Below are 57,671 nucleotides of genomic sequence, written 5' to 3' on the forward strand. Positions count from 1 at the left end.
TTTGTGGGCAATTGACTCATTAGTGCAGACAAATAATGTACCTATTTGACAGCCACTTGCTCCCATTTCCAGGTAATTAACTATCATTTCACCTCTTCCTATTCCACCTGCAACAAACACTGGTATTTGTTCATTTTTAAAATGAGGCAATATCTCTTGTGCAAGAACAGAAGTGCTAACTGGACCTATATGCCCACCTGCTTCCATTCCTTCTATTATTAATGCATCTACTCCCATTTTTACTAACCTTTTCGCAAGGCTTAATGCTGGTGCAAAGCACATAACTTTAATGCCTGCACCCTTGATTTTTTCTATATTAGGCTTTGTTGGCAGTCCACCGGCAAGCACTATATGGCTCACTTTCGTTTCAATACACACATCTATCAACTCACTTAACTTTGGGTGCATAGTAATTAGATTTACACCAAATGGCTTGTTAGTTAATTGCTGCGTCTCTATGATTTCTTTTTTTAGCAAGTCTGGAAACATTGCACCACATGCAATCACACCAAAACCACCAGCGTTTGAGATTGCTGAGACCAAGTTTCTCTCTGAAACCCAGCTCATAGCACCACCCATTATAGCAAACTCACTGCCAAGAAAATCTGTTCCTTTTTTCCAGAGGCTACTTAACATATAACCTATATCATACGTTTAAAAATGTTTTGTTTATCTATAAATGTGTGTTTTAAGGCGCCAAGTATATGTAAGATTATAAAGAGTACCATAAAATATGCAAGCATCGAATGTAGCTCGTTAGCCGTGTTAGCTAGGTCTTTGTTTTGATTAATCAATAAAGGGATATGAAAAAAATATTTGATCTGTTTGCCAGAAGCAGAAGACATGACATAGCCAGATAGTGGCATTAGCACCATCAAAGAATATAAACCAAAGTGTACTGTTTTACTTGCATTGATTACAAACCGAGAAAAATTTGCTGGAAGTGGTGGAACATAAGTAAAGACGCGAAAAAATATGCGTACTATGATTAATCCAAGAATAGTGATACCGCAAGCCTTATGAATAGCGTATATGTTGAACTTAATTTCATTGCTAAGTGGCAGGCTTTTCATATAAAGTCCAGAACAAAGCATACCGATAATAAAAACAGCCATCAACCAATGGATAACTCTTAAACCTAGGCTATATTTATCGTCTTCCATTTTGATTACTCTAAAGTAGCATTTATATAATAGAAAAACTATTTTTCAATCAAAATTATTAAAGCAATTTAGATTTACCAACAATGTAGCTATACAAATTCGACCCAGCCGGGAGTCAAGGGCACCTAAGCCATAGAAACGGATTAAACGAAAAACTTGCTTGACACCCTTCGCCAGCCCCCTTATCATAAAACTGAAGCTATTGTATTTGCTTTCGCCAATCTGCAGATTAAAAGGTAAGGATTACTTAATGTATCGGCGTCTTATGTTCAATTTTTTGCAGTATATAGATACTGTATGTCTTTACAAAACTTCATCTACATCTAGATTTTTATCTAAATAAGCTGAACGCGCTTATAAAGCGTTACAAGACATCAAAAAATGCCAATACTCGACAGAGATAGTAAAAGACTAGCTAACTCGGGGATTCTTTGTCTTTTTTTCTGCTTAGTAAATTTCTTAAACATTTGCAGCGTAGGTTAGTTGCAATTAAAAGCAGCTAAATCTTGCTTGTCAAGCGTTTAAAACATAAAAAACGCCAATATTTTAAAGCGGATAATAACCCCAGGGCTTCTTTTGCCTTTTTTTTCATTTGGTAAATTTCTTAACGTTTGTAGCTAAACGACAACCGTCATCCCGCTACGTGTTAGCGGCTAAGAGATACCGCGGCGGTATGACGGTTTGCGGCGGCATGACCTCGTCATTCCCCTACGTGTTAGCGGGATCTAGAGATACCGTGACGGTATGACGGTTCGCGCGGTGGCATGACCTCGTCATCCCGCTACGTGTTAGCGGGATCTCTTGTTAGCGCCGCAGCGGTATGACGGTTCGCAGCGGCATGACGATAAGGTTCCAGTGTCAAGCGTTTGGCGTGCAAATTTCCTTAAACGTTCGTATAACTCAAAACTTTACTTTAGGTCAAACTGCTGTATAGTGGCTTTATAGCTTTAGTTTTACAATGAATATACCCAGTATAGAAAATTGTGATCTTCACAATAAAACCGTCTTACTCAGAGTTGACTTCAATGTTCCTATAAAAGATGGAGAAATTCGTGACGTCACTCGTATTTTGAGAGCATTGCCTACTATTCAGTATTTAGTGAATGCGAGTGCAAAGATTATTATTATATCACATTTTGGACGCCCAAAGGCCAGAGACAATAATCTGTCGCTAAAAAATGTAATTGACACTTTATCGCAGTTACTAAATAAAAAAGTGAAATTCATTGACGATTGCTTTGGTGAAAAAGTACAAAGAGCAGTAAGTGTTATGGATGCAGGAGATATAATATTACTAGAGAATCTAAGATTTTATAAAGAGGAAGAGCAAAGTGACTCAAATTTTGCCAAACAACTAGCATCTCTAGCGGATATATATGTAAATGATGCATTTTCTTGCTCTCACAGAGCTCACGCTTCTATTTCACGCATTACAGAATTTTTACCCTCTTATGCAGGGTTTTGCTTGCAAGATGAGCTAAAGTATCTTGAAAAAGCTGTATCGTTTAAAGCTAAACCTATTACTGCGATAGTTGGGGGAGCTAAAATATCAACTAAAATAAAAGTGCTTATGAAGCTAACAGAAAAGGTTAATTACCTAGTTCTAGGTGGTGCAATAGCCAATAATTTTTTGTCATTTAGCAAAGTAAATATAGGGAAATCTTTCTTTCAAAATGGTGTTGACGACCTTCTGCATAATATTCTTGAAACAGCAAATAAAAACAATTGCAAAATAGTTGTGCCAGAAGACGTTCTGGTTGCAGTAAACTCTGATTACAGCACTAGTATTTCAAGAAGAACTGAGTCCATTTTGGACGGTGATATAATTTTGGATATCGGACCACAAACTTTGAGTACAATAAGCAGTATAATAGCAAGCAGTAAGACTCTGCTGTGGAATGGACCTATTGGTGTTTTTGAACATTCAGCTTTTGCAAGCGGTACAATAGGGGTAATGAAAATCGTAAGTGACTTAACGCACAAAGGAAAGTTAACCAGCATAATAGGGGGAGGCGATAGTCTATCTGCAATAAGCGCTGCAGGCCTTGCCGATAAGGATTTTACATATGTTTCCACTGGTGGAGGAGCATTTTTAGATTGGTTAAGTGGCGATGAAATGCCGGGAGTTGCTGCTCTGCAAAAACGATTAGATTAAAACTTTTTTAAATTATTTCTTATAGGCTAGCTTTTTTGTGAACGTGATTATGTCGAAGACAGTTAAACTAATTTTGTGTTTAATAATACCAATAATAGGATTTATTTTTTATATTAAGGATCATTATTTTCACACCGGCTATGTAGAAGAAAATGTTGAAGTCAATTTTGAACCATTTTTCAGTTCACAACCAGCCACCGTTTCAGAATTAACTGACTTCGATAGAGGAGTGTTGAAAGTTTGTGGAGATTGGGGAGCACATCCAGATAAAGAAGATTTCAAAATTTTACTTAGTTGTCCGCAGCATCAAGAAGTAGTGAAAGGAATATATAAGTGATTACGCCAGATGCGGATTTGGAGTTACTTAAAGATGAACTGGCTAACATTTGGTTTACAAATAGTGGAAGTGAAAAAGAAACTATAGGGTTTGGACATATTTTTTGTGGTGAGCCAAACGATAAATTAGGTGGTATGCATTTTGTAGGTAGATATGTTGAAGCTCAAGAGGATAAATGGGCAGTTGGAATCCTGTGCAATGAATCAGATATTAAGCCGCCGGTTTATACATTTGGAATGAAATATTTGGGTAAGGATGGGGAAGTGAAAGTTAAATGCCCAAATGGATACGCATATAACCTTCATGCCGATAATTTCTGCAACTAAGGCGTTTAAGGAATTAGGAAAAGATGGAATGTGTCTATATGAAATGGAAGATGACAATTATCAATCAGTGTTTGTAAGAAAGAATGATGCTATACTCACGTTCTATCCTGACTTAACACCAAAATGTGATGATAAGAGTACTTATTGTAGTTGCGGTAAATCTTAATTTCAAAACCAATAGGGTGAACAAATGATAAAAATGCTATAGGGTGTAGCAAATCTAAATGAGTTAAAATTTTGATTAAAGGGTTTTGTGAATAATAATGAAGAAGGGCATTATTCGTCTAATAAAAGCAATTCAATACTCTTGTGAAGGAATAAAATCAGCTTTTATATCAGAAATTGCGTTCAGACAGGAGTTACTGCTTTTTATAGTATGTGTCTCAATTTTGTTTGTTTTGGATGTAAGTAATCTAGAACGTGCAGTAATGATAAGCAGCCTATTCCTGGTGTTAATTGTGGAAATTATTAACACTGCTTTTGAAACGACAATTGAGCGTATTTCCAGTGAACAACACATACTTTCAAAAAAGGTGAAAGATCTAGGTAGTGCAGCAGTTTTTCTTTCATTAATTAACTTCCTGATAACATGGATGATAATATTGATAGGTTAATACAAATGTTATTAAGATATGTTGTCAAACTCACCAATTAAAGTTTTTATATCTTGCGGTAAATCAGAGACAAATTCCATGTATTCCTTACTTTTTGGGTGGTATAAGCCCAGTGTATAAGCATGTAGTGCTTGTCTATTGAAATTACGAATGAAACTAGAGTTTTTAGCATATTTTGTGCTTTTACTACTATTTTTTCCATAAACTTGATCACCAACTATGGAATGTCCTATGTGGCTCATGTGGACTCGAATTTGGTGTGTTCTGCCTGTCTCTAAAGTGCATTTAACGAGGCTTACTTGTCCTATAACTTTTTGCACTAAATAGTGAGTGATTGCTAATTTGCCTGTGATTTTTGTTACACACATCATTTCTTTATTACCGCGTTTGGGAGCAATGTTAGTTTTTATCGTGCCTTGCTGAGAAGATAATGTTCCCCAAACTACTGCTAAGTATTCCCGCTTTATTTTGCGATTCGATAACAATTCAGACAAAAAACTATGGGCTGCTTCATTTTTTGCAATTACCATTAGCCCACTAGTATCTTTATCGAGTCTATGAACAATTCCTGGTCTTACATTAAGGTGAGCGATAACTGCGTTCAAAAGCGTATCATTGTTTGTCCCAGCACCTGGGTGCACTGTTAATCCACTTTGTTTACTCAGAACTATAATGTCCTCATCTTCATAGACGATATTAAGTTTTATGTCATAATTAGGCTCAATTGATGTGGATATGTCAGGTTGAACGAGATGCACCACATACTCTTCATCTGGTTTTACTATGTAGTCATTATTAATTATCGGTGTGCCAAGTAATTTCACCTGCTCATTTTGTATCAATCTTTGCGCTTTACTGCGTGATATGTTGCATTTTTCAGCTATATAGGTGTCTAACCTTAATTTCTCTTTATCATTATTAACACTTAAGGTTATTATTGAGTGATCTATAGTGATTTACCCCGCGCCATTTCCCATGCTGCTTGAACATTTGGGTCTGTAAACATTGTTGCACTAGACTCAATTTGCAGATCACCTTGTTTTTTAATATGGCAAATTGTTTGAGAGCCATCTTTCCAGTGGATTGTAACTTTATTATCAAAATCTCGTAATGTTGCCTCAACCTTTTTTTCTTTATTATCTTTTTCTTCCAGCTTAATAGATTCTAATAAATAATATAGAAAGTCACTTGGTTTGCCGTTGATTTTTTCTTTCCATTCATCTGTTTTTTCTTGTTCAGATTTTTTTTGCTCTAACTTTTCCTTCTTTTGCTGCAGCTTATTTTGTTCTGCTTCCAGCTCTAACTTTCTAACTGTGTCACGTAGTTCTTTGACTTTATTTTCTAACACTAATAATTTATTAGTATTATTTCCATTGTTAGCTTCTAAATCAGGCGTACTTGGTTGAGCTTGCTTCTTTTTTATTTCTTCTAATTCATTCCTTACTACGTTTAATTGCTTCTTCAATTCCGTTTTTTCCTTTTCTGTATCCTCTTTTAACTTTTTTAGCATGCTAAGGAACTCGTTATTATTAGACTGCGTAGTTGATTGAAGCCAGCCTACAAAGCGGCTTGGTTCAAATCGTTCAATTTTATCTTCAGCAATTTTAATAGCATTCTCTAACCTAGAAAAAGTACCTTCAATATCTAGTGAATGTGCTTTTTTTGTCAATTCTTTAGTGTTGTTTAAAACTTCTGAAATTTCTGCATGTAGCCAATCTAAATCTTTTTTGATGTCTTCTCTGATTTTTTTTAGGTGATCAAGCGTTTCTTTAATGTTAATATTTGCAGGCTTTAAAAGACTATTATCAAGTAAATCGCAAGCTTTTTTAAGGTTACTGTCAAATGAGTTGCAAAGCGGACTAAGTAGTTTTTTCATTAGAGATATTAGTTCATTTTCCCTTTTACCAAGCTTATTTTCTACTACTGATACAACCATGCCCTTTCCAGACCAGTATGGAAATAGAAGACCTAAAGAACTGTGTTTTCTAATAGTATGATTTTCATGATCCACGCTATTACTTATTAGATTGCTAAGTGTTGATATGATGCATAAAAGAATAGCGACTAATAAAGCTATTAATATTATTGGAGCATTAATGGATTGTGATATTGCTGAAACTACTATAATAGTACCAAATACATATGATCCAGTAAACAAGAGAATCCTATTTCTATTTTCTGCTTCTATATCTTCTAGTATTTCTCTCTGCGTCTTAGAAATTGGTAAAACTATTGAAAGCTTTTCCCCCTTTTTATCTAAATTTGTTACAATTTCAATTTTTTTAGCTTCTTGAACAATCTGGCTGTACTGTTCATCAACTTGATAGTTTCCTATTTTTTTATCTATTTCATTCTCTTTTATTTTTTGTGTATTTATAAAGTTTATAACAGCAGTAAATAAGAGAACTATAAGAGGAATAAAGGCAAGAGGTGCTGGCGTGAACGCAAACCCAGCAATACTTACTGTAACAGGCTGAATAGAAAAGGCAGTAAATGCTATAAGAGTAGCAATGGTACTTGCTATAAGAGTAGCAATGGTACTTGCTATAAGAGTAGCAATGGTACTTGCTATCGATATAGTACCAGAATACTTTCTTATAGAGCTCAAAATTCTACTGGGCTGGTCAGAAAGTTTTCTAAATCCTAAAAAATCAAAATAGTCTTTGAAAGGATCTTGAGTGTCTGTAACCATAACATTTTTCTAGTTTAAACTTATTTAGGTATACATTAACCAAACCTTAAAATCAAGTTTCTTAATTTTTCAACATGTGCCAAGGCCTATTGGAGCGCACTGTATTAATCTTTACGTAACGATTTGTTAACCAAACAGAATGTGTGCCATACGTTTCTAGATCAGCATGTTTAATAATTTTAGCGTTGCAAGCTGAATAGTCGAATTCACTTAATTGAATTATTAAATCAACTTTATCACAATTTTCTGAAATATCTTCTTTTTTATAAGCAAGTAGCACTGATTTATTATTTCCTTTATTATATATACAATCATAATCTTCACACTGTAGCCTTTTATTTGAATTGTTATATTTAGTATGATTCAAAATTTGGTTCTGTCCGTTTTGCTTTGCCCACGTTTTGATAACAAAATTTCTGCTTTTTCTAGTGAGAGAATATAGTAAGTTATCACTCTCCTTTGCAGCAACATTATCAGCATTTATTAGGATGTCGGGGGTTTTATATGCAGCGCTAAAGCAAATACCTAGTACAATAAAAAAAAATCCCAAAAAACGCCAATTTCTTTCCCACAAGCACAGCCACAATAACCCAAATGTTATTATAATAATTGATGAGGCAGGAAAAGTACGAATGGGAATAACCAAATACTGAAGACTAGCGATAGCGTTTGTTATATACAAAATGCTGTCAATTGGGCGCTCTATAAATGGCGCTATAATCCATTCAATACCTAAAGGAATCAATAAGACATAAATTATTCCAAGTGGAATAATAATTAATGTAACTATTGGTATAGCAACTAAATTTGTGATAATGCCACTAATTGAAAAATAATTAAAATTATATATCGTATACGGAACAGTTGCTAAACTTGCTATTACTGAGCTGATCATTATCGACACAAAATATTTCATTATTTTTATTTTGAATAATTTATTAGCATTAATTTGATAACTGGCAACCAGTGCCAAAACAGCAGAAAATGACATCTGAAAGCCTGGCTTTAAAATTGCTTCAGGTTCTATGATAAGTATCACTGCAGCAGCAAACGCAATTGCTATTAACCCTCGATATTTTCTCTCTATCATTATTGCAACGAGTACTAAAATCACCATGATGTAGGCACGCTGAGCAGAAATTTGCATACCGGTAATCAACAAATAAAACGTGGTTGGCAAGATAGTAAGGAATGCAGATATTTTCTTGGTGTTATACTTAAGAGTCAAAGTTTCAGATATTGCGAATAAATTACGAAACACTACAAAAAACAGACCAGCAACGAATGATAAATGCAAACCAGATATGGCAAACAAATGTGCTATACCTGAATCTCGTATCGCGTCCATAGTTTTTTGATCTATGCCATCTTTTTTACCGATCAGTAATGCAGAGATTATATCCGCATGTGGTTTCTTGATATTTTGCTGCAGGTTTTCATAAATGTATTGACGGAAAGATTCTATATATTCTTGAAATTTCCTTGCTTCAGCCTTTTTGTGCAGGGCTATTTTGCTTGTTGCAAAGCCTGTTGCACTTATTTTCTGGTAATATGCTATTCTTGCAAAATCGTATGCATACTCCGAGGGCGCAATCTTTAGAGGGAAGAGTTTTGCTGATAATTTTACTTGATCGCCTATTTTAATGCCTTTTTCCACTTTGGTTCTAACTGATATTCTGATGTTATCTAGAGCTCTATCCGGTGTCATTCCAGCGCGTGACGCTGGAATCCATATCTTTTTTTTCTGGATCCCAGTATCAAGTACTGGGATGACAAAAGGGGGCGCTGGGATGACAGGAGAGGATTTTGAGATAGTAGGGGATTTTTCAACAGAAAGCAGAAATTGTTTATATGAGCCCCTGTCGTTAATATCCTTCACTGTGGCAACGATATCTTTTACATATCTCTCTTTATCAAGAATTTGAGTATCAACTAAAGCTGTTCTTAATTTACTAGCTGTAAATCCTATGAGCACTGCAATTAAAGCAATGCATAATATTGCGTACTTTCTGTATAATATTGCAATCAAAATTAGTGTGGGTAAAAGCAAAAGAAAAATAGATATGCAGCTTGGTTCAAAACTTAGGGAAAAATATGTTAAAATTCCTGCACACTGAAGAACAGGAAACCACAGTATCAAGTTATATTGTTCATTGCGCAGATTGTTACGTATATAACTAACTATTATGTCAAGAAAAGTTAATAAGTGTGTCGATATTTGCATGTGGTGAAATTTTATTTTTCTTTTTTCATTATTTGTATATATAATAACTAAATAAGCAACGACGCGGGATGGAGCAGCTCGGTAGCTCGTCAGGCTCATAACCTGAAGGTCGTAGGTTCAAATCCTACTCCCGCAACCATTTTTAAGGATATAGTTGTTCCACTTTCCAATCGCTTCCCTCAACAAGAGTGTATCTAAATCTAATATGCTTCCTATATTCACCTTCTTGCCAAAATTCAATTACTTTTGGGATTACGCAAAATCCCACCCAAAAATCAGGACGAGAAACTTGTGTATTGTGAAATTCTTTTTCCTTCAATTTTATAGCTTGCTCAAAATCTTGCCAATCTTTCAGAATGCTCGATTGTTTTGAGCACCATGCGCTAATTTGACTACCCAGCGCTCGAGAAGAGAAGTATTTGTCAGTTCTTTCATCGTTTAGAAGTTTAACCTCTCCTTCAATTCGCACTTGCCTAGCAAATTCTATCCAATGAAACACTAACGCAGCTTTGGGGTTCTCAGTCAATTCTTTCCCTTTTTTACTGTTTACGTTAGTGAAAAACACAAAACCTTCTTTGCTATATTCCTTTAGTAATACCACTCTTGCAGATGGAATACAGTCTTTGCTACAAGTTGCTAGCGTCATTGCAGTTGGTTGTTCACACGGAGAATTAAGTACTGCTTTGTACCACTTTGAAAACAAATCAAATGGATCTTTTTCAAGTGAAAATATCATATCAAAAAATAAAATCTTAATTCTGGCACGCGTTGCAAAAATAAGTGCTACGGCCATTTTGTCGTATAAGTGTTATGATATTATTGCAAATCTTGCAAGGTTTTTGAACTTTACCATATACGTAAAAGTTATTTTGAAAGTATCCAGCAGATCCAGATGGCTGTGCATAATCTTTCAGTGTTGAACCGCCTGCAGCAATTGCATCACTCAGAGTATTTTTTATTTCAGCAGCAAGTTTTTCGCACTCTCTATAGGTCAAGTTTTTTGCTGACCTGAGTGGTGATATACAGGCTCTAAACAAGCTCTCAGAAGCATATATGTTGCCTACGCCAACTATTGATTTATTGTCCATTAACGCTGATTTGATATTCACTTTTTTGTTTTTCAGCAACTCCTGTAAATAGTCTCCACTGAATTCATCCGTGAGGGGCTCTATTCCAAAATCGCTAAAAAAATCCGTTTCTTGTTCTTTATTTAAAACGATAACTAATCCAAATCTTCTTGGGTCATTAAAAATTATTGAAGTATTGTCAGAAAATAAAAATACCACGTGATCATGCTTATTCCGCACTTGATCGTGGTCAGCATATATAAGCTTTCCGCTCATGCCAAGATGTATGATGACAGCCATACTATCATCTGTATTCGAGATTATGTACTTACCTCTACGTTTAATATCATTTATGACTCTGCCCTTTAGCACATCATCAATATTTTTTGTTATTGGGGCACGTAAATTCCAATTATTAACTATGACATTACTAATTTGCTTGTTTTTAATTTTATCAAGCAAAAAATTAGAGATTACTTCCACTTCCGGTAATTCTGGCATCTTGTCTACTCTGTTGCTGCTTTTTTCTTTTTAAAATATTTTGCTTTAAAGCTTTCGCTAATCTTTTTCTCTCTTCTTCTTTTTCCTTATTTTTTTTTATGTTATTCATTATCATAATATGTGAACTTGCCGTTGTAGCTCAGGTGGTAGAGTACGTCATTGGTAATGACGAGGTCCCAAGTTCGAATCTTGGTAACGGCACACTGATTATACTTATAATATTGCATAACTTGTAAGCAAGGCTTAAAAGAAAGTTAAAGAGGTAAGTTGTCATGCTTTTTCCATATCCTTTCTACCTTCTTGTTTTTGAGTAGCTCTAATGCTTTATAAAAGTGATACCTTGTTTTACTTGGCACTATAATGTCATCAATGTATCCATGTGATGCAGCAAAAAATGGATTAGCGAACTTTTCTTTGTATTCTTTGATTAACGTTTGCTGATCTTTTTCGTGTCGAAATATAATCTCAACTGCACTTTCAGGGCCCATCACAGCTATTTCAGCAGTTGGCCAGGCATAATTTATATCACCTTTTAGATGTTTCGAATTCATAACAATGTATGCACCACCATACGCTTTTCTAGTGATAAGGCTAATTTTCGGCACGGTCGCTTCAGCGTAAGCGTAAAGCAGTTTCGCTCCGTGTTGTATTATATTATTGTATTCTTGATTTGTACCCGGCAAAAATCCTGGAACATCAATAAGTGTGATGATCGGAATGTTAAATGCGTCACAAAACCTTACAAACCTCGCAGCTTTTCTTGAAGAATCAATATCCAAACATCCTGCAAGGTGCATAGGTTGATTTGCAACAATACCGACAGTATTTCCTCCAATTCTACCAAAACCAGTTATGATATTACGAGCAAAATCAGGTTTCAGTTCAAAGAAATTCCTTTCATCACAAACTTTTTCAATGAGTTCATACATATCATAAGGAGTATTAGGATTGCTAGGAATCAGAGTATTTAAAGATTCATCAATCTCATTAACATCATTACAGATTGGTGCAGATTTTGGTGATTCTTGATTATTTGCTGGTAAGAAAGTAAAGAATTCACGCATTTTTAGCAGCATTTCAACATCATTATTGAATGCAAAATCCGCTACTCCTGTTTTGCTTGTATGAATTTTTGCTCCACCAAGGTCTTCGAAACTTACATCTTCGTAGGTAACCTTTTTTACTACATCTGGTCCGGTTATAAACATATATGAACTGTTTTTCACCATGAAAGTAAAGTCAGTTAATGCTGGGGAATAAACTGCACCTCCTGCACATGGGCCCATAATTAAAGAAATTTGTGGTATAACACCCGATGCATTTACGTTTCTTTGAAAAATTTCTCCATAACCAGCAAGAGAATTTACTCCTTCCTGAATTCTGGCTCCACCAGAATCATTTAGTCCGATAATTGGAACTCTGGCATTAATTGCCATATCCATAATTTTGCATATTTTTTTTGCATGTGACGCACCAAGTGAACCACCAAAGACAGTAAAATCCTGAGAATAAACAAAAACTTTTCTGCCATAAATAGTACCATGACCAATCACTACCCCATCACCTAAAAAATTAGCATTTTGCATGCCAAAATCATTTGCATGATGTTTTACGAATTTATCGTATTCTGCAAAAGAACTTTCATCGAGCAATATACTGAGCCTTTCTCTAGCAGTTAATTTCCCTTTTTCATGTTGTTTGGTAATCCTGTCAGAACCGCCTCCTTTTTCAGCTTCTAGTGCTTTGGTTTTTAGATTTTCTAGTATTTTAAAGTCTTGCATACAATAAAGTAGTTTTCAAATTAGTTGTAGACTTTATTAAGTTTACAAACCCTACTAACTATACACATACACTATTGCTATATGCAACAATGTATGTATGATAATTGTTAATGCTCTGGTGATTCATGGTCACTACTTTGAAAATGTTGCGATGTGTCAACACTTTTCATATTAGAAAGAGGTGGACTAACTGCACTGCTTTTCGTTTGTGCAAAACTTTTAGCAGCTTCAACAACCTTGCTTATACGAGGTTCTTTTTCTAGCTCTTTTAGGTACTTTGAGAAGATTTCACAACTTTTGTCATCCATATGTACCATTATTTTACCAAAACTTTCAGCTTTTTCAGAAGATAAAATCATTTCGATCTTTTCATCGCCTACCCTAAAGGTCATTTTTACTTTGCCTTGCATATCATGATATTGCCAGCTTTTTATTCAGATTAGATTATCTCCTTCTCCTATTCGCAATGCACCATATTCTAAGTCCTTAAATTCCGGGGAGTTCATAAATTTTGCAGGAGTGATCACACTTTTTTCTGGACACTGTACATAATAAAATTTATTATCTCTTTCTACTACAATTCCTTTTTTTTTGTCATTTTCAATACTATCACTTACAATTTGTTTTAGACGTGACAAATATTCGCCGCGTTCTTTCAGTATATCTTCTGGCAATAATCTCCGAACTTCTTGGCTCACATCAGTGCCTGTTGAAACTAGATTAAACATTTCTAACATAAGAGGCCGTAGTTTTTCTTTTCCAGTCTCAGTAACATTTTTATCTTGCTCCATGAGGTGGTATAAGATCAGTATCGAATAATCTATTATTGATGACTTTTTTCTCCTTGGAATACATCAACACTAAACATGACCTTGTGCTTTTTTGCATCGTCTATAGATTTTTGAAGTCTCTTTGCTATGTTTTCGATAGCTTCATCATTAGGTAAGTGTTCAGGCAATGGCGTCAACTTAAGGAAAAATATCAGCGATAGTGTATAAAATTTCTCTCTAAATTTTTTATCATTAAATTATCCAAAGAGTGCAAGGGACAGCACTTTTGTTTCTATTTTATTGCAACAAAAAAGTTTAAAATGTGTCTTTTTTAGGTGAAACATGCAAAAAGGAAAAAACCTTATTCTACAAATTAAAAATGCAATATACTCGAAAACTTTTCAGAAAATCCATTGTGTTGAGTTTTACACGAACAAGAAAACTTCCTTTTTCGACAGTATTTTCTATGATTTTAAAGTTAGTTAAAAAAAGTTTGGGAATAGAATGTGAACTTATGGAGCCATTGACATGTACCCTCAAAGCAAGCTTTTTCTAAAGCAAGATATAAGATTTGCCATACAGGCTTTCAAGAATCTAAGCATCCAAACAGCCTATCAGGATGAACCTGAGTTGGAGAGGCTATAGACTTATTGCAGCAGATGGTTCTGGTATGAGATTACCCAGCTCTGGGGAAATTGTATCCGAGTTTGAACCAAATGGAACAACAGGCACCATTGGCAATTTGTTTGTTGATTTGTGTACTTCGCTGATTTGTAGTGCTCGTCTTGCAGCTTGGAATATAGGTGAACAAACGTTGGCGGCAGAGCAATTACCCGAAGTTATCACTCAAATGCGTTTATTAAATCAAGAGAAATTATTATTTATCTATGATCGTCTTCAGTAAAATTCATTCAGCAGCATTATGATTTGGAAGTAGATTTTATTTTTCGCTTGCAAAAAAGAAATTATAGTAAGCTATGGGAACGCTGGCGAATTAGATTTTGATTTTATATTAGAAAATGAAAAGCTAAAAAATAAAATGAAAGGACAGAAAGTAAGAGTTATAGTGCTGACATTAGCCAACTGAGAAACAGAGTTTTTGACCGAGACTTTGGAGCAAAGCTTATGTGTTAAGGTGGCACATAGAGAAGTGCTATAAACGACTCAAAGTAGGAGCAGAGTTAGAGAATTTTTCTGGAGAGGCTGTATTACAAGAATTTTGGGCAAACTTGGTCATGTGCAATATATTATCGCTTCATATATGTGATGCACAAGGGCCTTGGAACCCAGATCAAATTACTGAGAGGTTGTCCGGAAACTAGTAAATTCAAGCATATTCCCTCTTTAACATAACCCTACTTATAGCTAGGTATATGAAATTCTCAGTGGATGTTGTGAGTAAATCATACTCCTTCGATAGCCTTCTATTCCTATTAACCCAAGCAAAAGTCCTTTCTACAACCCATCTTCTTGGCTGTACTTTAAACCCTTGTTCTCTTGTTGGTAGTAGCTCAGGTGGCGTATCTTTGTGCACCCAAAATCTACATGGAGGCCTTTTAACAATTTCAATATCTATGTTATATTCTTCCTTTATGTGATTCTTTAAATTTCTTCCTTGGTATCCCATGTCAGCCCACATTTTTTTAACTTTAGTATATTTTGTTCTCATATTGTTTAATGCTATTTTAATACCATCTCTATCATTTTCGTTAGCAGCGCCTACGTAACAACCTAGTATAAAACCCTGAGTGTCTGTAATTATATGCCTTTTTCTACCCTTTACTTTTTTACTTCCATCATAGCCTTTGATCCCCCCTTTTCTGTAGTCTTTACAGATTGACTATCTACTATACAGGCACTCGGCTGCTCATTCCTTCCTATTTTTCTTCTACTATATTTTGTAATTTCATAATTCATTTTCTCAAAAATTCCCTGCTTCTTCCATTGCCTGAACTGCTCATACACAGTCTTCCATAGCGGAAAATCATTTGGTAAATACCGCCATTGACACCCTGTACGCAATACATAGAAAATTGCTTCTAATATTTCTCTTTTGCTATACTTTGGCGGCCTTCCTCCTTTCTTGTATGATACTCTGAAGTGTTTTTCTATTCTTGCCCATTCCCTTTCGCTTAGATCTGTTGGATACTTTTTTCTCATCTTTACCCCGTACTAAAATTTCAGATATTATAGCCTTTTACTTGTTTCCGGACAACCTCTGAGTATCGTTTAAATTTTTCAGTTTTATTTGGTGTAATGAGGCAGAAACTCTATCAGGTACTTATTGCGCCAAAAAACTTTCAAGCCCTTTTTAAGTATACGCGCTAAAGTTAAAATCCGACCGGGACAGCCGCAATAAAGTAGATAAGCCTAAACGCCATCATGTCTTTAGGAGAGTTTGCTAATGAAAGTTCTTAAGTTGACGCCATTGGCTGAACGGATACGGAATGACACCATCCTTTTTTCTGGATTCCAGACTGGAATGACACCTCTGGACACTTCCGTCGTAAAGGAACCAGTGTCAGCTACTCGGATGACACCTTTTTTCTACTTAGTTTGGGTTATGCAAGAAGTCTAATGAAGTGAAAATAAATTTATTTACCAAAATAGAGTTGCCTTGGTCTACAGATCTTAGTTTCTTTATCATTTATCATTTCATACCACTGAGTAACCCAACCAGTGGTTCTTGCAAGTGCAAAAATAGGCGTGAACATATTTGAGGGGATATCAATAGCATTCATTATTATACCTGAGTAAAAATCAACATTTGGATATAACTTACGCACGATAAAATATTCATCCTTTAAAGCTATTTCTTCAAGTTTTTTTGCAATTTTAAGCAGTTCATTATTTTGTTCTAGTTTACTTAGAACCTCATGGCAAGCGCCTTCCAATATACGCGCGCGCGGATCATAATTTTTATAAACACGATGTCCAAATCCCATCAATTTAAATGGATCTTTATCATCTTTAGCTTTTTCGATGAATTTATCTATATCTCCACTTTGCTCTATCTCTTTTAGCATATTTATAACTGCCTCATTAGCTCCACCATGTGCTGGTCCCCAAAGTGTAGCAACTCCTGCAGAGAGGCTTGCAAACAGATTAGAACCAGCCGATCCCACCAATCTGACAGCCGCCGTAGAAGCATTCTGTTCATGATCAGCATGGAGAGTAAATATTTTATCCAGAGCTTTTGCAAAAAGGGCGCTTTTATCATTATCAACAGCATCGCCAAATATCATCTTTAAGAAATTTTCACTGTAACTTAATTCATTGTTAGCATTTATGAATTCCTGATTGTTGATATGCCTATAAATCATTGCAATAATTGTGGAAACTTGCGCTATTGCAGAAATTCCAAAATCTAGGTCTTCACCATTGACATTGTTGCCATGCTTTTCATGATAAGATGCTGACAAACTTGCAAAACATGCAACTAAGATTGACATAGGGTGAGCAGTTTTTGGAAATGCTTTAATTACATTTGTAACTTGCTCTGATACTTTGGATGATTCTTGTATTTTGAGAAGAAATTTTTTGTGTTGCTCTGAACTGGGTAATTCACCATAGAGCAATAAATAAATCACAGCAGTAAAATTATTATTCTCTGCCAAATCAGCTATATTATGTCCCCTATATTTAAGAACTCCTTCATCTCCATCAATGAATGTAATTGTAGAAGAGCATGAAGCTGTAGAAACAAACCCTGGATCGTAAGTGAATAATCCTGTCATCTTATATAAATCCTTGATATTTAACACATCAGGACCTGTTGTTCCGCTTAATACAGGTAGCTCGATTTTTAATCCATTACTTAGTTCTAATAGCACTTTTTTATCCATCACTTAAGCTACTTAAATTTTATACAGAATATACAAACTGAGGAGTATATATTAATACAGTTAACTTTACATTAACCGTATTAAGCGGTCATCAATGCTTTTACTTTTGCATTTAAGCGACTTATTTTACGCGCAGCAGTATTCCTATGAATAACACCTTTATTCACACACTTGTGTAAATTAGATTCAGCATTCCGAAATGCCAGAACAACATTTTCTTTGTCGCCAGACTTGATTATATCAACCAATTTTCTAATAGAGGTGCGAGTTTTACTTTTCCGCATCTTATTTATTAAAGTGCGCTTTGCTATTACCTTTATCATTTTTTTAGCACTCTTATGATTTGCCATATATTAATACCTAAAATACTGTACTTTTCTTTTAATTATAAAGTTTTTTTGTTAATTTGCAATATCAGTTTTTCCTATGGTTAATCTACTGCTTCTCTCTTCAATAATTTTTTCTAAACTTTGCAAGAATTCATTTTTGTTTAACCCAGGATATATTGGGGGCAATATTTCTATTACTGCCTTTCCGGGATTCTTTCTCAGAGAAAGTATGCTTTTTGGCCAAAACAAACCAGTGTTTAAAGCAACCGGTAACACAGGAACAGATAATACGCTATATAAAGCAGCAATACCTGGTTGATATTTTATATTTTGGTTTATAGTTGTTCTTGTACCTTCAGGAAATATTATTATGCTTCTATTTTCTTTTATACGCATTTTTGCTAGTTTGATTATATGGCGTATAGAACTGATACCATCTGAACGGTTAATAAAAATCATTTTCAGCGCTATAAGATGCAAACCAATGAATGGAATCCATTTCAATTCACGTTTTAAAATAAAAACCGCTTTTCTAAATAGTAGTATAAAAATAAATGTTTCAAATGGAGATTGGTGTTTAGATGCAATGATAAAAGGTTGCTTAGGGATGTTTTCCATTCCCCTCACTTCATATTTAATGCCACATAATAAACGCAGCATGAATAATACAACTCTCACCGAACAGACGAGGAAAATGGTTATTACACACTCAGAAAAGAAAATTACAGGGAGAGTAATGAAAGTATAGAATACCTCCCATAATATAAGAAAGAAATTAAACAATAAACTTGAAATCACAAACTCACATAAATTTATTTAAATTTAACTTTATTACAAATTAAAAACAATAAATTTAATTATTGATCATCTGAGTAATAGGATGCGAATCAGCTAATTTGTCCTTTAACTTTTCGTTAGCAATATGAGTATATATTTGTGTTGTAGAAAGGTTAGTATGGCCAAGAACTTTCTGTATCAACACAACATTTGCTCCGCTATTTAGTAGATGGGTAGCAAAAGAATGCCTAATCACGTGTGGAGAGATCTTATTTTCATCAATATTGCATTTTCTTGCCAACTCCTTCATTAATTGACCGACCCTCTGCCTTGTAATTGGTTTATTAGGTTTATCACCTGGGAATAGCCAATCGGATTCCTTTTCTTTAGAGATCAGATTATCACGAACTGATAAATAATTTCTAAGGCTCTGCAATGCTTGTTCATTAAAAAGAATTTGCCTCTCTCTACCACTTTTTCCTTTTATTATTATATAGCATTCTTTGTTATTACTGTTTATTAAATGTGACACTTCACATAATTTCATACTAATTAGTTCAGAAACACGCATTCCAGAAGAGTAAAGGATATCTAAAATCGCACATAGCCTTTTACTGCTTATCTCTTTATTCGATTCGCTTGCTGATTTTCTCACTGTGTCCATTAGCAAAAATATTTCTTCGACACTTAAATACTTAGGCAAAGGACGAGAAACTTTTGGATTCTTTAATTCAGCATCATTAGCCGGCGCTGGATTAAAATCTATTATTCCGTCATTAAATAGACACTTGTAAAAATTTTTCATAGCGGATATTTTTCTTGATATAGAGCTACTTTTATATTTTTTTTGTGTACATAAAGATTTCACATAATCTTTAATATTGGTTTTGTTTACACCAACCAAGGTAGTGCCGCTTTCCAATAAAAATTCTTCAAACTGGTGTAAATCCGAACGATAACTTTCCAGAGTATTTTGTGCAGCGGACCTCTCTGAAGCTAAAGCATCTATGTAATATGTTATGTAAAGATTTTCTTTTTTATTTTGCGACTGTTTATTTTTCATTATCAGTTCCTATATTTATTTCTTTGGCTATAATTTGATTAGAAGTGTTCCCTGTGTTTCTTATGAGAAAATATGAGACAAATAAAGCATTTATCAATAGAGTGAACATCACAAACTTTTGCTTTAACCTTTTTCTTAAATTTAATCTTACTCTTATCATAGTTAAATTATAACGTTAAATCTATAAAAAACACCTTATAAAGTGAGCTCTACTATAAATATAGAATACTTCTTAGCTGTATCTATCTATATTTATTATAACATAACATTGATTATAATTCTAACATGGACAGATAGAGATTCCAATTACGTTAGTGTTATGGGTGTTAATAAATTTTTAATATACACCTTTACAAAAGAAGAAATCAAATGGCATCTTTTTTTAATAAAGTGCTAATAAAAGGAACGGTCACATTTGACCCTATAGATTCATTATCTATCTTTTCTATAATTTTATCAATGCTATAGAAAGAACGTTCTATTCTTGCTAAAATATAATTAATCACTTTTAAATCAATTTTTAACTGTTTATCTGAAAATCGTTTTATTAGCATAATTCTTAATAATTCCTCGCTTGCAGGCAAAATTTTTACGCTGATAGTTGATAATATTCGAGAACTTAAATCTCTTAGTTTGAAGTTAAGCTTTTTTGGTGAAATTGAAGAAGTGATTAGCAGCCTCTTGTCGTTTTCTTTCATGTAATTGTAACAATGTAATAACATTGCTTCATCTTTAATGTTTTGTACGTCTTCTAAAATAAAAGCATCGCTATACCTAATCTCGCTTACGAAGTTATTCACATTGATAAAGATTGCATCGTTTATTGATTGCCAAATATGAGCAAGATGAGTTTTACCGGAGCTTTTAGGTCCAAAAAGAATCAGACATTTCCAAGATAAATCATTAACTACCGAATTATATACGTGCTTATTTTCATCTAAGATGATGTAATTTTGCCGGCTATAATCAGCTTGATTGTTGTTAAATAAATTTAATTGCACGTTGAACCTCTTACGTAACCTCTTTCTGGTAGTAATTTTTGCGCAGAAATTTACTTACGCTCCTCAAATGTGTCAGGTATTCTGGGCTCATTTCTCCTCTTACCATAAATTGATTATGCAAAAGGTCTGTTAGCCGTTTTTATAAAGCTCACTTTTAAAATATTTATTGATTGCATATTCTACTGATACATTGAACATTGCTATTATTGGAATAAAAAGTAATATACCTGTAAATCCAAAATATGAAGCGCATATAGTAATTCCCAGAATAATTACAGTTGGATGTATATGAACTTTTTTTCCTATTAATAAAGGAACTAATATGTTTGAATCTATTAATTGTCCAACACCAAATAATAGCAAAACAGCAGCACTTTCAAACCATCCACTAAATTGAGTGATAGCGCTCAAAAACCCAATAATGGTATATAATAATGGCCCTACGTAAGGTATGAACGTTAACATTCCTGATAAAATTCCAATAACAATAGAGTGTTCCAATCCAATTATGCTCAGACTCACAGAGTAAAAGACCATCATGACAATACATACATTTACCTGCCCCTTTAGATAATTAGATATAATGAAATCCACTTTGGAAAAATAATCTGCAATTTTTCCTCTGTAAGGAATAGGGATTAATTTACTAGCTTTTTCTATAATTAAAGGCCAATCACGTAATATATAGAAAAACACTACAGGAGTAATCACCATTAATGATACCGTGTTAAAGCTTGAACTTAACACTTGGATTATAAAGTTACTAGCAATATCAAGAGCATTCATGAAATAAGATACATAGTTGCTGTAATTTTCTGCTAGATTTTTAGATAAATGATCAAATAAGCTATCCTCGATTTTCATATTAAGAAATTCTAATACAGAGGGGATTACTTTAAACTTTAATGAAGGCACTTTACTCACTAAGAAATTTAATATTGAAGTAATTTGAACATATATAATAGGTAAAACAAATGTTATGACTAGTATAAAAGCTATTAATAAAATAAGTATTATAAAAATTACAGAACATGAACGTGGTATTCTATACTTTTCAAACTTGACTACTAGCGGATTAAACAAATATGCAATAATAATAGATATTAAACATGGAAAAATCATAGGACGCATCAGGAATAACATCCCTATTATAAAAAGCAGTATGAAACAAATAGTTATATGACGTTTTTGCATGTGTTTAGCATAGCTAATTTACTGAAAAATATGCAATTTATTTTTCCTATGTTGAAAGTATTTTACGATTTGTAATACTATCATTTTTTACTAAAATTTAGTTGTTTAATCCGCAGGCAAAGATAGATTTTGAGCTCTCTAAATATCTCTTTTGCTATTATAATTATGCTAGTTAATAGGGGAAGTAACTTTTATATGATGTCAGAAATTTTATTTTTCGGAAAGAATCTTGGATAGAGAGGAAAGCTTCTACAAAAAGAAATATGTGCGCTAAGAAATACAAAATAGCAGCATTAATAGTTGCAGCGGGAGTAGGCAGTAGATGCAATTCTACGATTCCTAAGCAATATATAAAACTGGCAGGTAAATCTGTTTTATTTCATACAATTAAAAGATTTCTGGCTAACCAATATATAGATTACATAAGAATAGCAATTAATAGAGACCATGAAAGTTTCTATGAGAAAGCTATATCACTAATTACAGACACTAAATTACTAAGCCCTGTATACGGAGGAGAAAACAGGCAAAGTTCAGTTAAACTAGGGCTTGAAAGCTTACAAAAAATTAACCCAGATTTTGTAGTTATACACGATGCTTGTAGGCCTTTTGTGTCAGATGTTCTGATAGATAACTTGGTTGAATCTATGATTAATGATCAATATACAGGAGTAGTTCCAGCAATAGAAGTTGAAGACACTATGTCATTGGTGAGTAATAGTTTTATTGAATCTACGATTTCAAGAGGAAAGCTCAGAGCCATACAAACCCCTCAAATTTTTAATTTCAAAGAATTATTATCATGCCATCAATCAGTCAAAGAATTTACTGACGATTCATCACTAATGGTAGAGCACAAAAAACATGTTGCGATTATTAAAGGTGAGAAAAGCAATTTTAAGTTAACCACAAAAGAGGATATCAATATGGCAAAGCTTCTTTTTGAAGAGCCAAAATTTCGTGTCGGAGCCGGTTATGATATACATAAGTTCATTAAAGTTCAAAATGGTGCTGAAAGCTTTATAAAAATTTGCGGTGTGAAAATTGAACACAACATGGCAATAGAAGCGCACTCTGATGGTGATGTTGCAATACATGCAATCGTTGATGCAATACTCGGAGCACTGGGATGTGGCGACATAGGAGAGCACTTTCCTCCTAGTTCCTCTGAATGGAAAGATTGCAATTCATCTCACTTTCTTGACTTTGCTGCTAAAAAAGCAAAAGAAAAAGGGTACAGCGTGTCTAATTTAGATATTACTATAGTTTGTGAAGAGCCTAAAATATCGCCTTACAAAGTAGAAATGAAGAAATTCATATCAAAAGCATTAGAAATTGATGATGAATTTGTAAATATCAAAGCAACCACTGCAGAGAAATTAGGTTATATTGGAAGAAATGAAGGAATAGCAGTGCATGCTTCTGTGTTATTGCATACAAACTTTTATTGGAAATAGAAACGAAAAAACTTACTTGACACCCTTCGCCAGTCCCCTTATCATGAAACTGAAGCTATTTATTTATCTTCTCTGTACAGATTAAATGACAAAAAAACTCAACGTATTTGGCGTCTCATGTTTAATTCTTTGCACTATGTGCACCTTATGTCTTTATCAAATTTCTAGCTATACAAGCTAAAATGCGCTTATAAAGCATTTAAAACATCAAAAAACGCCAACTTAAAAAATGGATAGTGAGTAATTAGCTACCCTAGGGTTTCTTTTGCCTTTTTTTCTGTTTAGTAAATTTCTTAATGTTTATAATTTAGATTAGTTGCGGCTTAAAAGCAACTAAATCGCGGTTATTAAGCGTTTAGAATAAAAAAACGCCATACTTGAAAGTATAATGTAAGTAATTAGCCAACCACGGGGCTTCTTTTGCCTTTTTTTTATTTGGTAAATTTCTTAATATTTATGGCTAAACGACAATCGTCATCCCGCTACTTGTTAGCGGGATCTAGAGATACCGCGGCGGCATGACGTAGGACTGCTGTCATTCAAGTAGCTGACGCTGGAATCCAGCCTTGCTGTAATCTCATCAAGAACGTTGTGTTTTAACATAAGATCAGCCACTTTTATGCTTACCAACTTAATAAAATTCCTGGATCCAAGTAGTCAGGCTACTCGGATGACACCTTCATAAAGTGAAATGAGATCCCGCTAACAAGCAGCGGGATGACGAGAAAGGGGCTACTCGGATGACACCCTCATAAAGTAAAATGAGATCCCGCTAACAAGCAGCGGAATGACGGGAAAAGAGGTGCTGGGATGACACCTTCATAAAGTGAAATGAGATCCCGCTAACAAGCAGCGGAATGACGGGAAAAGAGGTGCTGGGATGACACCTTCACAAAGTGAAATGAGATCCCGCTAACAAGCAGCGGGATGACGGGAAAAGAGGTGCTAGAATGACACCGTTTACTATGTAACATCTCATCATATCACAATGTTCGTACAGTTGTGGCGGTATGACGTAGAAAAACTGTTAACTTAAATCTATATTGACATGTCCCATTTTACGCTTATCCCTAACCTCTTTTTTCCCATATATGGTTAAACTAGCTTTTTCGTTGCTCAAATACTTATGAGAATCATATATATCATTACCTATTATATTTTTCGTCATACAAGGAAAGCGTAATACTACTTCCTGCATAGGTAGCCCGCATATTATCCTAACTAGCTGTTCAAATTGACTAACGTTACATGCATCCAAGCTCCAGTGGCAAGAATTGTGAGGTCTGGGAGCTAGTTCATTAACTAACAATTCGTTATCCTTAGTAACAAAAAATTCAATAGCCAGAATTCCTATTACATCAAGCGCATTTGCTATTTTCTTTGCAGCTCGTTGTACCTCTTGAGTTAATTTACTATCTATTTTAGCTGGCACTGTTGAAGTATCAAGTATTCCATCAACGTGGTAATTTTCTGCTATAGGAAAAAAAGCTACTTTACCGTTTTTATCTCTTGCAACGACTATTGAAACCTCTTTCAGTAAATCAACACTTGCTTCAAGAATGTACTCTGTATTCCAATCAAAGGAAGCAAATTGCTTCACTTCAGAATCATTCTCAAGCACATATTGCCCTTTTCCATCATAACCCATTTCTGTTGTTTTCAGCCTTGTTGGATAGCCAAAAGCTCTACTGCTTTTCAGTAGCTCATTATAATTTTGTATACTTTTGTATTCAGCAGTTTTTATACTCAAGCTTCTAATGAAATCTTTCTCTCTAAGCCTATTTTGCGCAATGTGTAACGCTTTTTTACCCGGATAAAAATTTACATCGATATCAATTGCACTACATGGAATATTTTCAGACTCAATAGTGACCAAATCCACACTCTGTGCAAAAGATTCAAGCGCTTTCTTATCAGAGAAATCTGCTATTGTGAAATCATCAGCAATAGAACAAGCTGGATCGTCTTTAGCACTGGCAAAAACATGTATTTTTTGTCCAAGTTTTGTTGCAGCGATAGCAGTCATTTTACCTAATTGTCCACCACCTATTATTCCTATTACTTTTTTGCTCAGCGCATCTGGTTCATTCATACTATAAATTGATATTTCCTAATTAAAGTATACTTGAAAAATCTATGAAAAAAGTATATAATTAAAATACTATTTTCTTATCATGAATATTTTATAATGATAGAATACACACTAACTACCAACTTTGTTGAAGTTACAGTTTTACCAATTTATATTGAAGAGCAATCCATTCCTTATGAAAATTGCTATGTATGGATGTATAACGTTAAGATAAAAAACAAAAGCCAATCAACTATTCAATTGTTAAGTCGTCATTGGCAAATAATAGATTATAAGGGAAAAGTAAATGAAATTGCCGGAGTTGGTGTTATCGGAGAACAACCTGTGATAAAATCTGGAGAGGTATTTAAATACACAAGTGGAACATACTTAAATGTACCGTCAGGAATAATGCAGGGTAAGTATGAATTTCTGAATGAAGAAAGCATAAAAGTTTTTGAAGTTATGATACCACCCTTTTCTTTGGATAGTCCATACATCAAAACTAGACCCCATTAACTGTCAAAATAGTTTATTTGTAACCAGACTGCATTCTGTGATTTTTAGCAAAGCACGATCTTTCATTTGAGCTTTCTTCAATTTAAAATAAATACAGAAACTAGCTATCTTCAAAAATATGGTTGAATAATTGTTAATAATAGTGTATAATTATTAATATTTTCAAGCATTTTTGCCATGGCTCTTTCAAAATTTCTCGATCCTCGCAATGATTTGTGTTTCAAAAAAATCTTTGGAACGGAAAAAAATAAGAATATCCTGATCCACTTTTTGAACGATATTTTAGGGTTTACTGAGATAAATGCAATACAAGAAGTTGAGTTTCTTAGCACTATTATGGATCCCGAAGTTGCCTCTGATAAACAAAGTATTGTTGATGTTCTCTGCAAGGATTCTCACGGAAATAGATATATAGCAGAAATGGTGCGACCTGAAAGCCTTCGGTCATATTGTTTAAAAGGAGAGGAATTCATTCAGAAAGAAACTGAAAGGATTCTAAAGCTTATTGAACCAGATGTTTTGCCATCTGAGTCTACGCATCAGTGCGAATTGGGTAACCAGTTGGTGCCGAGCGACGCGGACAATGAACCTCCTCTTGATAAAGAAGATGCTCAATCGTGAGAGAAAGCATAAACTACAAGCATCATGTGGTTGGAGGGCTAGGCTTAGTGGTATGGTGAACGTAAGTGAAGCTTCATAAGTATCGTAACGATTAAAGAGCTAAAGATGCTGATAAGCTCCGACCAAAAGGTAATGTGGATGAGTTACATTTTTCATTTCTGGATGTACGCAAATAATAATTCCACCGGTATAGAGAAGCCACCTAACCCACTATTGTATGACAAAAGGAACAGGATAAGCCTGTATTTTCGCCTATATGGCAGGCAACCCGCAAGGAATGCTGATGGATGTGCAGGTAAAGGATAATGGAGAAAGCGAATGCCATTTTGTAACGAAATGGATAGAATTTGTAACATTAATTCGCGTGAAAACGAGCAGACTTCCATTTGGTCCCTCATGACAAGAAACTTTGTTAACCACTTAAGGTAGGAAAGCAGATGATTACAAGTACAACTGTAAGTGCACCTACCAATAACTCCGAAGCATGGAACCAGTTACCCTGGAAGAAATGCCAAAAAGTTGTTATGAGGCTACAGAGGCGTATTGTTAAGGCTGTCCAACAAGGCAGATGGGGTAAAGGTGAAAACTTTACAACACCTTCTCACACGCTCTTTTAGCGGCAAAGCTTTGGCGGTTAAGAGAGTAACTGAAAACCAAGGAAAAAACACAGCAGGTGTAGATCGTCAAATATGGTCAACTTGCAACACAAAATTTCAAGGAATAAAGCTATTAAAACAAAGAGGATACAAACCTTCTCCGCTAAAACGGATATACATCAGTAAGTCTAATGGCAAAAGAAGACCTCTTGGAATCCCTACGATAAAAGATAGAGCCATGCAAGCATTATACTTGTTTGCTTTGGAACCGATAGCTGAAACGATCAGTGATCGTCACTCTTATGGTTTTAGACCAAAAAGATCCTGCGCAGACGCTACTGTGGCTTGTCACTTGTTACTGGCAAGCCGTAACCAACTACAATGGATACTCGAAGGTGATATTAAAGGGTGTTTTGATAACATTAACCATGAATGGCTCATGAAGCATATTCCTATGGAGAAGAAAATTCTTCATAGCTGGTTAAAAGCTGGCTTCCTAGAATCAAAAACTCTGTATTCCACAACTGCAGGTACCCCACAAGGTAGTATCATCTCTCCAATACTAGCAAGTCTAGCCCTAAATGGACTTGAAAAATCATTGGAAAGTCAATTTGGTAAACTTGGCAGTAAAAGAAGAAGCAAAATCAGAAGTGGAGTAAATGTAATCAGGTACGCAGATGACTTTATCATTTCAGGAATCACACGTGAAGCACTGGAAAATGAAGTAAAACCTCTAGTATCGTCCTTTCTTCAGGAGAGAGGTCTTATCCTTTCCGAAGAGAAAACAAAAATTACATCTATTACAACAGGGTTTGACTTTCTTGGTTGTAATGTACGCAGGTATAATAAGAAGTTAATTATAAAACCTTCAAAAGAAAGTATTAAGAAACTTCTTAATAAAGCACGTACATTGATAAAGGCAAACATAGCGAACACTCAGGCCGTACTAATCAAGTTGCTCAATTCCCTATTAAGGGGATGGGGAAATTACTACAGCCATGTGTGTGCGAAAAGAGCTTTTAACAAAATAGACCATGAAATTATGTGTGCTCTATGGAAATGGGCAAAGAAAAGACATCCTCGTAAAGGATTACGTTGGATAAAGAATCGTTACTTCAAGGTAATGAAACAACGCCAATGGGTCTTTGCTGCACCCATATGCAAGAACAAACCGAAAGAGATAAGGTATTTAAGACTGCTTAGGTTGATTGATATACCTATCAGACGACATGTTAAAATCAGGGCGGATGCAAATCCACTTGACTTAAAATGGAAAAAGTATTTTGATGAAAGAGTGAAACAAACAAAAATGTTAGCAAGCTCTTTCTCAAGAGAAGGTTCTCTACTGTTGGTGTCACCATTAAGAATGATGTTTTCTGAGGAATCATGAAGGACAAGCCGGTTCGAGAAAAGAAGGACTTAGATAAGGGGCTCAAGCGTAGTGTGGGGAAACCTGCATGCTGCGTTTCTAAGGGAGGGAGTAGTAGCAATACTACTTCCTTACCTAACCAGCTTACTCGCGATAAAGGCTTCGAAAAACGAGCTCAACTATATGCTGCTAAGGCTTACTCAAGGCAAGCTGATAAATCTGGTAAGTACATTGATTTAAAGAAGGTTTTCTTTATTGCTATCTCTAATTGTAATTTATTTCCTGATAAGCTTGATTATATATCCAGCCACACTATAAGAGATGAGAAAACCAATGAGCATGACTTAAAAGATTTTCAATTTGTATTTATTGAACTACCTAAATTTCCTAAGAATAAGGAAGAACAGCTAGAAAGCATAGTGGATCGTTGGTTATTTTTCTTCAAATATGCAGATGAAACTACGGAAGAAGACTTAAGGAAAATAGCAGAAAAAGCACCAATAATAAAGTTAGCCTACGATGAATTAGACAGGTTTAGCTGGAATGAAAAAGATTTAGTAGCTTATGAAGAAAGAATAATGGATCTACGGAAAGAAGAAGCCATTCTTGAATACAGACTTGACCTTGCTACTGAAAAAGGCATCCAAATTGGCGAAGAAAGAGGCATCAAAATCGGTAAAGAGGAAGGGAAAATTGAAGGAAAAATCGAAGGAAAAATCGAAGTCGCAAAAGCAATGCTGGCTAACAATGTTGATGTCAACACTATTGTCAAATTTACTGGCCTTTCTATTAGTGAGATTGAAGAATTAAGTGTGAACGGTACAGAGTAATTTCAAAGTGCATTTGCAGTTGGAACGGATACATTTAATGAGAGTCCCATTTCACGGTGTTCAAATCTACTCCTTCTTGTACCATCTCCCAAAGTGGGCTCATTTCTCTCAGTCGGCCAACATTTTTAGCAACAAGATCTGCTGCATACAAAACTTCTTCTCTAGTTGTAAATCGGCCTAGGCCAAATCTAATTGATGAATGCTCAAGGTCATGGCCATTATTTAGCGACCGTACTACATAGGAAGGCTCAAGAGACGCAGACGTGCACGCAGAACCAGAACTTACTGCTAAATCCTTGATTGCCATGATGAGAGACTCACCCTCAACATAGGGAAAGCTCAAGTTTAGGTTGCCAGGAATTCTATTTTCATAATCACCATTTAAAACGATATCAGGAAACGCTTCTTTTATCTTGTTATACAAAATATCCCTTAATTCTTCCACTCTAGTTGTTTCTTTTTTCATTTCTTCTCTAGCAATACGTGCCGCTTCACCAAAACCAACTGCAAGAGGTGTTGGAACTGTTCCAGAACGCATGCCTCTTTCCTGTCCACCACCACTAATTAGTGGTATCAGCCTAACACGAGGATTCTTTCTACGTACATATAATGCGCCTATTCCCATAGGTCCATAAATTTTGTGGCTAGAGAGACTCATAAGATCAATGCACATCTCATTAACATCAATTGGAACTTTTCCAAAGCTTTGAGCTGCATCTGTATGGAAAAATATATTATGCTTTCTGCATATTTTACCAATCTCCTTTACAGGCTGAATTACTCCGATTTCATTATTTACCATCATTACTGAAATCAAAATTGTTTTATCAGTAATTGCTTCCTCAAGCTTTGATAAATCTATAATTCCGTTTTGCTTAACAGGCAAATATGTAACTTTAAAGCCTTCATTTTCCAGATGCCGACAAGAATCCAGAACACACTTATGCTCCGTGCAGACAGTGATTATATGATTTCCTTTATTTTTATAAAAGTGAGCAACGCCCTTGATTGCCGTATTATTTGACTCAGTTGCACCTGAGGTAAAGATAATTTCTTTGCTATCTGCGTTCACCAGATCAGCGATGTGTTTCCTTGCTTTTTCCACTGCTTCTTCAGCAGTCCAACCAAATGAATGGCTGCGAGAGTGTGCATTGCTGAACTCACCAAAGTAAGGTATCATCACCTCTAAAACACGGGGATCTACTTTAGTAGTAGATTGATAATCAAGAAATATTGGTAATTTTATTTTAGCATCGTGTATTTTTTTACTTTCAACATTCATAAAGCTACCACGGAGACAAAATTTACAATTATTTTATAGCATTAAAACTTAATTTTTTCAAGATATAATCTTGCATCAAGTACAAAAGTGTCATCCAAGTAGCTGACACATAACTGTACGAACATTTATTTGCGAAAGCAGTGTGTTAAATGTTATAGCCAGTTTTGCCTCAAACACAAAGGCAGTGCCCAGACACTGGGATGACACCCTATTGGTGGCAATTGCTTCCAAATCATAATGTTTGTACAGCTGTGCGCCGTGCGCTGGAATCCGTTTTAGCCCTTATCTATATCTCAGTTCCACCAACAGTTATTGCGTCGACTTTGAGTGTCGGCTGACCAACTCCAACGGGCACATTTTGTCCATCTTTCGAGCATGTGCCAACACCAGGATCTAACTTTAAGTCATTACCAACCATAGATACTTTTTTCAACACTGTTGGACCGTCACCAATTAGTGTTGCTCCTTTTACTGGCTGTGTAATTTTGCCATTTTCTATTAGGTAAGCTTCCGAAGATGAAAAAACAAATTTTCCTGACGTTATATCAACCTGCCCACCACCGAAATTTACTGCATATAGACCTTTCTTTACGCTAGATATTATTTCCTTCGGTGTATACTTTCCGGGCAACATATAGGTGTTTGTCATGCGCGGCATAATAACTTCTTTATAACTTTCTCTTCTACCATTACCAGTTGGGCTTACACCCATGAGTTTAGCGTTCATATGATCCTGCATGTATCCTTTTAGGATCCCATCCTCTATCAATATATTATAACTGGGTGGAGTGCCTTCATCGTCTACGCTGATAGAGCCGCGCAAATTGGGCAGAGTTCCGTCATCAACTACTGTGATGTCACTAGCTGCTACTTGTTTACCCACAGAATTTGAAAATGCTGAGACTTTTTTGCGATTGAAGTCGCCCTCAAGTCCATGACCCACGGCTTCGTGTAACAATACTCCTGGCCAGCCTGGACCTAAAACGACTGTCATTTCTCCAGCTGGAGTTGGAATTGCTTCAAGATTTATTAGTGCTTGTTTTAATGCTTGATTTGCAACTTCTTTCCACTTTTTCTCAGAAATAAATTTACTATAAGAGTCCCTTCCACCATGCCCTGCAGAACCTCTTTCGGTACGGCCATCTTTTTCTACAATGACTAGCACATTAAAACGTACCAGAGGCCTGATATCGCTTAATCTGTGATCACCCTTTATTATTTGTACAACTTGCCATTCTCCACTTAGAGTTATTTTTACTTGCTTCACGCAGTTATTTTTGGACCTTACATACTCATTAACCTCATTGAGTAGCTTAATCTTTGAATTCAGATCCATTTCATTTATAGGGTTAATCCTCGAATATAGGCTTTTTGTCTCTTCGTTTAAATTTATTGAATTTGTCTTGTTTAAAGACACTGAGCTTTTTACCATAGAAGCAGCATTACTAATTTCTTTTTCGCTGATCTCAGAAGAACAAACGAAAGATGTACTATCTTCACAAAAAGACCTTAAACCAAATCCCCTTCTAGTATTCAAGTCCATGTGTTTTAATATGTTATCCTCAAAAACCAGGGACTCCGACTGGCAAAATTCTAGAAACAGCTCACCACCATCGCTATTGCTCAAAGCGTTATTGACTATTTTATATACGTTATTAATATTAACATTGTTTTGAGCAAAAAATATTTGATCTAGATTTGGCATTACCTTTGAACTAAAAATTGTTTAAGTATATTATTTAACTTTAACATAGTAAACTATAAAAAGCCCGGGTGGCGGAATTGGTAGACGCGCTAGCTTCAGGTGCTAGTAACTTTTTAAGTTGTGGAAGTTCAAGTCTTCTCTCGGGCACTCTTAGCTTCCATATTGCTTATTGAATTAATTAATGTTATAATATAACATATTAGGTAATATTTATGCTATGTATGGTGAAAAAGATAAGTTAGCCTACAGAAAGAAGGTACGAACTTACTCGAAACGCTTAGTTACTACACTATCTACTATCTCTTTCATTGGATACATAGCGGCATTGGTCTTGAATATTCCTGTCTTAAGTCTGTATTTTAGTATTGCCGGCACTATATTCAGTGCACTTTCGTTTGCTTTAAATATATGGTCACTAAATGATCATTCCCGACAACAGAATCTTAATAAGAAATCTGGCATAAAAAACACTCCAGGACAAAAAAAGTTAACAAAGATCTATCTTGATATAGCATCCAGTGCTTCATTTCTAATAGGAGGTATTGCATCTATGTCGCTTTTTGAGTCTTCTGTTATTTATTTTGTTTCTACGCCTTTTTTTATTCTAGGCTGTGTTATTATGGCAGCTAATATCGTTCAAACTATGATTAGTGAACCACAGACAAAAAACGTCCTTGAGAATCTCTCTTCAAATACTGCAAGAGTACAAGCTTAAGTATTAACTTATTTAACTTATACAGGAATATTAGCTATATAATTCCACTGAAGGAAGCCATTCAAAAGAGTTCGATGTAATTAGCGTCAAAAAAGTGTAAGCAGAAATTGTGGGCTTATTGGGGTAGGAGCGCTTAGTACTCCTACTTCCACATCAATTACTTGAATAATTGCTCAAGCTATCAAAATAAAAGTTTTTATTCAGTAATTTGTGTATAAAGGGTACTATTTTACTAGTAGTGAAATAAATCAGAATGAAGTCTATTTTATTAACGAGGCCTTTATTGGACTCGTTCAATACAAGAAATATATTGAGAAAGTATGGATACAAAGTTTTTATAGAACCAGTATTCACAATAAAGTACTTAAATCCTGATATATCTGCGTACGAATTTGACGTTGTGATATCTACAAGTAAAAACAGTGTAAAGGCTCTTAGTCAAATATGCAAAGAGGATGACTTTCCGATTATTACAGTTGGTAATTCAACCATGCAGGCTGCAAAAAATTTGGGATTTTCTGATATAATCTCAGCAGACAGCAACGTTGATGGTCTGATATCATTCATAAAAGCTCATTATTCAAACGCAATAAAGTTCTTGTATATAAGGGGACAAGAAGTATCATGTGACCTAAAAAAGAGATTATCTGAAGAAGATTTTAACGTAAGAGAAGTTGTACTCTATAAAACAATTATAAAAAGGAATCTAACTAATAGGTGTAAAAATTTACTATTGGATGGTAAAATTGATAGTGTTGCTTTTTTTTCCTCACAGACAGCAAGGATATTTTGTTCATTAGTTCTAAAAAGTGGGTTATCTCATGTGATGAATAATGCAGTTGCATATACCATGAGTAAAAACATTGCTGATAGTTTAAAGTTAATCAAATGGAAAAAAATTATAACATCGAGGTTGCCTACTGGGGAGAGTTTAATTGATATAATTAATAAGGATTGTTGATGCTAAAGATTGCAACTTGGAATGTAAACTCCATACGTAAAAGAGTTAACCAACTTTGTAGTTTTATAGTTGATAGTCAGATAGATATAATTTTGCTGCAAGAGATAAAATGTATGGAAGAGCAATTTCCTTATGCAGAGATAGAGAAGCTGGGATATGAATGTGCTGTCTATGGACAAGTTGCAAGAAATGGCGTTTGTGTTTTATCTAAATATCCGATACTGGAGAAGTTTAAGATTGATATCGTAGAAGGTTATCAAGAAGCGCGTTATATAGAGTGCATAATAAAGCACAATAATCAGAAGGTAAGGGTGGGAAGTGTATACGTTCCAAACGGTCAAAGCCCGGACTCTCAAGCATTTGAATATAAACTCAAGTTTTTTGATAATCTATATGAAAGGATGAGCACTTTGTTAAAGAATGAAGAGTTAACTATTATAGCTGGCGATTATAATGTTGCACCGGATGAAATTGATGTCTTTGATTCAAACTTATTGAATGGCCAAGTGTGCTTTCATATAAAAGAACGTGAGAAGTTAAGAGCGATCTTGAATCTTGGGTTTAAAGATGCGTTTAGAATATCTCACCCAAATTTGCAACAATTCACTTGGTGGCATTATCAAGGCAATTCACTCAGAAATAATCAAGGAATGCGAATAGATTATATGCTGTTATCACCACAAGCTGTAGATAAATTGGAAACATGCTACATAGATGATAGATTGCGTAAGCTAGAAAATCCGTCTGACCATACTCCTGTTGTATGTGCTATAGAATAATAGCAGATCTCTTACACAATTCACTTTTAGCAAACCTGAGTAGTCTTACCTTTGCTGCTCTGTGGTTTTTCCCTTCGTTTGTTTTCCTTTCCTGTCCAAGATTGATCGTGCTGCTCACTTTTTTCGTTTCCTACCTGGGAAATTTGCTCAGGAACAGGCTGTTGTTCACTCTTTTCTTTTCCTTGGGAAATTTGTTCAGAAACAGAGGTGCCTTTCTCAACTTCTGTAACTGGGGTTTTTAAAATATCATCAATGCCCTCGAGAATTTTTCCATTCAGTTTTGCTCTCTTTTCTGTATCATCTTTATCTTGTGAGCTAGGGTCATACAAAGTACCTTTTTTGTTATTTGAAAAAAGAACCTCCACTCCTCCTTTTATGGCAAATATTGTGCCGATAGCAGTAAGAACTACTCCGAGTGTAGTAGGACCAAAAATTAACATTGGAATAGTGGAAAGAAGGACAGGAAAAAAGATCTTGCTTAAGAACGTTTTTACCATCTCTTCATCACTAAGTGGTGGTTCATCTTCCTCTTTTTTGTCTTTACCTAAGAATGGTATTTTTTCTTTCACCCCATCCATAAAGGAGCCAGAAATATTTTTCGGGTCTATTTTGATCCCTCCAATTAGCAGCAGCGGCATTTCCAATACGAACTTTATGGATGAATCTTTAGCTTCTGTACCCCGTATATCAGCTACACACTTGGTTATTATTTGTCGTATTTTATCATCATTTAATTTCTCTTCTCTAGCTAAGCCTTGCTCCCTAATTTCTTTAAACACAGAAAGTAAAAACTGAGAAAAATTCTCTTCACTGAGTGGTTCTACATCTTCTAGCTTGACATTATTGAATATAGTTTGATTCTGACTTAGCATGAAAGCGAGTACTGCCTCGTCATCTTCCTTTAATTCTTTAGGTTGTACTTTGTTTTTTAGCAATTGTATAAAGGCATCATAGATTACCTGAGTAGGTAACTTTGGAGGTTTTGAACTTTTTACTTGTGTGCCTATCATGGCTGACCTATTTGCATTTGCTATGTTCTATTCTAACATATTTTTCGTATTAGTTCAAATGATTTATACTCCTAGAATTCACGATGTTTAAGTCATAATTAAGGGAATTTAGACCCCAGTTGTCGCCAACTTTTATTTCTACTTCAAGTGGTACAGAAATTTCTATTGCATTTTCCATTATATCTTTCATAAGTTTTGCTGTTTCTTGTACCTTTTCGTCTTCTACTTCAACCAGTAGTTCATCGTGAACCTGGAGGATTATTTTACCTACTTTTAATTGGTCAAAAAGCTGAATCGTCGCACGTTTTATTATATCAGCGGCGGTGCCTTGCAGTGGTGCGTTTATTGCTGCCCTTTCTGCAAATTGTCTTATATAAGGAATTGTATTGTTTATGTCTCTTACAAAGCATCTCCTGCCAAACAAAGTTTCTACATAACCATGCAATCTTGCGATAGACACTGCTTTTTCCATATAGGCCTTTATTTCTGGGTAACAGGAAAAATAGTAATTAATGTATTCAGCAGCTTCCGCAATGGTAATTCCAAGCCGCTTTGCAAGACCAAATGGGCTAATGCCATATATAATTCCAAAATTGATGGATTTTGCTTTGCGTCTTAATTGCTCATCTATTTCTTGCACTCCAAAAACTTGCCTAGCGGTGATCTCATGAATATCTTGTCCGTTTGCAAAAGCTTCTTTAAATGCTGCAACGTTTGCAACGTGTGCCAGGAGTCTTAACTCTATTTGTGAATAGTCAGCAGAAATTATCTTATGCCCTTTTGGCGCAATAAATGCTTGTCTGATGAGATTTCCCTCTTCGCTTCTGATAGGAATATTCTGTAAATTAGGATTGCTGGAGCTCAGCCTTCCAGTTGCAGTTGCAGTCGTTGAAAAGCTTGTGTGTATTCTACCATCAAGTGGATCAACTTGCTTTATTAATGCATCAGTGTAGGTGCCTTTTAATTTACTTAAATGTCGCCAATTTAAGATTTTACTTGCGATTTCTACCCCTTCTTCTTCGAGTGCCTCTAGAACTTCATAATTGGTGCTATACGATCCAGATTTTTTTGACTTTTTCTTTTTATTAAGCCCCATTTTGTTGAATAAAACATCACTTAATTGTTTTGGCGAAGCAATATTAAATCTTTCTCCTGCCAAATTATATATCTCATCTTCAAGCACGGCAATTACCTGCTGAAATTTATCGGACAGCTCCTGTAATTTTTGTATGTTCAGTAATATCCCATTTTTCTCCATATCAAATATTACTTTCATAAGTGGCTTATCGAAGCGCTCGTAAATTGTGAGCAATTTTTCCTGAAATAACCTTTGCTTTAGCTTTTCATGAATTGCTATTAAAGTTTTTGCCGAGAAAATTTCTGCATTTTCACTCAAATTATGCGCAACTATGTTTGGAATACTGTGATCATGCTTTCCTGTATCCAAGCTATACGACATTATCATCAAATCATCAACTGAATCTAGCATCTTCTCTACTGTAGGGAAGATTTTCCTGATCTCTTTAATGTTATGTATTATTTTAAGCACTCCATTTGAGAGCAAAGTTAAGTTAATTATAATGAGTGCATCTTGTATGCTGTCTTGCTCTATATAAAAAATATTACTTTCGCTATAAGATAGACTTAATACATTGTTTTCAAGGTGGTAATGAATTGCAATTTTGCCTTCATATCTACAATGCTCCAAAAATTTCTCTAACTCTTCACTACTATATTCTATTTTCTCTTTTGTGCTAGACCCATTATAGGAAAAAAGCTTTTCCACTTTCCCTATTAAGGAATTGAATTCATACTTCTTTAAAAAGGATAATAGTTTTTCCATATTTGGAGAATGGACTTCATATTTTGCAATATCATGTTGAAGGTCTACTTTTTCGCATAGTGATAAAAGTTCTCTTGAAATTAGAGCTTTTTCCTTATGTTCGGTGAGAATATTACGAATCCTCGTTTGCTCGATATTATCAATGTTCTCTATAATATTATTCAATGAATCAAATTCATCCAGTAATTTAGCTGCAGTCTTCGGACCTATTCCCGGAACGCCTGGAATGTTGTCAGATGCATCACCAGTTAGAGAAAATAAATCAAGAAGCTTGTGTGAGTTTACACCAAATTTTTCTATTACTTGTTTTTCATCTATATATATATTTTTAATGGGGTCGAATATTAAAATATTGTGGTTCAAGAGTTGAAATAAATCTTTATCTGATGAAACGACTACCACTTTAAAGTCTTGGTGGTTGGCGTATTTTGCAGCTAGTGTTGCAATTATATCATCTGCTTCATAACCTTCAATCTCTTCATAGCTGAGGTTAAAAGCTTCTACCGCTTCCCTCAGTATGGTGAACTGTGGAGTTAGATCCTCAGGAGGCGTTACTCTGTTCGCTTTGTACTCAGGATATAAATTGTGCCTAAAATTCTTTTTCCCTGCATCAAGTGCTATAGTTAAGTAGTCCGAATGGGCAATGTACTTAAGAACCATATTCAGAAAGCCATATACACCACCTATTGGCATTCCTGTTGTGGTAATTAAGTGAGGTAGTACATAGTAAGCTCTGAAAAGAAAACCATAGCCATCGATGATTGTGAAAGTTTTTTCTTTCATTGTAGATATTTATGCGTGCTTTTGATGGTCCACTATTTAGCTGAGAAAATCAAGTTTTTGTTTTTCTGCTTTTGAGCGTTGTAAGAGATTTTACCGAAAATAGCATTCATGATGGGGATGTACACATATGACCTTACCCAGAAAAAGTGGAGAGAAAGTGTGGAATGTTTTTTACAAAAAGAATGATGCATCAAATTGTTCTGGAATGCAATAGTTAATAGTGACGTTGTTTGTTATAAAAAATTTCTATGTATTCAAATATTGCAGTTCTAGTTTGTTGAGCAGAGTGTTGTGAAGTATCAATAAGTATTTCTCTTTTCAATGAGCTAAAGAAGCTTTCTGCAACAGAATTGTCGTAACAACAGCCTTTATTACTCATCTATATTCTTTACAGCGCCGAACGGATGAAGTCTGTTAAACCAGACAAAAAACTCCCTATCTAGATTTTCAGTAATAGTTAGGTATAATTTACAAGAAGCGCTCCTGCAGTTATAACCGAACTATGCAATGGTGCCTTAAGTGCCCGTTTTGCAGCGTGGTTTTGGAGGAAACGGTTAAACCATTGATGGAGTCCTTAGACTACCTCGGTTAGAAGAGTGTATTATTTAACCATTCCAAGCTGAAGCGCTTCACTATTGTAAATTATAAAGAGAAGGTTACCATGAAAAAAGCAAAAAGTAAATTAAAGATAGTCAATCCTGATACAGCGGGGATTGATATTGGTTCAGCTGTACATTACGCATGTGTACCAGAAGGAAGAGATGAACAACGTGTTCAAAAATTTGGCTGTTTTACTGAAGATCTTCATAATTTAGCACGGTGGTTAAAAAAGTGTAAAGTTACGACTGTAGCTATGGAATCTACTGGAGTATACTGGATCCCTTTGTTTCAAATACTTGAATCATCTGGGTTCGAAGTAAAATTGGTAAATGCAAAACATGTAAAGAACGTACCTGGAAGGAAGTCAGATGTTCAAGACTGTCAATGGCTTCAACAACTGCACAGTTACGGATTACTTCAGGGGTCATTTAGACCAGACAATCAAATATGTATACTGCGTAGTTATGTTAGGCAACGTAAGACTCTCACTGAAAGTGCATCTACGCATGTTCTACGTATGCAGAAGGCATTAATTCAAATGAATATTCAGTTACATAAAGTTATAAGTGATATTACTGGTGTTACTGGAATGCACATCATTAAAGCAATTGTAGAAGGTGAAAGGAACCCTGACAAACTGGCTGAGTTCAGGAGTCCAAATATTAAAAACAATAAATCCACTATTGCAAAAGCGTTATCTGGTGACTATAGGGAGGAGCACCTATTCACGCTAAGGCAAGAATTTGAACTATATAATATTTACCAAGAAAAAATAGCAGAGTGTGATAGAAATATTGAGGCCTATTATAAAACGTTTGAAACAAAGTCTTACGAAAGTAAACAGCTGAGTAAGGAAAAGAATAAGTATAGCAAAAGTAAGCCGGGTTTTGCTTTGCAGAACTGCACCGAGTAACTGGTATGGATTTTACTAAAGTTCCAGGACTTGATGTGCTAAGTATACAGACCATAATTTCAGAAACTGGTATAAACCATAATAAATGGTCAACAGAAAAGCACTTTTCATCGTGGTTAGGACTCAGCCCTGCCAATAAAATTACAGGAGAAAAAGTGTTTAGCACAAGAACGCGTAAAGTCATTAATCGTGCTGCGAATGCATTTCGAATGGCTGCTAATTCTGTAGGAAATAGTAAAAGTTCATTGGGTGCATACTACAGGAGATTAAAAAAACGATTAGGAGCGCCAAAAGCAATAACAGCTACTGCAAGAAAAATAGCATGCATATTTTATAGTATGCTCAAATACGGGCAGGAATATGTGGAAAAAGGAATGGAATACTATGAAACACGCTATAAAGATAGAACTGTGAAAAATTTGATCAAAAGAGCAAAGGAATTTGGCTATATCTTGGTAAAACAAGATAAACTAATAGAGGGAGTTTCTTAGAAGCTAAGAGATATTGATACCCTTGCGCAGTATACTGTGAACCTTGGTCACTGTGCAGCAGTAGATTTTTAACAGGTTTACGCCTATTAATGGCCATTAATAAAGAGTTCATAACCAATTGTTTATTTATTGCACTACTCATTAACTACCATACGTGAGAATTATTGCTGCCAAATATAGCCATCCCTCCTTGGTTTTGATGTAAGTAATCCCATACTTTATTTGGTTGATCAACAATAAAGTTTTGATCTAGTATATTGGGAGCTACAGCTCTATTATCTGTTTGTTGTTTTTTAATTTTAAACTTTCTTTTCAGTATAGCCCTGATGTCATTTTTCTGCATAATACTTTGCACTGTTTTTAAGTTGCAACTTTTACCCAAAGCCTTTAATTCAGCATGAATTTTAGGAGCTCCATATCTACATTTAGAAGCTTGATATATTTTTTGAATAGCTTCGAGTAGCTCTTTATTTGCTGATTCTCTACTGCTTATTTTTCTTGTGGTCCACTTATAGTAGCCACTAGCAGAAAACCCTACATAATTCCTGCACTTTATAGTGTTTACTATGCTCTTTTATGAAAAAATATTTTACTCTTTTTGACTGGCCAGGGCTTTTTTTTAAATGTCTCTTTCCCTTGTTACTCTTGCTTTGTAAATCAAACCTCTCTTTGTCGTAAGGAGCCATGTTACCTCTACCTGGAAATGCATTTGCCGCTGACTTTTTTTCGTTGTGTTTCTTTATCCATTTTCCTAATAAACCACCCTTTATTCCTAAATCCTTTGCTATTTTTGTAATTGTTTGACCTGCCTTTCTTTGTTCATTTGCCAGTTTAACAGCTTCCAATTTGAATTCTGCCGTATATTCTCTTACCATTTCTAATCCTCCAAAATTTTATTTTACCCAAAAAAACTCTTTTCTTTCTCTCCACTTTTTCTGGGTAAGGTCACTATTTCTTAAGTAATTTACACTTCAGAGTTTATCTGCTTTAAAGTTTACTCTATTCTGTTTCAGCATTTGTCATAAATCCTTAATTATTTCTGACTTTTTAGTTCAGTTTTTAACCATTCTTTCCTTAACTTAATGGCAGTGACAATAAGCCTATCTATCATTCTGATGTGATTTCAGTTTTTTTTACATGCAAACTCTCTAATCCCACCTTGTAGTTAGGATAAATTAGAGAGACATTAAGATCTTTTTTAATTTTAACATTACTTACTCTTTTTGATCCTAAATAAAAACTCTGTGCATAATCTGGTAACTCAATTGGCTCTGGAGGGCTAACATTGAGAAGTTTGGCTGCATACATTATCACTTCAGATTGTGTAGTGGGTAAATCGTCTGCACAATTGTATATTTCACCAGGTTTTATGTTTTGCATGGAAGAAAATAAAATATTCGATATATCTTCAACGTGAATACGAGAAAAAAAATGCCCTTCTTTTTTCACATTTCTTGCTTTGCTAAGCTGCAAGTCAATTAACACGTTCCTACCAGGACCGTATATTCCAGCTAAACGAAAAATATGTACAGGCAATCTGCTATTCAGCCACTTCCTTTCAGATCTAAGGCGCTTTTCTCCTCTGATTTCTATAGGTTTTGTTTCAGATTCCTCATTCACCCAATTACCAGAGTGATCACCATAGACGCTAGTTGCAGACAAATAACCAAACCATTTAACATTTTGCAGGCAATCACCGTATCTCTCCACAACATCATCACCATCTGGAGGAATAGAAATTAAAACGTGCGTTGCGCTTTTAAGCAGATCTTGGCTAACCTTCTCATAATTAAAGAGGATTACATTTTGTATATCTTTACTTCTTGATGTGCCACTGACTTTCCAACCTAAGTTCAGTAATTTTTTCGATAAAAATTTAGCTACATATCCATAACCAAAGCAAAACAAGTGCATGAAAATTAATTTTTAAAATTCTTCTTGATAAATTCTACTCCTAATTTTATTCCCTCTTCATTAATAATATGCCCTAATGCATGAATTGGGTGTCCTTCAACATTTACTCCATTTTCTTTCAGAGCTTTAACCGCTAAGTCGAGGGACGAAAAAGGTACCACGTCGTCAGCATCACCATGGATAACACATATGTTAGGTTTTGACTTGATCTCTGGTGCAGTTTTTGAAGGTGAAAGAAATCTACCAGAGTATGCAACAACTGATGCACAGGATTGAGAGCGGGTGAGAGCTGTATGTATTGCAAGCATTGCTCCTTGAGAAAATCCAACTAAAGAAAGTTGCGTATCTTTTAAATTAAGCTCCTTTAATTTTGTATCAATGAAATGATTTACAATTGATGTAGCATTTTTTACTCCATTATATAGCGCTTCCTCACTACGATCTTCCAAGCTGAACCACTGATAACCATCACCTATTTCTCTTTCAAACGGAGCATTGGGTACTGCAAAATATGAACCCAGTAAAAACTTGCTCATAACTTTAGCAAGGTGAATGAAATTATCGCCACTTGAGCCCCAACCATGTAAAAAAATAATCAAATTTTTCTTATTTCCGCCTGCACAAATTTCTGGGCCTTTAAGTTCAATCATTTCTTTTCCTTTTGCATTTATATTTTTATTTAACACTAATTTTCAAATTTGTAAAAACCCATGTGCAATTATGTACACTAGCTCATAACTGTATGAACATTGCAATTTGCAGGCAATTCGCGTGGCAGATGAAAGTAGCTGACACTGGAATCCAGTTCTTATTACCTGGTGTAAAGTTAAGTTTCCTGGATTCCAGTGTCAAGCACTGGGATGACACCTCTGGGCACTGCCGTCATAAAGGAACCAGTGTCAGCTACTTTCATGGCATCAATAATTGACCTCGACTTACCGTCCAACTAGAAAGTTGTATATAGAATGACAGAAATCCAGATGTTATTTACTTACTTTCGATCTTTTCTATCAATTTTTTAACTAAGCCTCTTAGCTTTTTACTGGATTCATCAAGCTCTTGAATCTGCGAGCTGTGCTCTTTCATTAGTTCCTTATAGTTACCTCTTATGTAGTCAATCATTTCCTTCATCTGAGCAATCATCTTGTTAACATCCATACTGCCCAAATCAGGTATCATGCCAGGCATAGCCCCTTCTAACATACCACCAGCCATAAGCTGCTGAGACATTTGCATAAGTGGTTTTAAAGTCTGATTAAGCAATTCAGGATCCTTGGCTAATTTTTCTATTTGCTCTTTGCAAGTATCCATATACTGCTTCATAAATTCATCTTCTTGCCCTTTGTCTATCATAATTATAACCTACCTAAAAATACGTGTTCTTTATTATATATTATTTTAAAATTAAAAACAATACAAAATACCTGTCACAATTGCATTAATACTTTTTAAATAATAAAAAATGCTCCTTTGCTTATAAAGGGTCACATACCTTCTTTAACCATTCCTTATCTTTTACGCTATTTTCTAAGTTTTTATAGACAAATTGATGGTAGCCATTTATCCATTCAATTTCATCCTTAGTAAGCATTTGCACATTTATTAGTCTTCTATCATATGGAATAGAGGTCAGTTGTTTAAAGTTTAAGAAGCCGTTTTCTTGTCTGTTGACATACATCAGATTTTCAATCCTTATTCCATACTCTCCCGGAATGTAATAGCCAGGTTCGTTGGAAAGTATCATCCCTGGCGTGAGTTTCACTTTATTACTTTTTGATATTGCTTGTGGTCCTTCGTGTACTGATAGGTAACTTCCTACTCCATGCCCTGTACCATGCATATAGTCCATTCCAAATTTCCATAAATGCGTACGTGCTAATATATCCAATTCTCCACCAGTAGTGCCAGGAGGAAAGATGACACTTGCTATAGCAATGTGAGCTTTGAGTACTATTGTATAGTGGGTTATTTGTTCATCAGTTGGATTGCCAATTGCTACAGTTCTTGTCACATCAGTTGTGCCGTCAAGGTACTGGCCACTAGAGTCAATCAAATACAGTCCATCTTTCTGAATTACTTTATTCGTCTTACTGCTTGCACGATAGTGAATTATTGCCCCATTCTCATTAAATGCTGAAATTATTGGAAAACTTAGTTGCTTAAACAAATTCTGCTCTTTTCTGTATTCTAAAATCTTTTCTTCAGCTTCAAGTTCTGTACCAACATTATTTTCAAGCCAATATAGAAAATTTGTAACTGCCACTCCATCTCTGATATGCGCATTTATAGCCCCAGCTATTTCAGTTTGGTTTTTTGCTGCTTTATAAATTAGACAAGGATCTTCTCTCTCAGCTACCTGTTTATCTTTTATTACAGCCATGATACTCATTGGAGTTGTGCTTGGATCCATGACTATTGAATTTAGCTTGTGCAGCGAATTTTCTAGCTCACTAATATCAAAAATATTTATATGATTGCCTAAATTTGCTTCTATAGTTGAATGTTCTTTATCTTGAATAAACAAACCAACATTACCGCTTTTATACAATATAGCACGGCCCAATATACATGGAGTATATTTAGCATTTTCATTTCTTAAATTTAATAACCACGAAATTGAATTTGGATCAGTTAAAAGCACTGCTTCAGCTTCTTTATCTATACTTTTAGCGACTTTTTCACATTTGTCCTTACTACTTTCACCAGCATATTCAATAGAATGTAAAACCACTGCTTGTTTTCGACAGTCACTTTTTTTTCCAGCTAAACAGGGTATTAATTTACAGATATTCTCATACTTTCTTATATCTTCTATGGTAAAATATTGCAAATAATAACCTAGTGAGGCAGTCGATGTTAAGTTTGCTTTTATCCATTCGCGTGGATCCTCTTCTTGTATATTATATACTTGAAAATTGCCCCGATCGAGCTGATTGCGAGCTTGTGTGATATAGCGTCCATCCGTAAAAAATGGGCACTTGTTGTCTTTTGTAACGATAAGTAGCCCATTTGTTCCTGTAAAGCCACACAGCTTTGTTAGCTCCTCTGAATACTCATTTAAATATTCATCTTTAGTATGCAACATAAATGCATCAACGTTTATCTCGTGCATAAAAGAACGAAATTCTTCGATTTTTGACATAGAACACCTCATACAAAATTAGCAGCCACTTTCGTTTTCCTGTTTCTCAAATACACTAATATGCTCACTATCGCTGCAGGAGTGATGCCTTGTATTTGCTTTGCAATGCCAATCGTCGCTGGTTTTATCGTCTGCAACTTTTCTATTACTTCACTTGACAGGCCTTTAACTTGTGAATAGTTAAAATCAATTGGAATTTGAGTGTTAATTTCCTCTCGTAAAAACTTCATATCCGCTTCTTGTCTTATTAGATAAGGTTTGTATTTTGCTTCAATTTCAACCGCTTCGCATATTTCATTCTTAGTTATGCTACCCATTGCGGTGCCATCCCAGCGCGTGATGCTGCTTAACTCCGGCCATATTTCTTGTAATTTATTCCAGTCGATGTTTGGATAGCTAAGTAAATCTAGTGCCGTTTTTCTTATCCCATCATAAGATATTTTGATACCATAAGACCTAAGCTGCTCAGGAGTAATCGTCAGACTCCCTAACTTCTCTTCAAGCTGCTTAATGGATTCAAGTTTATTCTGTAAAACAGAGTATCTCTCATGCGAAACAAGGGAAATATCATAACCTTTTTGTGTTAATCTTCTATCTGCATTGTCTGACCTGATAGCTAGCCTATATTCTGCACGTGAGGTAAATAATCTATAAGGTTCGATCACCCCTTTGATGACTAGATCATCTATCATTACGCCGATATATGAGTCTGTGCGATGAAGAACAAAGCTTTCTTTTTTTTCAGATGCAGAGAGTGCTGCATTAATTCCGGCAATAATTCCTTGCCCTGCTGCTTCTTCATATCCAGTAGTGCCATTAATTTGGCCAGCAAAATATAGGCCTTTAATTTTCTTAGTTTCAAGAGTATGGCTTAGTTCTCGTGGATCAATATAGTCATACTCAACTGCATATCCAGGTCTTAGTATTTCTGCATTTTCAAGTCCCTTGATACTCTTTATCATTTCACACTGCACTTCAATAGGCAATGAATTTGAAATTCCGTTCGGGTATATAGTATCATCATTCAAGCCCTCTGGTTCTAAAAATATTTGATGACTACTTTTTTCTGCGAATTTTTTAACCTTAGTTTCAATGGATGGGCAGTATCTTGGTGCTATAATATCATCCAAATACGAAGAAGCTGACCTGTGCAGATTCTCTCTAATTATTTTATGCGTGTTTTCATTAGTATGGGTAATAAAGCATGATACCTGAGGTTGATTAATTTTTTCTGTTAAGTAAGAAAACGGCACAGGTGGATTATCACCCACTTGTTCTTGCAATATTGACCAGTTTATAGTGCCACGATCAAGCCTTGGCGGAGTTCCGGTACGCAATCTACCTAATTTAAAATTATATTTCTTCAACGTATTTGCAAGTTCTACGGCAGGCTTATCTCCCATTCTCCCTGAAGGAGTTACCTGCTCTCCTATATGAATCACACCCCGCAGAAAAGTCCCTGTAGTTAGAACGACTTTACTTGTCAGTATATGCTCCCCTGAGCTTGTTATTACAGCTTTAATGCACAATTCTCCATTGTTATTACTCTCTATAAGAAAATCGTCAACCGACTCTTCTTTTACCGTCAAATTATTATAATTTAGAATAATTTCCTGTATTGCTTGCTTGTATAATTTTCGGTCTGCCTGTGCACGCGGGCCCCATACTGCTGCACCTCTGCTGCTATTTAAAATGACTGAGTGTATACTTGCTTGATCGATTGCTCTTCCCATTATTCCATCAAGAGCGTCAACTTCCCTGACTACAACGCCCTTTGCAACTCCTCCGATTGCTGGATTGCAGGACATTTCCCCTATAGTTGAAATTTTATGAGTTATAAGCAGCGTGTTTGCACCAAGGCGAGCTGCAGCAGCAGCAGCTTCGCACCCTGCATGACCACCACCTACTACTACTACATCATATTTATGCATGCCTTCTTGAGTAATTCTTACTCTACTAATATTCTAACTATTAGCGGTTAATGTCAAATTTTACAGTAATTAACTATTTCAATCATCAGTGGCCAATGTATAGCTAACTCACGTCATACCGTCACGGTATCTCTAGATCCCGCTAACAAGCAGCGGGATGACGGTTTTTCAAATTATCGGGTTTTAGTGGGGCGAGCGACCAGGATCGAACTGGCGACATTCAGTACCACAAACTGACGCTCTACCAACTGAGCTACGCCCGCCAAGATATAAAATTTCTAACATAAGAGCGCAAATAGTCAATTGATTATTTAACTCTCCTTTTGCAGAGGGTTTTAAGTTTAGCCAATAAATATTTTCATTGATACTTTTACCATTATAGTTAATTGTATTGACACTAATGAAGTAGTGGTATGTTTAAAAGTATTTTCACATTTAGTTTTTTTACGGCTATTTCAAGGATCTCAGGGTTAATAAGAGATGTATTGATTGCTACTGTTATTGGTGCGAACTCTCTTGCAGACATATTTTTTTCTTCGTTTCGTTTTGCCAATCTATTTCGAGCATTTTTTGCAGAAGGAGCGTTCACTACCTCATTCATACCATTATATTCGACAGAATCATATGATAATAAAAAGGCATTTAATTTTGCAAGTAGTGTAATATCCATTACGTTTATTATCTTAGTAATTTTTTGCCTTATCATGCAAACTTTCTCCCCTTATATGATTCAAATTTTTGCTCCTGGATTTGACCAAAGTAAGTTTACCCTTACTGTTACTTTATCAAGAATTATGATGCCCTACATAATCTTTGTTTCAATTGCATCACTTATTGGTGGAATGCTGCAAGTAAAGCAGCATTTTGCTTCAACAGCTATTGCACCAATCGTTTTGAATCTCTGTTTAATCATCAGTTTGTTTGTGCCTTACGTAAAAACTCCAGCGCACAACCTTTCTATAGCTGTCCTTATAGGAGGAATTTTCCAGCTACTTTTGATACTATTTAGTGCATACAAGTTAAAGGCAGCTTTTTCTTTTAGCCTTGAATTAAGCAATGAAGTAAGGTTATTTTTTAAGCGTGTGATACCTGCAATTATCAACAATTGTGTAACTCAAATAAGCTTATGGATTGATACAATCATGGCGAGTTTTATACCAAATGCGGTGTCCTATATATATTATGCCGATAGACTAAATCAACTACCGCAGGGAATAATCGGTACTGCAATTGGTACAGTGCTTCTTCCTTTAATTTCAAAACAGGTGGATAATACTGAAAATATAGTCAAAATACAGAACAAGGCTCTCAACATAGGATTAATGTTAATTATGCCAACAACTGCTGCCTTTATCATTATTCCCGACATAATTTTACTTACGCTTTTTTCTTACGGCCGGTTTGATCATTATGCAGTGCAGCAAACTGTTCCCACTTTAATAGCATTTTCTCTTTCTTTACCTGCATTTATTATAAATAAAGTATTGCTACCTACATTTTTTGCTAAAGGCAATCTGAAAATACCAACCATATTTTCGCTAATGTGTCTTGGAATTAATGTAGTGCTAAACCTTTTGTTAATGAACGAGTATCAGCATACGGGGATTGCTATTGCTACTTCCGTTTCCACTTGGATAAACTCTATTCTATTAATTAGTTATTTAACAATAAATAAAATGTATAAGGTTAGCCAAGCGTTATTGTTAAATGTCATGAAAATTTTTGTAGCAACGGCAGTCATGTCAATAGCCCTTTATATTTTTAATTCTTTGTTGGCAGGATTATTTTTTGATAAAATGTTGGCTCGTATTGTTTATTTAACGACTTTAATAGCTTTGAGTGTTATTGTTTATTTTGGTATTCTCTATTTAATATTTAAGGGAAACTTTAAGCATGTGTAAATTATGAGACTTTCTTTATATGCTATATTATCAATCTCACTGCTATTAATTCTCATGCATGTTGCTGCAACTTTTAAGGATTGGAGTGGCTACAAGGGATATATTATAAAAGAGTTGGAGAAGACGTATGATGCTAAAGTGCATATTGGAGGAAAAATTAAAGTTTCGTTGATTACCCCAAAGCTCACTATTTATAATGTATACGTACAATACAACGAAAATAAAGAGCAAAAGTTGTCAGATTTAATTAGTGTAAGAAAAATTGAAATAAGGCCATCGTTCCTATCGTTGTTTTTATTTTCGTTGCAACCAAAGTCAATCACATTGTTTGGCATGAAAAGCAACAAAGAAAATTTACTTAATATTATAAATACAAACGCCAGTGGTAACACAGTCGATATAGTAATAAAAGACAGCCAAGTAAGTTTCAAGAATGATTTCGCTGATATTGTTAACATAAAGGAAGTTGCTGTAAAAAAAAATAAGCAGTTTTTTGGTAAAGTAAAGGTAGGTGATAATAATTACGATTTTTCAGGAAAGGTTAATATCACAAAAAGGAATGTACACATTAGTGTTGAATCAAATTTTGTAAATTTGCTATTTACAGGTAATAGAAATCAAGAAGAACTCCAGGGTAATTTAACATTAACAATTAATAACAGTTCCGGTTCTGTGAGTGATTTAGCAAAAATCATTAATCTTAGCTTTCTCTCTTGTGTTATTCCTAGCGAAAATATCAAGATATCATCCAATATAAGTCTTAATGAAAGTGAGTTTACGGCAACTGACTTAAAAATTGATTCCAAAAGCATGCAAGCCAGCGGTACAATACAAAATGATAGAAAAGGCAATCACACTAATTTCAATATTAGCTTCAGTAAAGTTGATTTAGATTCCATACAAAATGATTCACAAAGAACAATGAATATGAAGGATCTTCTGGAATGTTTTAGAGCAGTTGTGCCAAAGAACTTGAGCTTAAATTTTAATATGGAAGCTTCTAACATTCAATATCAAAACAAAATATTGGACAATTTCCGTGCTGTACTAAAATCCACTGATGGCAAAGTAAAAGTTAATACGCTTCTTAAATTTCCTGGAATCAATAATATATCTTACTTATCAGGAGAGATCTCAAACAATAATGTCCTATCTGAATTCAACGGTGATTTATTAGTCGAAGGAAATGATTTTGAGTCATTCATTTCATGTTTTTTCCCTTCTATAAAGATGAAAGAAAACCAGAAAAATCAATTTACACTAAGTTCTAAACTGCACCTTGCACCAAGAATATTATCTATCTCAGACATTAGACTGCTAAATAATAAGGAATCCTTGCAAGGATCAATTAGAGTAAGCCACACAAAAAAACGCAGTGTGATCAATGGTGAATTTAGCATGCATAATCTTGATGCAGATAAATATGATCATTCATTATTTAGCAGTTTACCTAAAATGCAATGGCTGAAAAATTTTCAGTATGATACAAATATAAAGGCCCGTGTTAATAACCTTACATTGAATGATACGAAAATTAAAAATTTGGATTTTTTGCTGAAAATGGAAAAAGGTAAGCTAGTTGCAGATAAAATAAAACTATCTGGAGAAGATTTCGATATTACCGGTAATGCAAAAATATTAGCAGATCAAAAATACGCCAAACCTTTATTAGATGTTAACCTTACGGGCAGTAAATTTAATGGAAAAATTATTACATTACCAAATTTAGTAGAGACGAAAAGAAATTCAAGAAATGAGATAGATCAAATTCAATGGTCAACAAAGCAGCTTGATTTTTTGGATGACAAAGAAGGCTTTGATGCAAATGTGCAAATCAATACTGCAGAATTTAAAACCGAGCAGAATGTTTTAAAAGATTTTAATTTGGATGCGGTAATGAGAAACAACACTATCACTATCAGGCAGGCAAGTTACGTATTAGAACACGGGCAAGTGTTTTTTCAGGGTTATTTAAGATCAGACTCAATGAATACAAGATTTTCTATTGTAAATTTGGACACTAAAAAGATTGGTAAGGTTATAGGAATTGACAATGTAAATGGTCAGGTAAGCTTAAATGGTGAAATCAAAACTCAAGGAAAAAGTTTTCATGATTGGGCTAGTAACTTATCAGGAGATGTAAACTTACAAGCGCAAGGAATAGAAGTTACTAATGTAGATTTCAATTCATTTATCACTAATTTGTTAAGCAGTAAGAATAAATCTGAAATTTCCACACTTGCTTATGTTGATATATATAATGGCAAGACATTTTTTGAAAATATTAGCGGAAAAGCAAGTATTAAGAGTGGTATATGTTCAACTAGTTTACAGTTCGGGATTGATCAAGCATCAGGGTCGATCTCTTCTAATTTAACCTTATCTAACTTCGCTTTAGCTTCTATATTCAGGTTCTTTTTCATACCACCAAACTATAGTAATCCAATCTATATCGATATGCATTTGGATGGCCCTATTTGGCGTCCTAAGATGAGTTTTGATGTAGACCAAATCTTCACCGCTTTAGTTAGCAAGAGAAATGGTTGATTTACTTAGGCGTACGGTTTAGGGGACAATGAACTCATCTGAACGGATACAAACTTAACCTAACTCATCACCACCCGGCAATGGTGGCAAGCCAAATGCTTCTCTCTTTTCGTTGAGCGTCATGAAGCTTGCGTTTTCTACGTATTTCCACAACTTTTGTCTTTTTTCCATGAGAATTTCTATTGCATCTTTGTCATACGACAAGCACAGATCTTCACCAAATTTTGGTGTTAGCCAAGAATTCAGGTGACAGATAATATTTTCTAGCGTTGGTAAAACCGTCTGCTCCCAGAGGGATAAGCGTGCTTCGACTAAATTGCTATAAGTGTTATCACCCGGTATGCCAAGCAATTGCGGTGGAACGCCAAAAGCTAGCGCAATATCACGAGCTGAGCTGTGTTTGGACTCAATAAAATCCATATCCCTTGGCGATAAGCTCATTTCTTTCCACTCCAAGCCTCCTTCAAGCAATATCGGTCTTCCAGCGTTTATAGAACCTGAATAATGATCATTTATCTGCGCTTTTAAGCGTTGGTACTGCTCTTGACTTAAACTTCCACCACTTCCATCTTTTGCTGATTTTACAACTATTGCACCACTTGGTCTTGCCCCATTTTGCAACATCGCTTGATTCCAAGCACCCGCCTGATTATGTTGATCTATGCTATATGCAGCTGCCTCAATTGGTGATAACCCATACCAATCATTCAAAGGATTAAAGGTCTTTAAGTGCAACACTGCTGAACATCCAGTTAGTTTATCAACTTTAAAGTCATAACTGTTGTTATTTATGGTATAACGATAGATATAAGGAACGTTATTTCTCCCTGGAACAATTTCAACCCTATCGGGGCGCAGAAGATAAAGCTCTGTTGGTGGTTTTCTACTATTCTGTGACTCAACCATCAATATATAAGAATTGCCGTTAACTAACCGATAAGTTACAATCCCCTCAATAAATTCCGATTTTGATGTCATTGGATTAGGAGAATAAAGTAATTTCAGTAATGGATGGGCTTTTAATTGCGATTTTCCCTGTTCAGTAAGCTGGCAGAGAGTAAAAGGTACCGAAGATGCAGCACTTGCAATCATATTAATTGCTCGAAAGGCAATAACATTTTTTATGTAACCTTCCTCAGCAAAACTTACATAATCACGCTTACTCCAACTTGGCTCCATCATTAGCTGCAAAGCAGAATATTTAGTAAATACTGCGCTTTTTTTTCTTTGAAAAATATTGAGATTCATATATGCCTCCTAAAAAATTGAATTTGTGGTAGAATTATATCAATTGGTGTCACAGGAAGGATATACTAACGTACGAACATTATGTTTGAGAGCAATCTCTACACAGTAGTTAAATGGCAGGCACAATAAGGGGTAGCAAAAAGAATGAGCTTTTTTTTTGAGCTGAGCGAAGCCACCTAAGGTAGAAAATGAATCAGGAAGGAGTAAAAATATATTTAATATTTATATGATGTACTTACTTATAAATATCTTTTCTGTGTCCTATCTCTGTGATAACCACTTCATATTTTATAATATTTACGGAATAGATAACGCGATAATCACCTACCCTTAATCTTCTTTGTCCTTTAAATCTGTAATATAATGGCTCACCAAGGTTAATGGGATCAACTGTAAGGCGCTTATTTATCGCATTTATGATCCTTAATCTTATTGTTTTTGGAAGAGCTGGAAGGTCTTTCTCAAGAACGCTTTCTATGAAGATAATATTGTATTCCAGTCTACATCCTCACTTCTAATTTTCTTTACACCTGAAACATTACGTTTAGCAGCACGCTCAATTAGTATTTTATCTTCCTCATTTTCAATTGCTTCTTGTATTAGCTTCTCTGTTAGTTCTTTAATGGACTTATTTCTTATTTTAGCCAGTCCAGCAAGACACTCTGAAATTTCGTTGTTGAAAGTTATGCTAAATTTTGAGTTTGCCATATATTTTACCTAAAATCTACTAATAATTATACAACATTTTTCTGAATTTTTCAATAAAAAAAGTTGCCTATACGTAAAGAGGACCTGTGTTGACAAATAATTAAACATTTGTCATGTACTATGTTTGTTAAGGAGAAATAGCACAGAAGTTAGTATTAAGTATATTAGGAATAAGAAAGGCTGCGCCCAGTGTCACACACTGGAATAACAGGAAAAAACGAACTGCTATACTAAAAAAAAAGAAATAGAATATGACAGAATGGCTAATATCTAATCAGCTTATTGATTATAACTGTGCTGTAAAATCCATGGAAGAGAAAATTCAACAAATTCACAATAATTCAGCAGACGAATTGGTATGGCTACTCCAGCACCCTCCACTTTATACTGCAGGAATCAGTGCAACAGCTGATGATATTGTTGAAAAACTATTTCCCATATATAAAACAGGAAGGGGTGGTAAACACACATATCATGGTCCAGGACAGCGCATTATATATTTAATGTTAAACCTTAAAAAAAGAAACAAATGCGATATAAAGCTATATATTAGAGATCTAAGTAAGTGGATCATAAATGTTTTAAAGCAATTTAATATACTTGGAGAGTTTAGAGAAGATAGAATAGGCATTTGGGTAAACCATAACGGAGTAGAAAAAAAAATTGCAGCTTTTGGTATCCGTTTAAGAAAATGGGTAACTTATCATGGCATAGCGCTTAACGTCTTTCCAGACCTCTCTCACTATAAGGGTATTATTCCTTGTGGGTTGCAAGGTTATGGCGTCACGTCAATGGAAGAACTAGGAGTGAAAGTTCCACTCTCTGAATTGGATGATATACTAAAAAAAGAGTTTTATAAGATATTTTAATGATTGTTTACCTTTTATATTTCATTCTCACTTTATGTGCTAACACAGGTATTCATGCAATCGACCAAGTTGATATTATTGCTCCTTCCTCCAAGGGAAAAGAATCAGACCTGACTACCATAAAAGAATATGTAGAAGCTTTGGATTTTAATCCCCATATTTCGGAGAAAATATATAGTAATGATAATCCATTTTATTCCAACTCTGATGAATTCAGAGCAAATGATTTGATTAGTGCACTAACTAATGATAGTAAAATAATTTGGTGTATCAGAGGAGGAGAAGGGGCTTCTCGGTTAATTCCCTATCTAGAAAAGTTACCCAATGATAAAAAAGAAAGGATTGCTCAAAACAAAAAGATCCTCATAGGCTATAGCGATATAACTGCCTTGCACATCCATCTACAAGCTAAATATGATTGGCAAACTCTTCACGGCACCATGTTGGAAATGATAGTAAATAACTCCGTTTCTGAAAGCTCTGTTGAAAAATTGAAAGAGTTAATTCTTAACAAGCGGGATTCTATCAGATTTGATAACCTAAAGACGATAAATAATGGCATTAGACTAAAAGATGGCAGATTAGAGTCTAAAATCATCGGTGGTAATATGACTTTAGTTGAAAACAGTATAGGAACTGTTTGGCAAATAAATGCGAAAGGTAAAATTCTATTTTTAGAGGACATAAGAGTCTACCCATACGCAATAGAGCGCAGTTTAGATCACCTAAAACAAGCTCACATCTTTGATGGAGTACATGCAGTAATCTTTGGGGATTTCGTTAACTGCTATAACGATAACCTTGTTGAAGTTGTAAAAGAAAGGTTTGCAAAAAGTGTTAACTTTCCTGTATTTACTATGAAAGGGGTAGGCCATGGACATACAAATGATCCTTTACCTTTTAACACTCACGCTATTATTAGCGTTCAAGACGAAAAAGAAGGTTTGTTTTTTATGGACGTGCAGAATTTAGCTAATCTTATAGCTAACGCGAGCTCTACGTCATACCGCCGCAGTATCTCTTAGCCGCTAACACGTACTTAACCGTCATACCGCGATTCATTCGCGGTATCTCATCCGCTAACAAGAGATCCCGCTAACATGTAGCGGGATGACGAATTGCTTAACCGTCATTCCGCCGCAGACCGTCATACCGCCGCGGTATCTCTTAGCCGCTAACACGTACTTAACCGTCATACCGCGATTCATTCGCGGTATCTCATCCGCTAACAAGCAGCAGTTCTACGTCATACCGCCGTGGTATCTTTTAGCATAGATCCCGCTAACACGTAGCGGGATGACGAGCTTATCGTCATGCTGCCGCGAACCGTCATACCGCCACGAACTGTCATACCACCACGAACCGTCATACCGCGATTCATTCGTGGTATCTCTAGATCCCGCTAACACGTAGCGGGATGACGGTTGTCAGGGTGTCATGCAAGTAGCTGACTACTTGGATCTGGTAGGCTTAAATCACAATGCCCGTAAAGCTGCGACCCTAGAGCTACTATCTCTCACCCACTGCAAATATTGCACGGTACTATCCACTTGATCATCGTGTCGAGTTTCAGGAAACATTAAAATCTCATACTCAAAATCGTTCAGCCATACTGCTTGGTGCGGCAGAAAAACCTTGCCAGACTCTATAATCGGAACAATTTGATAAAATCGAGTGAGTTTGTCATCATGTGGTACTATTTCGATAATTGGTAAATCACTGTTTGTCTTTAGCTCTTGCACCAATTGCTGACCACTTGTTTTTGCTTCGATTAAAATTGCGTGCGGTGTCCATCTTGCAGCTAGTGACAGAACTTGCTCTTTAAGCTTTGGATACTCAAGCTTTGCGCGATATACATCGAGTAAATAGAATTTATTGCCCACTTTTGTCCAGGTGGTGCAGACGCTAAAGTTGCTCATGCTGCTTGTTGAAACTGCAGTGTCCCAGCTCTGAGTGACATATGAGAGACTATCAGAAAAATTTCTATAGCGCTTCAGCCACTCTCGTTTAATTATACCACTTGAAAGTGGCAGAGGGTTTTGTTGATATTGTGCAGCAAAAGCGTAACTTCCAAGTTCAACCTTTATCATCTCAACTTCTTCTTTTCCTCCATCGAGGGGATATAGCAACTGACCTTCTTCTCTTGAGTATAATATTACGGGTGGTGTCATTCTAGCACTTGATGCTGTAATCCAGCTTTTGTACTCATTTGTAGTTACTCGGGTGACAGGAACAAGAAAAGGAGGCGCTGGCTTTTTGATTGAATAGATAATCTCCTTATTTTCAGATATCATCGGTAAACAAGTATGGTTCCATATGTTTTTCGGTTTGGAGAGAAGGTGCCCGGTTAAATCTTCTTGATGTAGCCTATGCATCACAAGAACAATTACTCCTTTTTTTCTATTGTTGAGCCTGGCTACTAAAGTCTGGTCAAACCAATTTGTAGCACGCTTTCTAAACGTTTCACTCAAAGCTTGGGCGGGACTCAGTGGATCATCCACGATGATGAAATCACCACCTTCACCTGTTAACGTCCCTCCAACTGACGTTGCGATTCTGTATCCTCTCTGCACTGTTTGAAATTTGTATTTGGTATTCTGATCTTTGGATAGTTCTACCTCTGGAAACAGCTCTCTATACCAACTAGACTGCATTATGCATCTTGTATCGAGCGAGTGCTTTTCGCTAAGCAGCCGAGAGTAGCTTGCAACTATTATTCTTGCAGTTGGCTGATTTCCCAGTATCCATGCGGGCCACGCAACACTAGCGCACAGGGACTTCATTGAACGCGGAGGCATATTGAATATTATTCGCCTCATTTTGCCAACATTTGCCGCTTCAAGTCTGTCTGCTATGACTTTTATATACTGATAATCATTATACTCACACCCCGGCACTACCGTTTGAAAACACAGTTCAATGAATTTTAGAAAGTTCATGATATAATGTTGAAACCAACGCGTGACGCTGGGATGACAAAAAAAGGAGCACTGAAGGCTATAGGTGAGACGTTGCGGTATCTCTAGA

Annotated in this window: 57 protein-coding genes, 4 tRNA genes and 4 pseudogenes (1 of these 65 running past the window's edge); 27 read left to right on the top strand and 38 right to left on the bottom strand. The window is 35.2% G+C overall.

All coding sequences use genetic code 11. The annotated features are described in order from the left end of the window. Window positions 1-636, bottom strand: partial view of an NAD(P)H-dependent flavin oxidoreductase gene (locus ABWU73_RS07750; RefSeq protein ID WP_264329820.1) — the 5' portion only. The gene continues 393 nt to the left of window position 1, outside the view; 636 of the gene's 1,029 nt are visible here — the first part of the coding sequence; the start codon lies at window positions 634-636; the stop codon falls past the left edge of the window. A gap of 5 nt (window positions 637-641) precedes the next feature. Beyond that, on the bottom strand, window positions 642-1,163 hold the full coding sequence (locus ABWU73_RS07755; RefSeq protein ID WP_264329819.1) for a cytochrome b: 522 nt from the start codon (window positions 1,161-1,163) through the stop codon (window positions 642-644). A gap of 958 nt (window positions 1,164-2,121) precedes the next feature. Here ABWU73_RS07755 and ABWU73_RS07760 point away from each other — a divergent pair. The 5 genes from ABWU73_RS07760 (at window position 2,122) to ABWU73_RS07780 (ending at window position 4,595) form a co-directional block, all read left to right on the top strand. Beyond that, window positions 2,122-3,318, top strand: a complete 1,197-nt coding sequence (locus tag ABWU73_RS07760) for a phosphoglycerate kinase (protein ID WP_010963073.1) — start codon at window positions 2,122-2,124, stop codon at window positions 3,316-3,318. Window positions 3,319-3,367: 49 nt separating this feature from the next. After that, window positions 3,368-3,655 carry a hypothetical protein gene (locus ABWU73_RS07765; protein WP_012673373.1) on the top strand — a complete coding sequence of 96 codons (288 nt, stop codon included), beginning with the start codon at window positions 3,368-3,370 and terminating at the stop codon, window positions 3,653-3,655. Beyond that, on the top strand, window positions 3,652-3,981 hold the full coding sequence (locus tag ABWU73_RS07770) for an EndoU domain-containing protein (RefSeq protein WP_010082007.1): 330 nt from the start codon (window positions 3,652-3,654) through the stop codon (window positions 3,979-3,981). The genes ABWU73_RS07765 and ABWU73_RS07770 overlap by 4 nt, the downstream gene beginning before the upstream one ends. Further along, the gene (locus ABWU73_RS07775) at window positions 3,959-4,147 is read left to right on the top strand and encodes a hypothetical protein (protein ID WP_010082006.1); all 189 of its coding nucleotides are present in this window, start codon (window positions 3,959-3,961) and stop codon (window positions 4,145-4,147) included. The genes ABWU73_RS07770 and ABWU73_RS07775 overlap by 23 nt, the downstream gene beginning before the upstream one ends. Before the next feature lie 97 nt (window positions 4,148-4,244). Continuing rightward, window positions 4,245-4,595, top strand: coding sequence for a diacylglycerol kinase (locus ABWU73_RS07780; protein WP_353285488.1), 351 nt, complete (start codon window positions 4,245-4,247; stop codon window positions 4,593-4,595). An 11-nt stretch (window positions 4,596-4,606) separates the two neighbouring features. Here the strand turns inward: ABWU73_RS07780 and ABWU73_RS07785 are convergent, their stop codons facing one another. The 3 genes from ABWU73_RS07785 to ABWU73_RS07795 form a co-directional block, all read right to left on the bottom strand. Continuing rightward, entirely contained in the window at window positions 4,607-5,551 is a 945-nt protein-coding gene (locus ABWU73_RS07785; RefSeq protein ID WP_265038646.1) for an RluA family pseudouridine synthase, read from the bottom strand. Continuing rightward, window positions 5,542-7,287 carry a hypothetical protein gene (locus tag ABWU73_RS07790; RefSeq protein ID WP_341811056.1) on the bottom strand — a complete coding sequence of 582 codons (1,746 nt, stop codon included), beginning with the start codon at window positions 7,285-7,287 and terminating at the stop codon, window positions 5,542-5,544. The genes ABWU73_RS07785 and ABWU73_RS07790 overlap by 10 nt, the downstream gene beginning before the upstream one ends. A gap of 61 nt (window positions 7,288-7,348) precedes the next feature. After that, window positions 7,349-9,511 carry a ComEC/Rec2 family competence protein gene (locus ABWU73_RS07795; RefSeq protein ID WP_264329814.1) on the bottom strand — a complete coding sequence of 721 codons (2,163 nt, stop codon included), beginning with the start codon at window positions 9,509-9,511 and terminating at the stop codon, window positions 7,349-7,351. 62 nt (window positions 9,512-9,573) lie between these two features. Here ABWU73_RS07795 and ABWU73_RS07800 point away from each other — a divergent pair. After that, window positions 9,574-9,650: transfer RNA gene (locus ABWU73_RS07800), tRNA-Met, on the top strand. A 3-nt stretch (window positions 9,651-9,653) separates the two neighbouring features. Here ABWU73_RS07800 and pdxH read toward each other — a convergent pair. Genes pdxH through ABWU73_RS07815 form a run of 3 tightly spaced genes read right to left on the bottom strand, consistent with a single transcriptional unit; the run spans window position 9,654 to window position 11,188 of the window. Then, window positions 9,654-10,247: a pyridoxamine 5'-phosphate oxidase gene (gene pdxH / locus ABWU73_RS07805; protein WP_022626142.1), complete on the bottom strand. Its 594-nt coding sequence runs from the start codon at window positions 10,245-10,247 to the stop codon at window positions 9,654-9,656. A gap of 16 nt (window positions 10,248-10,263) precedes the next feature. Then, window positions 10,264-11,079, bottom strand: a complete 816-nt coding sequence (gene mutM / locus ABWU73_RS07810; protein ID WP_264329813.1) for a bifunctional DNA-formamidopyrimidine glycosylase/DNA-(apurinic or apyrimidinic site) lyase — start codon at window positions 11,077-11,079, stop codon at window positions 10,264-10,266. After that, window positions 11,045-11,188 (bottom strand): hypothetical protein, encoded by a 144-nt coding sequence (locus ABWU73_RS07815; protein WP_182321034.1) that lies wholly within the window; start codon window positions 11,186-11,188, stop codon window positions 11,045-11,047. The genes mutM and ABWU73_RS07815 overlap by 35 nt, the downstream gene beginning before the upstream one ends. Before the next feature lie 19 nt (window positions 11,189-11,207). Here ABWU73_RS07815 and ABWU73_RS07820 point away from each other — a divergent pair. Continuing rightward, window positions 11,208-11,280 (top strand) — tRNA-Thr (locus ABWU73_RS07820). Between the two features lie 53 nt (window positions 11,281-11,333). Here the strand turns inward: ABWU73_RS07820 and ABWU73_RS07825 are convergent. The 3 genes from ABWU73_RS07825 to ABWU73_RS07835 all read right to left on the bottom strand — a co-directional run bounded on the left by ABWU73_RS07825 (window position 11,334) and on the right by ABWU73_RS07835 (window position 13,651). Continuing rightward, window positions 11,334-12,860 carry an acyl-CoA carboxylase subunit beta gene (locus tag ABWU73_RS07825; RefSeq protein ID WP_265017800.1) on the bottom strand — a complete coding sequence of 509 codons (1,527 nt, stop codon included), beginning with the start codon at window positions 12,858-12,860 and terminating at the stop codon, window positions 11,334-11,336. Window positions 12,861-12,967: 107 nt separating this feature from the next. After that, window positions 12,968-13,270, bottom strand: coding sequence for a hypothetical protein (locus ABWU73_RS07830; RefSeq protein WP_231115838.1), 303 nt, complete (start codon window positions 13,268-13,270; stop codon window positions 12,968-12,970). A 24-nt stretch (window positions 13,271-13,294) separates the two neighbouring features. Further along, window positions 13,295-13,651: a hypothetical protein gene (locus ABWU73_RS07835; RefSeq protein ID WP_223823154.1), complete on the bottom strand. Its 357-nt coding sequence runs from the start codon at window positions 13,649-13,651 to the stop codon at window positions 13,295-13,297. A gap of 321 nt (window positions 13,652-13,972) precedes the next feature. On the opposite strand from ABWU73_RS07835, the pseudogene ABWU73_RS07840 reads away from it, so the two are divergent. Continuing rightward, window positions 13,973-14,934: pseudogene (locus tag ABWU73_RS07840) on the top strand (transposase); the annotation flags it as partial. A 23-nt stretch (window positions 14,935-14,957) separates the two neighbouring features. On the opposite strand, the gene ABWU73_RS07845 reads toward ABWU73_RS07840, so the two are convergent. Continuing rightward, window positions 14,958-15,790, bottom strand: a protein-coding gene (locus ABWU73_RS07845) for an IS5-like element ISWpi1 family transposase (RefSeq protein WP_265017733.1) whose coding sequence is annotated in 2 segments (ribosomal slippage) — window positions 14,958-15,421 and window positions 15,421-15,790 — 834 coding nt in all. Because the reading frame shifts where the segments join, the coding sequence is not laid out codon by codon here. A gap of 57 nt (window positions 15,791-15,847) precedes the next feature. On the opposite strand from ABWU73_RS07845, the pseudogene ABWU73_RS07850 reads away from it, so the two are divergent. Both ABWU73_RS07850 and ABWU73_RS07855 read left to right on the top strand, forming a co-directional pair. Continuing rightward, window positions 15,848-16,035 (top strand): annotated as a pseudogene (locus ABWU73_RS07850) (IS4 family transposase); the annotation flags it as partial. Continuing rightward, window positions 16,035-16,208 (top strand): hypothetical protein, encoded by a 174-nt coding sequence (locus ABWU73_RS07855; protein WP_179943778.1) that lies wholly within the window; start codon window positions 16,035-16,037, stop codon window positions 16,206-16,208. The pseudogene ABWU73_RS07850 and the gene ABWU73_RS07855, both read left to right, overlap by 1 nt. Window positions 16,209-16,224: 16 nt before the next feature. Here ABWU73_RS07855 and ABWU73_RS07860 read toward each other — a convergent pair whose 3' ends face one another. From ABWU73_RS07860 to ABWU73_RS07885, 6 genes are all read right to left on the bottom strand, one after another. Continuing rightward, on the bottom strand, window positions 16,225-17,475 hold the full coding sequence (locus ABWU73_RS07860) for a citrate synthase (RefSeq protein ID WP_010081982.1): 1,251 nt from the start codon (window positions 17,473-17,475) through the stop codon (window positions 16,225-16,227). Window positions 17,476-17,555: 80 nt separating this feature from the next. Next, complete coding sequence (gene rpsT / locus ABWU73_RS07865) at window positions 17,556-17,825, bottom strand: 30S ribosomal protein S20 (protein ID WP_012673338.1); 270 nt, start codon at window positions 17,823-17,825, stop codon at window positions 17,556-17,558. 51 nt (window positions 17,826-17,876) lie between these two features. After that, complete coding sequence (locus ABWU73_RS07870; RefSeq protein WP_010081980.1) at window positions 17,877-18,464, bottom strand: lysophospholipid acyltransferase family protein; 588 nt, start codon at window positions 18,462-18,464, stop codon at window positions 17,877-17,879. Window positions 18,465-18,657: 193 nt separating this feature from the next. After that, window positions 18,658-19,644 (bottom strand): tyrosine recombinase, encoded by a 987-nt coding sequence (locus tag ABWU73_RS07875; RefSeq protein WP_265017801.1) that lies wholly within the window; start codon window positions 19,642-19,644, stop codon window positions 18,658-18,660. Window positions 19,645-20,009: 365 nt separating this feature from the next. After that, window positions 20,010-20,645 (bottom strand): DnaA ATPase domain-containing protein, encoded by a 636-nt coding sequence (locus ABWU73_RS07880; protein ID WP_006280257.1) that lies wholly within the window; start codon window positions 20,643-20,645, stop codon window positions 20,010-20,012. A 129-nt stretch (window positions 20,646-20,774) separates the two neighbouring features. Beyond that, on the bottom strand, window positions 20,775-21,839 hold the full coding sequence (locus tag ABWU73_RS07885; protein WP_010963061.1) for an AI-2E family transporter: 1,065 nt from the start codon (window positions 21,837-21,839) through the stop codon (window positions 20,775-20,777). Between the two features lie 263 nt (window positions 21,840-22,102). Here ABWU73_RS07885 and ABWU73_RS07890 point away from each other — a divergent pair, with 263 nt between their 5' ends. Further along, window positions 22,103-23,296, top strand: coding sequence for a bifunctional 2-C-methyl-D-erythritol 4-phosphate cytidylyltransferase/2-C-methyl-D-erythritol 2,4-cyclodiphosphate synthase (locus tag ABWU73_RS07890; protein ID WP_010963060.1), 1,194 nt, complete (start codon window positions 22,103-22,105; stop codon window positions 23,294-23,296). A gap of 1,027 nt (window positions 23,297-24,323) precedes the next feature. Here ABWU73_RS07890 and ABWU73_RS07895 read toward each other — a convergent pair. Next, window positions 24,324-25,388, bottom strand: coding sequence for a 5-(carboxyamino)imidazole ribonucleotide synthase (locus tag ABWU73_RS07895; protein WP_010082017.1), 1,065 nt, complete (start codon window positions 25,386-25,388; stop codon window positions 24,324-24,326). A 96-nt stretch (window positions 25,389-25,484) separates the two neighbouring features. On the opposite strand from ABWU73_RS07895, the gene apaG reads away from it, so the two are divergent. The 6 genes and pseudogenes from apaG to ABWU73_RS07925 all read left to right on the top strand — a co-directional run bounded on the left by apaG (window position 25,485) and on the right by ABWU73_RS07925 (window position 29,302). Next, the gene (gene apaG / locus ABWU73_RS07900; RefSeq protein ID WP_007549064.1) at window positions 25,485-25,886 is read left to right on the top strand and encodes a Co2+/Mg2+ efflux protein ApaG; all 402 of its coding nucleotides are present in this window, start codon (window positions 25,485-25,487) and stop codon (window positions 25,884-25,886) included. Window positions 25,887-26,063: 177 nt separating this feature from the next. After that, window positions 26,064-26,309: pseudogene (locus ABWU73_RS07905) on the top strand (PD-(D/E)XK nuclease family transposase); the annotation flags it as partial. 454 nt (window positions 26,310-26,763) lie between these two features. Continuing rightward, complete coding sequence (locus ABWU73_RS07910) at window positions 26,764-26,907, top strand: hypothetical protein (protein ID WP_173862902.1); 144 nt, start codon at window positions 26,764-26,766, stop codon at window positions 26,905-26,907. 37 nt (window positions 26,908-26,944) lie between these two features. Further along, a complete protein-coding gene (locus ABWU73_RS07915; RefSeq protein WP_341810224.1) occupies window positions 26,945-27,124 on the top strand; it encodes a reverse transcriptase N-terminal domain-containing protein in 180 nt (59 codons plus the stop codon). Next, a complete protein-coding gene (gene ltrA, locus ABWU73_RS07920; protein WP_341810225.1) occupies window positions 27,087-28,493 on the top strand; it encodes a group II intron reverse transcriptase/maturase in 1,407 nt (468 codons plus the stop codon). The genes ABWU73_RS07915 and ltrA overlap by 38 nt, the downstream gene beginning before the upstream one ends. Continuing rightward, window positions 28,490-29,302 (top strand): Rpn family recombination-promoting nuclease/putative transposase, encoded by an 813-nt coding sequence (locus ABWU73_RS07925; RefSeq protein WP_265017774.1) that lies wholly within the window; start codon window positions 28,490-28,492, stop codon window positions 29,300-29,302. Before ltrA ends, ABWU73_RS07925 begins: the two co-directional genes overlap by 4 nt. A 34-nt stretch (window positions 29,303-29,336) precedes the next feature. Here ABWU73_RS07925 and ABWU73_RS07930 read toward each other — a convergent pair whose 3' ends face one another. From ABWU73_RS07930 to tldD, 3 genes are all read right to left on the bottom strand, one after another. Beyond that, window positions 29,337-30,584 carry an IscS subfamily cysteine desulfurase gene (locus tag ABWU73_RS07930; RefSeq protein WP_010081919.1) on the bottom strand — a complete coding sequence of 416 codons (1,248 nt, stop codon included), beginning with the start codon at window positions 30,582-30,584 and terminating at the stop codon, window positions 29,337-29,339. 90 nt (window positions 30,585-30,674) lie between these two features. After that, entirely contained in the window at window positions 30,675-30,815 is a 141-nt protein-coding gene (locus tag ABWU73_RS07935) for a hypothetical protein (RefSeq protein ID WP_153296798.1), read from the bottom strand. A gap of 55 nt (window positions 30,816-30,870) precedes the next feature. After that, window positions 30,871-32,289, bottom strand: a complete 1,419-nt coding sequence (gene tldD, locus ABWU73_RS07940) for a metalloprotease TldD (RefSeq protein ID WP_264329460.1) — start codon at window positions 32,287-32,289, stop codon at window positions 30,871-30,873. A gap of 62 nt (window positions 32,290-32,351) precedes the next feature. Between tldD and ABWU73_RS07945 the strand changes: the two genes are divergently transcribed. The 4 genes from ABWU73_RS07945 to ABWU73_RS07960 all read left to right on the top strand — a co-directional run bounded on the left by ABWU73_RS07945 (window position 32,352) and on the right by ABWU73_RS07960 (window position 34,744). Beyond that, window positions 32,352-32,436: transfer RNA gene (locus ABWU73_RS07945), tRNA-Leu, on the top strand. A 70-nt stretch (window positions 32,437-32,506) separates the two neighbouring features. Continuing rightward, entirely contained in the window at window positions 32,507-33,004 is a 498-nt protein-coding gene (locus ABWU73_RS07950; RefSeq protein ID WP_010962975.1) for a hypothetical protein, read from the top strand. Window positions 33,005-33,257: 253 nt separating this feature from the next. Beyond that, window positions 33,258-33,965, top strand: coding sequence for a uroporphyrinogen-III synthase (locus ABWU73_RS07955; protein WP_182321018.1), 708 nt, complete (start codon window positions 33,258-33,260; stop codon window positions 33,963-33,965). Next, window positions 33,965-34,744, top strand: coding sequence for an exodeoxyribonuclease III (locus ABWU73_RS07960; RefSeq protein ID WP_264329463.1), 780 nt, complete (start codon window positions 33,965-33,967; stop codon window positions 34,742-34,744). Before ABWU73_RS07955 ends, ABWU73_RS07960 begins: the two co-directional genes overlap by 1 nt. Window positions 34,745-34,770: 26 nt before the next feature. On the opposite strand, the gene ABWU73_RS07965 is transcribed toward ABWU73_RS07960, so the two are convergent. The 3 genes from ABWU73_RS07965 to ABWU73_RS07975 all read right to left on the bottom strand — a co-directional run bounded on the left by ABWU73_RS07965 (window position 34,771) and on the right by ABWU73_RS07975 (window position 38,759). After that, complete coding sequence (locus ABWU73_RS07965; protein WP_264329464.1) at window positions 34,771-35,754, bottom strand: hypothetical protein; 984 nt, start codon at window positions 35,752-35,754, stop codon at window positions 34,771-34,773. A gap of 49 nt (window positions 35,755-35,803) precedes the next feature. Further along, on the bottom strand, window positions 35,804-38,380 hold the full coding sequence (gene polA, locus ABWU73_RS07970) for a DNA polymerase I (protein WP_264329465.1): 2,577 nt from the start codon (window positions 38,378-38,380) through the stop codon (window positions 35,804-35,806). Window positions 38,381-38,594: 214 nt separating this feature from the next. Then, entirely contained in the window at window positions 38,595-38,759 is a 165-nt protein-coding gene (locus ABWU73_RS07975) for an IS3 family transposase (RefSeq protein WP_010082072.1), read from the bottom strand. 282 nt (window positions 38,760-39,041) lie between these two features. Between ABWU73_RS07975 and ABWU73_RS07980 the strand changes: the two are divergent. Beyond that, window positions 39,042-40,384: pseudogene (locus tag ABWU73_RS07980) on the top strand (IS110 family transposase). Here the strand turns inward: ABWU73_RS07980 and ABWU73_RS08165 are convergent. From ABWU73_RS08165 to ABWU73_RS08000, 5 genes are all read right to left on the bottom strand, one after another. Continuing rightward, window positions 40,317-40,526 (bottom strand): hypothetical protein, encoded by a 210-nt coding sequence (locus tag ABWU73_RS08165; RefSeq protein WP_405197159.1) that lies wholly within the window; start codon window positions 40,524-40,526, stop codon window positions 40,317-40,319. The pseudogene ABWU73_RS07980 and the gene ABWU73_RS08165 overlap by 68 nt on opposite strands. Window positions 40,527-40,529: 3 nt before the next feature. Then, window positions 40,530-40,952 carry an IS3 family transposase gene (locus ABWU73_RS07985; RefSeq protein WP_319633798.1) on the bottom strand — a complete coding sequence of 141 codons (423 nt, stop codon included), beginning with the start codon at window positions 40,950-40,952 and terminating at the stop codon, window positions 40,530-40,532. Then, window positions 40,906-41,259, bottom strand: a complete 354-nt coding sequence (locus ABWU73_RS07990; RefSeq protein WP_264329466.1) for a transposase — start codon at window positions 41,257-41,259, stop codon at window positions 40,906-40,908. The genes ABWU73_RS07985 and ABWU73_RS07990 overlap by 47 nt, the downstream gene beginning before the upstream one ends. A 232-nt stretch (window positions 41,260-41,491) precedes the next feature. Next, on the bottom strand, window positions 41,492-42,298 hold the full coding sequence (locus ABWU73_RS07995; protein WP_209472450.1) for an SDR family oxidoreductase: 807 nt from the start codon (window positions 42,296-42,298) through the stop codon (window positions 41,492-41,494). A 5-nt stretch (window positions 42,299-42,303) separates the two neighbouring features. Continuing rightward, window positions 42,304-42,948 (bottom strand): alpha/beta hydrolase, encoded by a 645-nt coding sequence (locus ABWU73_RS08000; protein ID WP_015589325.1) that lies wholly within the window; start codon window positions 42,946-42,948, stop codon window positions 42,304-42,306. 92 nt (window positions 42,949-43,040) lie between these two features. On the opposite strand from ABWU73_RS08000, the gene ABWU73_RS08005 reads away from it, so the two are divergent. Further along, a complete protein-coding gene (locus tag ABWU73_RS08005) occupies window positions 43,041-43,226 on the top strand; it encodes a hypothetical protein (RefSeq protein ID WP_264711441.1) in 186 nt (61 codons plus the stop codon). A gap of 59 nt (window positions 43,227-43,285) precedes the next feature. Here ABWU73_RS08005 and ABWU73_RS08010 read toward each other — a convergent pair whose 3' ends face one another. The 4 genes from ABWU73_RS08010 to ABWU73_RS08025 form a co-directional block, all read right to left on the bottom strand. Continuing rightward, window positions 43,286-43,651, bottom strand: a complete 366-nt coding sequence (locus tag ABWU73_RS08010; RefSeq protein ID WP_264373731.1) for a hypothetical protein — start codon at window positions 43,649-43,651, stop codon at window positions 43,286-43,288. A gap of 121 nt (window positions 43,652-43,772) precedes the next feature. Beyond that, on the bottom strand, window positions 43,773-45,440 hold the full coding sequence (locus ABWU73_RS08015) for an aminopeptidase P family protein (protein ID WP_265017776.1): 1,668 nt from the start codon (window positions 45,438-45,440) through the stop codon (window positions 43,773-43,775). 8 nt (window positions 45,441-45,448) lie between these two features. Beyond that, window positions 45,449-47,371 (bottom strand): tRNA uridine-5-carboxymethylaminomethyl(34) synthesis enzyme MnmG, encoded by a 1,923-nt coding sequence (gene mnmG, locus ABWU73_RS08020; protein ID WP_341810228.1) that lies wholly within the window; start codon window positions 47,369-47,371, stop codon window positions 45,449-45,451. Window positions 47,372-47,558: 187 nt separating this feature from the next. Continuing rightward, window positions 47,559-47,634: transfer RNA gene (locus ABWU73_RS08025), tRNA-His, on the bottom strand. Between the two features lie 150 nt (window positions 47,635-47,784). Between ABWU73_RS08025 and murJ the strand changes: the two genes are divergently transcribed. Next, on the top strand, window positions 47,785-49,272 hold the full coding sequence (murJ, locus tag ABWU73_RS08030) for a murein biosynthesis integral membrane protein MurJ (protein ID WP_010962984.1): 1,488 nt from the start codon (window positions 47,785-47,787) through the stop codon (window positions 49,270-49,272). Between the two features lie 3 nt (window positions 49,273-49,275). Beyond that, window positions 49,276-51,819, top strand: a complete 2,544-nt coding sequence (locus tag ABWU73_RS08035; RefSeq protein ID WP_264329470.1) for an AsmA-like C-terminal region-containing protein — start codon at window positions 49,276-49,278, stop codon at window positions 51,817-51,819. Between the two features lie 54 nt (window positions 51,820-51,873). Here ABWU73_RS08035 and ABWU73_RS08040 read toward each other — a convergent pair whose 3' ends face one another. The 3 genes from ABWU73_RS08040 to ABWU73_RS08050 form a co-directional block, all read right to left on the bottom strand. Next, window positions 51,874-53,067, bottom strand: a complete 1,194-nt coding sequence (locus tag ABWU73_RS08040; protein ID WP_264329471.1) for a phage portal protein — start codon at window positions 53,065-53,067, stop codon at window positions 51,874-51,876. Between the two features lie 235 nt (window positions 53,068-53,302). Continuing rightward, the gene (locus ABWU73_RS08045; RefSeq protein WP_080717643.1) at window positions 53,303-53,566 is read right to left on the bottom strand and encodes a type II toxin-antitoxin system RelE family toxin; all 264 of its coding nucleotides are present in this window, start codon (window positions 53,564-53,566) and stop codon (window positions 53,303-53,305) included. After that, window positions 53,542-53,775: a DUF6290 family protein gene (locus ABWU73_RS08050; protein ID WP_010081986.1), complete on the bottom strand. Its 234-nt coding sequence runs from the start codon at window positions 53,773-53,775 to the stop codon at window positions 53,542-53,544. Before ABWU73_RS08050 ends, ABWU73_RS08045 begins: the two co-directional genes overlap by 25 nt. A gap of 251 nt (window positions 53,776-54,026) precedes the next feature. Here ABWU73_RS08050 and lipB point away from each other — a divergent pair, with 251 nt between their 5' ends. After that, window positions 54,027-54,644 (top strand): lipoyl(octanoyl) transferase LipB, encoded by a 618-nt coding sequence (gene lipB, locus ABWU73_RS08055; protein WP_010081985.1) that lies wholly within the window; start codon window positions 54,027-54,029, stop codon window positions 54,642-54,644. Continuing rightward, a complete protein-coding gene (locus ABWU73_RS08060) occupies window positions 54,644-55,669 on the top strand; it encodes an LD-carboxypeptidase (RefSeq protein WP_264329472.1) in 1,026 nt (341 codons plus the stop codon). The genes lipB and ABWU73_RS08060 overlap by 1 nt, the downstream gene beginning before the upstream one ends. A gap of 450 nt (window positions 55,670-56,119) precedes the next feature. Here the strand turns inward: ABWU73_RS08060 and terL are convergent, their stop codons facing one another. Next, entirely contained in the window at window positions 56,120-57,583 is a 1,464-nt protein-coding gene (terL, locus tag ABWU73_RS08065; protein ID WP_010962987.1) for a phage terminase large subunit, read from the bottom strand. Window positions 57,584-57,671: the final 88 nt, after the last annotated feature.

It is taken from the genome of Wolbachia endosymbiont (group A) of Andrena helvola (assembly GCF_964028415.1).
Lineage (GTDB): Bacteria > Pseudomonadota > Alphaproteobacteria > Rickettsiales > Anaplasmataceae > Wolbachia > Wolbachia pipientis.

Coding starts and splice junctions, on each gene's coding strand:
- ABWU73_RS08010 (WP_264373731.1), bottom strand. CDS start 43,651: ATGATAGACAAAGGGCAAGAAGATGAATTTATGAAGCAGTATATGGAT.
- ABWU73_RS07885 (WP_010963061.1), bottom strand. CDS start 21,839: ATGCAAAAACGTCATATAACTATTTGTTTCATACTGCTTTTTATAATA.
- ABWU73_RS07765 (WP_012673373.1), top strand. CDS start 3,368: ATGTCGAAGACAGTTAAACTAATTTTGTGTTTAATAATACCAATAATA.
- ABWU73_RS08165 (WP_405197159.1), bottom strand. CDS start 40,526: ATGAGTAGTGCAATAAATAAACAATTGGTTATGAACTCTTTATTAATG.
- ABWU73_RS07895 (WP_010082017.1), bottom strand. CDS start 25,388: ATGAATGAACCAGATGCGCTGAGCAAAAAAGTAATAGGAATAATAGGT.
- ABWU73_RS07855 (WP_179943778.1), top strand. CDS start 16,035: ATGAAAGTTCTTAAGTTGACGCCATTGGCTGAACGGATACGGAATGAC.
- tldD (WP_264329460.1), bottom strand. CDS start 32,289: ATGCCAAATCTAGATCAAATATTTTTTGCTCAAAACAATGTTAATATT.
- ABWU73_RS07990 (WP_264329466.1), bottom strand. CDS start 41,259: ATGGTAAGAGAATATACGGCAGAATTCAAATTGGAAGCTGTTAAACTG.
- ABWU73_RS07915 (WP_341810224.1), top strand. CDS start 26,945: ATGATTACAAGTACAACTGTAAGTGCACCTACCAATAACTCCGAAGCA.
- mutM (WP_264329813.1), bottom strand. CDS start 11,079: ATGCCAGAATTACCGGAAGTGGAAGTAATCTCTAATTTTTTGCTTGAT.
- ABWU73_RS07960 (WP_264329463.1), top strand. CDS start 33,965: ATGCTAAAGATTGCAACTTGGAATGTAAACTCCATACGTAAAAGAGTT.
- ABWU73_RS07790 (WP_341811056.1), bottom strand. CDS start 7,287: ATGGTTACAGACACTCAAGATCCTTTCAAAGACTATTTTGATTTTTTA.
- apaG (WP_007549064.1), top strand. CDS start 25,485: ATGATAGAATACACACTAACTACCAACTTTGTTGAAGTTACAGTTTTA.
- ABWU73_RS08000 (WP_015589325.1), bottom strand. CDS start 42,948: ATGATTGAACTTAAAGGCCCAGAAATTTGTGCAGGCGGAAATAAGAAA.
- ABWU73_RS07995 (WP_209472450.1), bottom strand. CDS start 42,298: ATGCACTTGTTTTGCTTTGGTTATGGATATGTAGCTAAATTTTTATCG.
- ABWU73_RS07950 (WP_010962975.1), top strand. CDS start 32,507: ATGTATGGTGAAAAAGATAAGTTAGCCTACAGAAAGAAGGTACGAACT.
- ABWU73_RS08015 (WP_265017776.1), bottom strand. CDS start 45,440: ATGTCAAAAATCGAAGAATTTCGTTCTTTTATGCACGAGATAAACGTT.
- ABWU73_RS08060 (WP_264329472.1), top strand. CDS start 54,644: ATGATTGTTTACCTTTTATATTTCATTCTCACTTTATGTGCTAACACA.
- ABWU73_RS07890 (WP_010963060.1), top strand. CDS start 22,103: ATGTGCGCTAAGAAATACAAAATAGCAGCATTAATAGTTGCAGCGGGA.
- ABWU73_RS08050 (WP_010081986.1), bottom strand. CDS start 53,775: ATGGCAAACTCAAAATTTAGCATAACTTTCAACAACGAAATTTCAGAG.
- ABWU73_RS07835 (WP_223823154.1), bottom strand. CDS start 13,651: ATGGAGCAAGATAAAAATGTTACTGAGACTGGAAAAGAAAAACTACGG.
- polA (WP_264329465.1), bottom strand. CDS start 38,380: ATGAAAGAAAAAACTTTCACAATCATCGATGGCTATGGTTTTCTTTTC.
- terL (WP_010962987.1), bottom strand. CDS start 57,583: ATGAACTTTCTAAAATTCATTGAACTGTGTTTTCAAACGGTAGTGCCG.
- ABWU73_RS07910 (WP_173862902.1), top strand. CDS start 26,764: ATGGCAGGCAACCCGCAAGGAATGCTGATGGATGTGCAGGTAAAGGAT.
- ABWU73_RS07755 (WP_264329819.1), bottom strand. CDS start 1,163: ATGGAAGACGATAAATATAGCCTAGGTTTAAGAGTTATCCATTGGTTG.
- ABWU73_RS07930 (WP_010081919.1), bottom strand. CDS start 30,584: ATGAATGTTGAAAGTAAAAAAATACACGATGCTAAAATAAAATTACCA.
- ABWU73_RS07955 (WP_182321018.1), top strand. CDS start 33,258: ATGAAGTCTATTTTATTAACGAGGCCTTTATTGGACTCGTTCAATACA.
- ABWU73_RS07925 (WP_265017774.1), top strand. CDS start 28,490: ATGAAGGACAAGCCGGTTCGAGAAAAGAAGGACTTAGATAAGGGGCTC.
- ABWU73_RS07795 (WP_264329814.1), bottom strand. CDS start 9,511: ATGCAAATATCGACACACTTATTAACTTTTCTTGACATAATAGTTAGT.
- ABWU73_RS07975 (WP_010082072.1), bottom strand. CDS start 38,759: ATGAGTAATAAAGGCTGTTGTTACGACAATTCTGTTGCAGAAAGCTTC.
- lipB (WP_010081985.1), top strand. CDS start 54,027: ATGACAGAATGGCTAATATCTAATCAGCTTATTGATTATAACTGTGCT.
- murJ (WP_010962984.1), top strand. CDS start 47,785: ATGTTTAAAAGTATTTTCACATTTAGTTTTTTTACGGCTATTTCAAGG.
- ABWU73_RS07760 (WP_010963073.1), top strand. CDS start 2,122: ATGAATATACCCAGTATAGAAAATTGTGATCTTCACAATAAAACCGTC.
- rpsT (WP_012673338.1), bottom strand. CDS start 17,825: ATGGCAAATCATAAGAGTGCTAAAAAAATGATAAAGGTAATAGCAAAG.
- ABWU73_RS08005 (WP_264711441.1), top strand. CDS start 43,041: ATGAACATTGCAATTTGCAGGCAATTCGCGTGGCAGATGAAAGTAGCT.
- mnmG (WP_341810228.1), bottom strand. CDS start 47,371: ATGCATAAATATGATGTAGTAGTAGTAGGTGGTGGTCATGCAGGGTGC.
- ABWU73_RS07815 (WP_182321034.1), bottom strand. CDS start 11,188: ATGAATAACATAAAAAAAAATAAGGAAAAAGAAGAAGAGAGAAAAAGA.
- ABWU73_RS07870 (WP_010081980.1), bottom strand. CDS start 18,464: ATGCTGCGTTTATTATGTGGCATTAAATATGAAGTGAGGGGAATGGAA.
- ABWU73_RS07875 (WP_265017801.1), bottom strand. CDS start 19,644: ATGAAAAATAAACAGTCGCAAAATAAAAAAGAAAATCTTTACATAACA.
- ABWU73_RS07775 (WP_010082006.1), top strand. CDS start 3,959: ATGCCGATAATTTCTGCAACTAAGGCGTTTAAGGAATTAGGAAAAGAT.
- ABWU73_RS07780 (WP_353285488.1), top strand. CDS start 4,245: ATGAAGAAGGGCATTATTCGTCTAATAAAAGCAATTCAATACTCTTGT.
- ABWU73_RS07860 (WP_010081982.1), bottom strand. CDS start 17,475: ATGGATAAAAAAGTGCTATTAGAACTAAGTAATGGATTAAAAATCGAG.
- ABWU73_RS07965 (WP_264329464.1), bottom strand. CDS start 35,754: ATGATAGGCACACAAGTAAAAAGTTCAAAACCTCCAAAGTTACCTACT.
- ABWU73_RS07825 (WP_265017800.1), bottom strand. CDS start 12,860: ATGCAAGACTTTAAAATACTAGAAAATCTAAAAACCAAAGCACTAGAA.
- pdxH (WP_022626142.1), bottom strand. CDS start 10,247: ATGATATTTTCACTTGAAAAAGATCCATTTGATTTGTTTTCAAAGTGG.
- ABWU73_RS07830 (WP_231115838.1), bottom strand. CDS start 13,270: ATGCAAGGCAAAGTAAAAATGACCTTTAGGGTAGGCGATGAAAAGATC.
- ABWU73_RS08035 (WP_264329470.1), top strand. CDS start 49,276: ATGAGACTTTCTTTATATGCTATATTATCAATCTCACTGCTATTAATT.
- ABWU73_RS08040 (WP_264329471.1), bottom strand. CDS start 53,067: ATGAATCTCAATATTTTTCAAAGAAAAAAAAGCGCAGTATTTACTAAA.